This window comes from Nocardia sp. NPDC058640 (assembly GCF_042716995.1).
Taxonomy (GTDB): domain Bacteria; phylum Actinomycetota; class Actinomycetes; order Mycobacteriales; family Mycobacteriaceae; genus Nocardia.
In genome coordinates this window covers 26,024-83,694 of the sequence record NZ_JBHXRG010000006.1, presented here as the reverse complement: position 1 = coordinate 83,694, position 57,671 = coordinate 26,024, and the positions used below count along the sequence as shown (strand labels likewise).

Genomic DNA, 57,671 nt, shown 5'->3' with positions numbered 1-57,671 from the left:
AAGAGGCACTGATCCAGGTGATCACCGGTCTCGGGATCACCTGCGGTCGTGTGGAAGGCCGCTCCGGTGTGTGGCTGCCCGCCACGAAGCTGCTGGCCGAACGCAAGATCGCCGCGATCGGTGTGCGCGTGCAACGCGGCGTCGCCCTGCACGGCATCTCCCTGAACTGCAATTCCGCCCTCGACGGCTTCCAGGCGATCGTGCCCTGCGGCATCAAAGACGCAGGCGTGACCACTCTGACCCGCGAGCTCGGCCGCGAAGTCACCGTCGCCGAACTCAAGCCGCTGGTGGCCGCCGCGATTGTTGCCGCGCTCGACGGTGAAATTCCCGTCGCACCCCATGACATTGATCGCACCACCACCCCCGCCGCCGCGCAGGCCCCGAGCGTAGAGTCGGTCCGGTGAGTTCCGTAGACGCCTCTGCCCCCGCCGGACGCAAGCTGCTTCGCATCGAGGCGCGCAACTCCGAAACCCCGATCGAACGCAAACCCAGCTGGATTCGCACCCGCGCCACCATGGGCCCCGAATACACCGAGCTCAAGAGCCTGGTGAAATCCGAAGGCCTGCACACCGTGTGCGAAGAAGCGGGCTGCCCCAACATCTTCGAATGCTGGGAAGACCGCGAAGCCACGTTCCTGATCGGCGGTGAGCAGTGCACCCGCCGCTGCGATTTCTGCCAGATCGACACCGGCAAACCCGCCGCGCTGGACCGCGACGAGCCCCGCCGCGTCGCCGAGAGCGTCCAGTCGATGGGCCTGCGCTACTCCACCATCACCGGCGTCGCCCGCGACGACCTCGACGACGGCGGCGCCTGGCTCTACGCCGAAACCGTGCGCGCCATCAAGGCGATCAACCCCGCCACCGGCGTCGAACTGCTCATCCCCGACTTCAACGCCGACCCCGCCCAACTCGCCGAGGTCTTCTCCTCGCGCCCCGAGGTGCTGGCGCACAACCTGGAAACGGTCCCGCGCATCTTCAAGCGCATCCGCCCCGCCTTCCGCTACGAACGCTCCCTCGCAGTCATCACCGCCGCCCGCGAAGCAGGCCTGGTCACCAAGTCCAACCTCATCCTCGGCATGGGCGAAACCCCCGAAGAGGTCACCGAGGCCATGCGCGACCTGCACGAAGCAGGCTGCGACATCCTCACCATCACCCAATACCTGCGCCCGTCGCCCCGCCACCACCCCGTAGACCGCTGGGTCAAACCCCAAGAATTCGTCGACCACTCCAAGGTCGCCGAAGACCTCGGCTTCGCCGGCGTCATGGCAGGCCCCCTGGTCCGCTCCTCCTACCGAGCGGGCCGCCTCTACGCCCAAGCCATGACCCACCACGGCCGCGAAATCCCGGAAACCATGTCGCACTTGGCCAAGGAAGGCACAGCCTCCCAGGAAGCCAGCTCGGTCCTGGCCCGCTTCGGCAGCTGACTTAGAATAAGGGTCCCCTCACCCCCTCGGAAGGACCCATGTCGAAGTTCGAGAACGTCTCCGTGAACAAGAAGGCCAACGTCTACTTCGACGGCAAGTGCGTCAGCTACAGCCTCGAGTTGCCCGATGGCGCCTCGGTGTCGGTCGGCGTGATCCAGCCGTCGTCGCTGCGCTTCACCACCGGCGCACCGGAGATCATGGAACTGGTCGCGGGCCAGGCGAACGTGACCCTGGCAGGCGAGACCGAGGCCGTCACCTACCGTGCCGGTGAGTCGTTCAAGGTGCCCGGCGACAGCGCCTTCGACATCGAGGTCGTCGAGACGATGCACTACGTCTGCTACTACGGCTGACGAAACCGAGCCGGGGCGACCACATCGGTCGCCCCGCTCAGCACTACTTCACTTGGAACTCGTCCTTGTACAGCCGGTTCGGCCGCGGGGCGGTGGCCTCGCTCAATTCCACCTGAAAGTCGCTGTCGCGCTTGGTCCGTGGCCGGTAGCTACCACCGAAGGTGATCATCACCGACCCGCCGACACTGTTCACTCCGCGTGCCGAACTGGTCTCCCGACCCGCGTTGAACACAGTGGCCACATCGCGCCCGTCGTTGCCGACCGCGATCGTGCCGTCGTTGAAGAACTGGACGAAGGTGCCGTTGTCCGCGCCCACGGTCGCGGCGATCGTGTGACCCTTTTCCGGGTCGAGCTCGAACTCCGCATCACACTGCTGCCGCCGATCCACCGGCCCCGGCGACCCGAGCGTGCGCCCGATCCCGAGCAGCACGGTCTCGCCGAGGGCGTTGTGCCGCTCGCGACCTTCTTCGGTCCATAAATGGCTGGTCGACCAAACCTTCACGCGCCCGTCATCGAAAAGCGACACCCGGTCGTCGGTGCCGTTGCTGATCAGATATTTCGCACTGTTGGGGGCCATACCCCCATCTTCCTCGCTTTCGCGGACCACGGTTACCGGTTCGCGGCCAAACTTCGCGATCGCGCCGTCAGAAGCTCTTGTGCGGCACCCCGACCGTGAGCCCACCGTCCACCACGAACTCCGCCCCTGTCGAGTACGACGACTCATCCGACGCCAGATACGCCACCAGCGCCGACACCTCATCCGCGTCCGCCGCCCGCTTCAACGGAATCTGCAGAAAATCCGCAGAAATCCCCTCGGTCATCGGCGTGGAGATCAACCCAGGATGCACCGAGTTCACCCGAATCCCCTGCGCCGCGAGCTCGAGCGCGGCGGACTTCGTCAACCCCCGCACCGCGAACTTGGTCGCCGTATACCCGTGCAGCCCAGGACTTCCCCGCATCCCCTCCACCGACGAGATGTTCACGATCGACCCACCGCTGGTCATCGCGGGCACCGCCGCCTGCATCCCGAGAAACGTCCCGGTCAGATTGATATCGATGATCCGCCGCCACTCGTCCAACGCGAAGTCCACGAGCCGATTCCCATTGACGATCCCCGCGTTGTTCACCAACACGTGCAGCCCACCGAACTCCTCGACGGCAGTCGCAACCACGGCACCCCACTGCTCCGGCTCCCGAACATCAAGGTGCCGATACACAACACCGAGTTCCTTTGCGACAGCGGCACCTTCGTCATCGAGCACATCCCCGATCACCACCGAAGCACCCTCAGCAACAAACCGCCGAGCGTGTGCGGCCCCCATCCCCCGAGCCCCGCCACTGATCACCGCAACCTTGCCGGCCAACCGTCCCACCGCACAACCTCCTCATCGATGTCTGGACACCGTACGAGGACAACGGTTTTCGCGAGGCGATATGACGACCGCGGGCGAAGATCAGCAGGCGATGTTCGCCGCGCCTGACCCTTCGAACGAAATATGCACGTGGTCATAGTGATTCTGCGTCGGGCTGCCGCGATCCTCCATGAAGGACCAGCCGTTGCCGTCGTTGTACCGCTGCTGCCAGATCACATACGTGACCCCGAAGCGCGCCTTGTTGGCCAACACGAAGTCCGCGATCGTGGTGCCCAGCGCGTAGTTCGACGTCATCACGTCCAGCGCCTGCCCCGCACCGTGGTCACCGTCGTAGCGACCGTGCGCACCACCGATATCGCTGACCCCGAACATCTTCTGCAGCAGGTTGCCCACCTGCGCCACGTGCGGCAGAGTCCCGTTGAACTCCGTCCCGCACAGCACCTTCACCTTCAACGCCGACAGCGCCGCCATCTCGTCGTCAGCCCGCACGATCGGCGCCGCCTGCGGTGCGTCGTGGATGGGCGCGGCCGCGATCGGGTCGGGCTCGATCGCGGAGGTCGTATGCGGTTCGACCGAAGCCACCGCCTCGACGTCGGCACCGGGCCGCAACGTCATCAACAACATTCCAGGGATGGTGGCGGCCAGACTGCAGACAGCCAGCGGCATACGACTCTTGGGAGCCGACGGTTTGCGATGCGAAGCAGTCACGTTGTAGATCACCAGTCATTGTCGAGAACAGGTCACTGAAAGATTACGAAATGGTCGCGGAAAAGTCACGCCCAGACGCACACTACACAGTCGGACCAGCATCTATCACCGAACGCGATCCCGCAATCCTTGCGCCGCGTGTCGTTACAGTTGCCCCGACGGTGCGTCGCCGCCACCCGCGAACCCCGCTCGCCGCAAAGGTTGCTGACCTGCGATGCGTCACCGATCCGCGTTGCTAGGGTCGAATCGTGAGCGACGCATCGGCCCCCGCGAGCCCGTTCGGCAATGTCAGCCCCTTCCGCGACACCCACCGTTCGCGTCGCCGAGCACCCCGCACCGACGTGGTGACCTTCGAAGTCCGCGTCACCCTCGCCGACACGATGCCCCCGGTCTCGCGCACCCTCGCGGTGGCCTCGGACCTGTACCTGGACGAACTGCACGACATCATCCAAACCGCGTTCGGCTGGAACGACTCCCACCTGCACGGCTTCAGCAGCGACCCCCACTACTACGGCACCGATTTCGAGCAATACCTGTGCCCACAACAGGTAGACCTCGGCGACGCACCCGGCATCCCCGAAGAGCAGGTGCGCCTGGACGAGCTGTTACGCAAACCCACCGACACCCTGACCTACTGCTACGACTTCGGCGACAACTGGCTCCACACCATCACCCTGAACCAGATCACCGACCGCACCCCCCACGATCACCGAGCCGTCTGCCTAGCCGGCGGCCGCCCCGCCCCCGCCGAAGACAGCGGCGGCCCCCACGGTTTCGAAATGCTCGCGGCAGCCAACAACCCCGAGCACCCCGCCCACACCGCCGCCCGCAACCACATCGCCGAGCTCTACGGCCCCGAAACCAACCCCGCCGACTGGGCCCCCACTCCCCTCGACATCGACGCCGTGAACCACAACCTCACCACCTTCGGCACCGGCCCCACAACCCGCACCGGCGAAGCCAACACCCCGATCCCGACCCCACTGCTCCCCCTGATGGCAGCAGTCCCCCACCCACTACGCCGCTCCCTCCAACGAATGATCAACGCCGCCAACCTGACCGACCCCATCACCCCCGACCTGGCCGACGCCACCGAATTCGCGAAACCCTATGTCCGCCTACTGAACCGAATCGGCAACGGCGTAAAACTAACCGCCGCAGGCTATCTCCCACCCGCGGTAGTCCACGACATCTTCACCGACTTCGGCTTCGACAAATCCTGGATCGGCAAAGGCAACCGCGAAGACCTCACCCCCCAGGTAGCCGACCTCCGCCAATCACTGACCCGCCTCGGCCTACTACGCAAACACACCGGCAAACTCCTCCCCACCAAACTCGCCACCACCACCCACCACAACCCAATCCTGCTGTGGCACCACATATCCCAACGCTTCCCCGCCGTCATCGGCCCATCCCCACGCAAAGACCGCAGCTTCGAACACGAGGCCCTAGCCCTCCTGATGCTGGCCATTGCCACCGGCGCCGACCATCCCGTAGACACCATCGCCCCCACCTTGACCACCGCCGGCTGGCGAATCCACGGCGAACTGGTCACCCCCGGCACCGTCTACGGCCTGATCCACGAAAACATCGACCTACTGATCCACAGCGGCCACCTGATCACCCACCGCCGCTACGACCCTTCCCCCACCGTCAGCGGCCCACCCGCCCGCGACTTCGCGAGGGCGGTTCTGGCGTCGACCCTCTGACTCGGGAGGTCAACTCCCCCGTCGAGCAACCCTCGAATATCCGGCGCACTCAACTCGTTGCCGAACGCCGCCGAAACTGCGCCAATTTCTCAGCCTCGCCGTCCTTTTCGATGGGCTCGGCGTAGTTGTCGGCGAACATGGTCGGACTCGGAAACAGCCCCGGCGCTACGCGGAGACCAATTCCGTCCCATCCCAGGTAAATCGGGCGGTGGTCACCGCGTCACTCCCGTCACCAGTGACGATCTGGTGGATCGCGATCCCGCTGAGCTCGGAGTACATGCACCATTCGTGGTCCGAAGTGAGGATCAGGTCGAGGTCGAGGGCACCCAAGAGCGCGAAGATCTGTCCTCGGTTGACCGTGTCTACACCGACGAACACTTCGTCGAGCATGATCACCCGCGGGGCGGACGGCGTGGCTTGGTAATGCGCGGCGACGGCTGCGAATAGTGGCAGGTGCAAGGCGATCGCCTTCTCACCGCCAGACAGCGCGCCATGCAGTTTCTTAGTGAGTTCCTGGTAGCCCTCCCCTTTGCCGCGGTCGATCCGGACGATGAACTGGTGCCAGGCCGTGTAGTCGAAGACGCGCGCCAACTGCTGCTCCCAACTGGTCGCGCTGTCGTCAGCTTTGGCTTCGTCGATGCGGTCACGCAGGAATTGGTGCAAAGCCTCGCGTTCGCGGTCGTCGAGGTGAACCGGGTTCTTGAGCAGCAATGCGCGGGCCGCTGTGGTGCCGGCGGGCAGATCCTTGCCCACTCACCACTCGAGCTGCACAGCCACATCCGACGCTGTACGCACGCGCGCCAGTCGTTCGTTCATCGCCTCGACCAGTTCGTTCGCGTTGCGAATACGCGCGGCGAGGTGGCGGCGGGTGTCGCCGGTCAAAGTTTTGTCGAACAGGGTGCGCTCTTGCTCGGTGATGTCGTTGCGGCTCTGTTCGGCTTCGCGGTGCAGGATCCGCTTCAGCTCGGCGGCGCCGACCCGGATTCCGTCGATCACGGCGGCGAAGATTTGGACGTCCCCAGCGTTTTCCAGATCGAGGTCGGCACGCGCGCTGAGTACCGCTCGGCACTCGTGCACGGAGCTGGATAACCGATTGAACGCGCGACTGACACTCTCCCTGGTGTGCGACACAGTCGGCCACGCCGCAGTGAGCAAGCGAGCTGCTTCGAGTGCGGCCCGAACACCGTCGGATCCCTCCAGGGTTTCGCGGAATCGATCCAGGTCGGCGAACTCGGTGTCCGCGGGCAACGTGCCGCCCGCCAGTACCCGGAAGCGGCGTGCCGCAGCATCTCTGGCTTCGACAGCAACCAGGTGCGCTTGCCTGTCGTTGCCTGATTGCGCGAGCCACACCGCCCGCCCACTCCCGAGCCGGTGATGCAACGCCCGCCACAGCGGCAACAACCCGGGCGACAGCGCCGCGACAGAAACCGTCGACATGGTGTCGACCTCCCTTCACCAGCAGCCACCGTATCGAGATCATCGATCATGACCGACCGTTCCGGGATACCTACTTCGGTTCGATGACGAAATCCGCCACCCGTCCGGCCGGGTCGAACCGGTCGAGCACGTCCTCGGACATCCTGCCCGCCTGCCGGCGAGCGTCTTCAAATGCTTTGACCGCCTTACCCCACCGCTCGAACGCGGCCTGACGTGACGTCCCCACCGCTTTGCCGACCTGCTCCCAGGTGGCCCCTGCGATCCGCGCCGTGGTGACAGCACCACCGAGGTCGACGTTGGCCGCACGCCGGATCCGCAGCTTCGTCAGTTCCAACTGTAACTTTCGTCTCCTTTCTGACGAGCGCGAGCCGTCGCCACTGAATTTGAACCTATCGTCCAGTAGTTCCTTTCCCAGTCGATCGCAATGCTCGATGAGCAGCAGATTCAGTTCCGATGCCGCTCTAGCTATCTCGCCCTCTCCTGGAAATTCCACTGCCACGCCCTGTCGATCGCTACCTGAATTCACCTGTCAAGCCTAGCTTGACACAGTTAACTATCACTCGCTGCCCAATTTGCTGGTCCCATGCCAGTGCCATGCAGATGACCGCACCGGGCCGCCGTGCCTCGCATCGCAGCCTCCGCAGTATCGCTATTATCAGAAGTGATGTTAATCACAGCAATACTGGGAACTTTGATCTCGATTGCCGCTACCTTCACAATCTGCACACCCTCGACCTGCGCCTCGAGGCCATAGCTAGACACGTCGCAGCATTCCAGACTTTTTGGTCCGAAGTTATTGGTCCGTGATCTTGTCCGGCGGTGGCGCTACAGTCTCCAATTGCGACGTTGCGTCTGCCGAATGCCCTGCCCGCGAACAGGTTCGATGTGGACGCGGCACCGTGTTCCGCCCCATGCAGGGGGCGGAACACGGCTATCGGCGGTCCGCGGCGACGTGCCCATCTCCGGCTCACCACGCGGAGCTCTGCCGTTGTCGACGATATCGGTTCGGTGTGTGTTCGATCAATCGAACACCGGTGATATCCAGCGCGGCCGTGCTTCGACACGATCGATTGGAAGGTCACCGCAGTGCCGCTCGACGACGCAGGTCCCACCCTGCCACTCTCCAACGTGTGCTCCGATCCAATGCGCGCCGAACTGATTTCGCTGTCGCTGGACAGCGTGCAGAATCCTTCGGATCTGGTTTTCGCGCTCCGACTGCTGCACACCGCCACCTCGATGCCGCCGGGCGATATCGCCATTGCCTCGGGGGTCGCTCTCGCCGACATCGAGGCGCTGCTGCGTGGTCGGCTAGTACCGTTGTCGCACAACGACTTCCTCACCGTTGTCGGTGTACTCGGTGTCAACGACGCGAGGCCGTGGGAGCTCGCGTGGCACCGCGCCATGACCCAGCTCTCGCGACGACCGCGCGCACTCGACCGCCACGCGGAGAATCCGCCAAGTCCGGATCAGCAGTTCTACAGCGAGTACCTACAGCAAACGCTGGCGCACGCGAATCGCTCGTTCAACGTCGCGATGACGATCACGACAGTTGCCGCGCTACTGTCGATCGCCGCCATCATGGTGGCCCTGTTCAGCGACAACCCCGGCAGCTCGCTGGCCATGGCCGCTATCAGCCTGTTCTCCACTGGCGCGGGATCGGTGGTTACCCGGCACGCGAATCGAACCCGTGCGAGCCTTACTCATCAGGCAGAACGCGTTGATCAGGCGATCCGATTCGATCGCAGCTACGTCTACGCCACGAACCTCATCGCCCAGGTCGAGGATCCGGTCCTGCGCGACGAACTCCACTCGCTGGCGACCTTGTGCGCGCTCGGCCTGCCCCCATCGGAGTGAGGATATCGTCGTAGGGTTCCCCGTTCGGCGGGCCGGCGTGAGGATATCGCCGTTCCCGCTGAGCGGTCCGCCAAATGCGCGGTCCGCCAAAATCAGCGGCGTCCATCACGCGCAACGGCGAGCTCGATAGCCAGCGAGATCCCGCTCCTGCTGTCAAGATCAACTTCCAGTCGTTCTTTTCTCTCGGAGTTGTGTGTGAAGACAGCAAAATCGGACCGATTGCAGCGAGCGGTTCGGGCCGTTCTCCACAGTGGCCCGCAGACAACCCCCGCGCTGGTCGCGAGCCTGGCAGAACTAGCGATCAGGACCGATTCGAGCACATTGTTCCTGGAGTGCAAGGAGTTCGGCGTAGCCACCTATGACGAGGTGGCTGATGTCTGGTCAGCTCCGGGAACGGTTCGTCTGGAGAAGGCGGCGCGGCCGGAACGGCTCGAGGCCGACCGCCTGAGGCAACAGCGCAAGGTGCCATCGGTTGCGGCCGCCGACAGCGAGGAGCTACGTCGCCTTCGCGATTCTGTGATCGACCCCGCACCGGCTGAGGCCGTCACCGTGTTTCCGGTCGATCCCGATTGGCCCGCGACCGCACGAGCCGCCTACGCGGCGCTGCAGGACGAGCATTCGGAGGTCACCCGCAGGCGTAGCCAGGCCGATGTACCGCTGATCGCCGGTGAGCTGGTCGAGAAATCCGCACATCGGGTGATCGTTCGATACGAGATTCAAAGCGGGGACAGCATCCGTGAAGGGTCGAACGCCTCACTTCTACCCAGCGAGATAGGTAGTGGCACCGGAGACATCACCGTGGAAGTGCTGACCCAGTTCGGTTCTGAGATCACCTTGCAGCTTCCCGCCGACAGCACCTTTCCCACCACCGCACGCCTGCGCTGCGATCTGACGTGGCTGGTATCCAGACAGCGCGACACATTCGCTTCCTTGCTGGCCGAGAACCGCCCCGGTTTCTGCAGTACCGCGGCGCTGGCCACGGTCAGTTCCGTGGGACTGCGCGAAACGCTGCCGCTGCCACCCACGTCTCCGGTGTCGGGCCTCAACGATCAGCAGTGCCTGGCGGTCGCGCACGGTATGCAACCGCGCCTGACCTGGCTGTGGGGTCCGCCCGGCACAGGCAAGACCACCACGCTCGCAGCGCTGCTGGCCGAACTGCTCGATGCGGGTAAGACTGTGCTGCTGACCGCACCGACCAACGCGGCCGTCGACGTCGCGCTCAACGCACTCATCAGGCGCCGCCCCGCGTTCACCACCGGCGATATCGCGCGTGTAGGTGTCACAGAAGACCCCGTGCTGCTCGGACGGCCGACACCGGTGACCGTGGACGAGATCGCCGCGGCACAGGGCGCCGCGCCGGCACAGCGACTGGTGGAAGTGCGCGGTGAACTGGCCGATCTGAACAAGCGTGCCGAGGTGGCCACCAAGACCAAGTCCCCCGACCGGCTCGCGTTGACCCGCAAGATCGCCGACCTGACCGAATTCAAGAACGAGCTGGACAAACTCGTCGGCGAAGTCCGTGACCAGGTCATCCGCAAGGCTCGACTGGTTGCCTGCACCACCCACCAAACCATCTTGAAAGACCTGTACGCCAAGAACTTCGACACTGTCATCATCGATGAAGCGAGCATGGTCTCAGCGGCGCTGGCAATGCTTGTGGCCGGTGCGGGCACCGGTCACACAGTCATCACCGGCGATTTCCGTCAGCTCTCGCCCATCGTGCAGTGCACGACGGCGGGCGCCAAAGAATGGTTGGGCAAAAGCCCTTTCGAGAAGTCCGGCGTTGCCGATGCCGTTCGCACCGGTCGACTGCCCGGCAATCTCGTTGCGCTGCAACAACAGCACCGTATGCGACGTCAGATCGGCGATGCGATCGGCACGGCCTTCTACCCCGAGATCAACCTGCGCACTGCACCGAGCGTGCACGCCCGACCTGCCCGCACCGTCGCCTCCTCCCAACCACAACTCGTCATCGTCGACACGGCAGGTTTAGCCGCGCCTGTCGCCCGACGGGGAGGGGCCACCTCCCGATACAACCTGGCGCACGCCCAACTCGCCGCGAACATCCTGCATGTTCCGCTCACCACCGCACAGGTACCGGCGGCGGTCGGCCTGATCAGCCCGTTCGCTCCGCAGGCCCGACTGCTCCAAGCGTTGACCGCTACCGACGATCCGGTCGGGCTCGCGTCGACCGTGCACCGCTTCCAAGGCGGCGAGACCGACATCGTGCTCTATGACGTGGTCGACACCACCGCCATGAATCTGAAACCGCATAGCTGGTTCACCGAGACCTTCACCGGCAGCGAGGGCGCTCGCCTGCTCAATGTCGCGATGAGTCGCGCGCGTGAACAAGCAATCCTGTTGGCGGACATGGCCTACCTACGCACCAGTTGCCCCGCAGGCACACCGGTTCGCCGATTCTTCACGCACATGGCCGACTTCGCACTGGTGCAGGATTGGCGCGTTGCCGCCGAATTCGAGGGGCCTACGGCCGTCCAAGGCACCCTCGCACCGGTTCTCGCCGACATCGCGGCGGCTACCGAATCGATTGATATCTTCACCGCCGCCACCGACGGTGCCCTGACCGGAGACATCGTGAAACTCGTGCAGTCGCTGCCCGATTCGGTCACGGTGTCGATCTGGTACCGCGCCGATGATCCGACCAGCGGCCCTCGCGTGGAAACACCGCTGCGCCACCACCACACGATGCTTCATCCGCTGCGGCCCGTCCGCGAGTCCTGCATCATCGCCGATTCCACGGTGTGGTCAGCTACCGGCCCCATCCTGGGCAGCAACCCTGGCACCCTGCTGCGCACAGTTCACCCAGCGTTCGCTGACGCCTTACGTCGCCTCCAGCTGCGACGCTCGGTCCGCGACGCCCCTGGCACAGGCCAGCATGGGGTGCTGTGCGCCTGCGGACGCCTGCGGGTGCGGGAAGAGATCAATGGCGGGCCGCGCTCGGGAGTGCTCAGCGTTTGCATAACCTGCGGTGATTAGTTGCGATCCGGTCGGACCGTGCTCGCTAGCGATTCGCGGCCCGAATGTGGTCGATCATCGCAGCCAACCGCACCACCCGCTGATCCTGGTCACCGTGCCAGGTCGCGAGCTGTCCGTGCAGCCGCCGCAGCCGGGTGAGCGCGGAGCGCACGTGTCCGCTCGCGACCTGGGCGAGCGCGAGCTGCTGTTGGCATTGCATCACCTGGTCGTCATAGGGTCCGCGTTCGGCGGTCAGGTCGTCGATCAGGTCGCTGTACAGCGAACTCGCCTGGTGGTGGTCGCCCGATTCCGCGCACAGGTCGGCCAATCGCATCCGCGCATCGATCACGTCGGCATCGCGGGCCCCCAGTCGGGGAAAGGCCACCCCGAGCGCGGTCCTGAGTTCACCGATGGCGGGCACGTACCGCGATTCGTCGGCGAGATCGCGTGCGTGCCGCAACGCCCGGTAGAGGTCGCCGCGCGTGAAATCGGCTGCGGGTGGCGCACTTCCGCCCCCCGGAGGCGAGTCGCTGTGTTCGTTGATTCCCGACGATCCGCCGAGCGCGGTCGCGTACATCCGTGCGGGACTGCCCGGGTTCGGGCAGTCGAGCAGGTCGTCGAGCGCTCCGATGTAGCGCACCAGCACGGTGTGTACCGCGGTCGCGTCGGCGGGACGGTGCCGGTGGTCTTTGGCGAGCATCGTCGCGATCAGCACCGACAGTTCCTCGGGAACGTCGGCGCGTACCTGGTCCAGCGGCGGTGGAATCAGGCCGTTCTGGTTCATCATCGTGTCCACCAGCGAGGCACCCCCGATGGCACGTTCACCGCTGAGCAGTTCGAACAGCACCAATCCGAGCGCGTACAGATCGGTTTGCGGTACCACTTCCTGCACGTTCACCTGTTCGGGAGCCATGTATTCCGGTGTCCCGATCCCGTCTCCGGGCCTGGTCAGCCGCGGGCCTGCGGAGTCGAGGGCGATGGCGATGCCGAAGTCGAGTACCCGGACCGTGCCGTCCGAGCACAGCATCAGGTTCGACGGTTTGAGATCGCGGTGAAAGATGCTGTGCCCGTGGGCTTCTGCGAGCACGGCCGCGGCCTGGGCACCGATGCACGCGACCGCGCCCACCGACAACCGACCGTAGGTGGCCAGCACGCTGTCCAGCGTCACGCCGTCGATGTACTCCATGACCAGGTAGGGCTGTTCTTCGGCGTCGATGCCCGCGTCGTAGACGGTCGGCATCCCTGGATGACTCATCCGCGCCATCAGTTCGGCTTCGCGGGTGAATCGACTACCCCAGGCCGGGTCGTCGGCGAGGTGGGCGTGGATCAACTTCACGGCGACGCGACGCTTGAGCTGGCGGTCGAACCCGCGAAACACCTTGCCCATTCCGCCGCGGCCGATGAGCTCGATCAGTTCGTACCGCTGCGCGACGATCTTCGGCGGCACCGGTCAGCTCCGCCCCGGCACGGCAGCGCCGTCGCCGTGCGGTGTATCCAAGCGACCGGACACGAGCCCGGCCAATCCCTGCCGCACCACCTGTTCGACCGCGATGCGTTGGCGACGCCAGATCTGTTCGAACTCGATCAGTTCGGCGACGGCCGCTCCTCGCCGCCGCTGCTGTGCGATCGGAACGCGGGGAAACAGCACCGGATACAGGTCGAGCATCTTGCCGTCGGCGTCGTCGGACGCGGCGCGCAGCACGCCGGCCAGGAAGTCCGGATCGATCACCGCGGGCTTTCCGCGAAGCACGACGATTCCGGGCCCGAGCAAAACCGACTCGACACTGACCCGCACGACAGCCGGCCCACCCGACACCACCACCAGAACGTCACCGGGCTCGGACACCACCGCGCCCGGCGCCGCGGCATCGCCGGTCTTGCTCGGCCCGCGCCCGACGCGAACATCCTTGGCACACAACATCTGCGCGCCGCCGGTGTTATCGGCGACCGTCGGCGGCGATTCGCGCACCGTCAGTGCTCCGGCTCCGACCAGCTCCCCCAGCGATACCGTTTGCGCGCTCGCGGTGCCCTGACACAGTGTCGGAGGTTCCGCCGGCCGGTCGGCGAGTACCGCCGCACGGGCGGCCGCGTAGTCGTCGGCAATCCGACGATCATCGCCGCCGTGCTGCGTCGGCACCTGCGCCGAACCCTGTGCCATGATCGGCCACCTCCGCTGTCGTTGTGCCGCAACTACATCATGGAACCGTAACAAGGGCACGCTGGCTCCGACTGCCCCGAGCTCGAGGCTCCTGTGTCCAAATCGAACACCAGACCCATCCGTTGACATAGTTTTCACTTGCCTATACTGTTGGCGACAACATCAACGAACCACGGTCGCGCACCGTTCTAAACATGCAGAACGACGAATTGCTCCCAAACGGGTACTAAATTGGACCCTCTTACCGCCGACCCACCAGGAGTACCCCTGATGACCCATGCCGTCGAGCCCCGCCCGCTCAACGTCGCCCCCGGCTCGATCGTCGTGGTCCGTGACGAGGAGTGGCTGGTCACCTCGGCAGAACAGGGCTCCGACGGCTGGCTCGTGCGCGTGCGCGGCCTGTCCGAACTGGTCGCCGACACCACCGCCACCTTCTACGACAGCCTCGACAAAATCCAGGTCCTCGACCCCGCGAAAGCCCACGTCGTCCCCGACGGCTCGTCGGGCTACCGCAATTCCCGCCTGTGGCTCGAAGCGCTGCTGCGCAAAACCCCCTTCCCCTACGGCGACCAAACCCTCACCGTGTCCACCCGTATGCTCGCCGATTCGCTGGGCTACCAGCGCGCCGCCGTCGCCAAAGCCCTTGACCCCCAGCATATTCGCCCCCGCATCCTGCTCGCCGACGCGGTCGGTCTCGGCAAGACCCTCGAGATCGGCATGATCCTGTCCGAGCTGGTGCGCCGTGGCCGGGGTGAGCGCATCCTGATCGTCACCCCCAAGCACGTCCTCGAGCAGATGCAGCACGAACTGTGGTGCCGCTTCGCCCTGCCGTTCGTGCGCCTGGACTCGACCGGCATCCAGAAGGTCCGCCAGAAACTGCCGGCCACCCGCAACCCGTTCACCTATTACAAGCGCGCGATCATCTCCATCGACACCCTCAAAAGCCCCCGCTACAAGGCCCATCTGGAACGCCAGCACTGGGACGCGGTGGTCATCGACGAGTCGCACAACCTCACCAATGTCGGCACCCAGAACAACGAGCTCGCCCGCGTGCTCGCCCCCAACACCGAGGCCCTGATCCTCGCCTCGGCCACCCCGCACAACGGCCGCGAGGAATCGTTCGCCGAACTGCTGCGCCTGCTCGACCCCACCGCGGTGGCCGCCGACGGCTCGTTCACCAAAGAGGATGTGCAGAGCCTGCTGATCCGCCGCCACCGTCACCACGAGGAAGTAGCGGCCGAGGTCGGCAGCGACTGGGCCGAACGTGCCGAGCCGGTGCACATCCCCGTGACACCGTCGGCCGCCGAAGATGCTGTCGCCCAAGAACTCTCCCAGGTATGGCTGCACCCCCAGGTCGGCAGCTCACCGTATTCGGGTGAGACGAAGGGCCTGTTCCCCTGGACCCTGGCCAAGGCATTCCTTTCCTCGCCGGCGGCCCTGCGTGAGTCGATCAACCAGCGCAGCGAAAAGTTGCGCAAGGCAGGTCTCAACACCCCCGAAGAGCGCACCGAGTACGCCGCACTGACCACCCTCGGCGACCTCAACGACAAGGCGTTCACTGAGTCGGCCGGTAAGCAAGCGGCCCTGGCCGATCGCCTGCGCAAGATCGGCGTCGGCCCGAAGTCGTCGATGCGCGCGGTCGTGTTCGCCGAACGCGTGGCCACCCTGAAATGGCTCACCGATGTGCTGCCCGCCGCGCTGGGCTTGAAGCCGGAGAACATCGCTATGCTGCACGGCGGCCTGTCGGACGTGGAGCAGCAGGCGATCGTCGAGAGCTTCAAACTCGAGACCTCCCCCATCCGAGTCCTGGTCACCGGCGACGTGGCGTCGGAGGGTGTGAACCTGCACGCCCAGTGCCACCACTTGATCCACTACGACATCCCGTGGTCGCTGATCCGCATCGAACAGCGCAACGGCCGCGTCGACCGCTACGGCCAAAAGTTCCCGCCGGTGATCTCCTCGCTCATCCTGGAACCGTCGGACCCCGAGTTCTCCGGTGACCTGCGCGTGCTGTCGCGCCTGCTCGAGCGTGAGAACCAGGCCCACACCACCCTCGGCGATGTCGCGTCGCTGATGGGCAAACACAGTGTGAGCGACGAAGAGTCAGCGATCCGCGACGTCCTGGCTCGCAAGGCCGACCTCGACACCCAGGTCAAGACGGTCGAAGACGTCCTCGACGGCGACGATCTCGATTCCTTCTTCGCCCAACTCGACCAGGATTTCACCCCCGCGCTGCCCGAGCTACCCCGCCAGAGCCTGTACCCCGACGACATCAGCTACCTCGACGAAGCCCTGCGCGCCTCCTTCAAAGACGTCCCCCACGCCTCCCCCGACAAAGGCGGCGTCGGCTGGACGGTGCACGCCAATCACGGTATCGCCGAGCTCATTCCGCCCAAGGACCTGCAGCAACGCCTGGCCCAGCTCCCCCAGAACTATCGCGACAAAGGCCAGATCGACAAGCGCCTCAAGCTCGCCACCTCCACCCAGGTCGGCAACACCCAACTCATGGCCGCCCGCCAGGGCAAAGGCATCAACGACACCACCTGGCCCGAAGCCCACTACCTCGGCCCCCTGCACCCTGTCCTCGACTGGGCCAGCGACCGCGCACTGTCGGCTCTGGGCCGCAACCAGATCTTCGCCATCCGCGGCGAGGTCGACGCGGTCACCGTCGTGTTGATGGGCACCCTGATGAACCGCCGCGGCCAGCTCGTATCCCGCGTGTTCTCCACCGTCGAGTTCCCCGACCCCGAGCGCCCTCACTTCGCGCTGCCCAGCCCGCTGGAGAACCTCGACTTCCTGCTCACCCGAACAGGTTTGAAGCCCAACACCGCCAATCCCGGCCCGATCCCCGATCCGGACCGCTTCCAACAGCTGATCCCCATCGCGGTGGACAAAGCCACCCAGTCGATGAAACTCGTGCTCGACCACCAGGAACGCGCCGCCACCGAACGCCTGGACCAGTGGCGCCAACGCGCCAACCGTTGGCATTCCGGCGCCGACCAACTCGAGCTGTTCGGCACCCAGCGCAAGAAGGTCGACAAGTACGCCCAACGGATCGCCGAAGAACAACGCCTCGCCGAATCCCTCGCCCCCACCCAGCAATTGGTGCGCCCCCTGCTGGTGATCGTCCCCGGAAAGGACCAGTAATCATGGCCTCTTTCGATTCCATCGTCGTCGGCGAGGATTGGATCTCGGAGCATTACTTCACCACCGATTCGGTGAAGGAGTCGTTCCACGGCAAGGTCATGGAGCTGCGCAAGGCGTGGGACGCCGAGGCCAAGGAAGGCCGCAAGACTGTCCGCAGCTCGTTGCTGTCCGCCGCCGGTGAGCTCCACACCGCGTTGGGTGCCCTGGCCGAAAACCCCGAGGCCGCACCCAAAGCCCATGCGGCCGTGCGCACCACGTTCGGCTTCGACGGCGAACTGACCCCTTTCACCGCCGAACGCGCCGGCTCCGAACTGCTCATCCCCGACGCCGCCCTCGCCGGAACCCCGAATGTGCTGTTCCTGCAAGCGAACCCCGTCGAGTCGATCGAAGACTTCCTCGGCACCGGCACCCTGATCACGCCCGCCGTCGAGGACAACAAGCCGCTCGAATCAGCGTCCAAGGCAGTCTCCGCCGCCTTCCGCTCCGACACCCCACCGGCATTCGTCGTGGTCCAAGGGGGCCGTTGGCTCGTGCTCGCCGAAGCCGAACGCTGGGCCGAAGGCCGCTACCTCGCAATGGACCTGCTGGTCGTAGCCGAACGCCGCCACGACGCCCGCGGCGGCGAAATCGACCGCGCCGCAGCCATCTTCGGCCATCAGGCGTTGAAGCCCGACGCCGACGGCAACATCTGGTGGACCGGCGTGCTCGAAGACTCGGTGAAACACACCGTCGGCGTCTCCAAGGACCTCCGCGAAGGCATCCGCCTCTCCATCGAAATCATCGCCAACGAGGTCGTGCGCCGCCGCCGCGAGGCCGACCTCCCGATGGACAACATCGACGGCAACGAACTCGCCAAGCACTCCCTGCGCTTCCTGTACCGAATCCTGTTCCTGCTCTACGCCGAAGCCTCCCCCGAAATGCAGGTCCTGCCCACCGGCACAGCCGAATACGAAGAGGGCTACGGACTGGACCGCCTCCGCGAACTGACCCTCACCGAACTCGTCTCCCCCCACGCCCGCACCGGCACTCACCTCTACGAGTCCCTGGCAAAACTATTCTGGTTGGTGGAAAACGGCCATACCCCGACCGTGCGCGAGAACGTCACCGATGATCCCGCCCCCGGCCTCGAATTCAACCGTTTGCGCGCAGACCTGTTCTCTCCCAAGGCAACCGCGCTGATCGACGAGGTAGGCCTCGGCAACGAAGCCACCCAACAGGTCCTCGCCCACCTGCTGCTGACCAAGGAATCCAAGTCCCGCAAGGGCGCCGACCGCGGCTTCATCAGCTACGCCGAACTGGGCATCAACCAACTAGGCGCGGTCTACGAGGGCCTGATGTCCTACACCGGCTTCTTCGCCGAAGAAGATCTCTACGAAGTAGCCAAAGACGGCAACCCCGAGAAGGGTTCCTGGGTGGTCCCGGTACACCGAGCCGACCACCTCTCCGAATCCGACTTCGTCCGCACCGAAGACCCCACCACCGGCGAAAAGAAGCCCGTCCTCCACCCCAAGGGCACCTTCGTCTTCCGCCTCGCCGGCCGCGAACGCCAACAGTCCGCCTCGTACTACACCCCCGAAGTCCTGACAAAGTTCGTCGTCTCCCAAGCCCTCGAGGAACTCCTCGACCAAGACGACCACCGCACCACCCCCGAAGAAATCCTCTCCCTCACCATCTGCGAACCCGCCCTCGGCTCCGGTGCATTCGCGATCGAAGCAGTCCGCCAGCTCGCCGCCGAGTACTTGAAGCGCAAACAAGAAGACCTGGGCGAACTGATCGACGCCGACCAGTACACGATCGAACTCCAAAAGGTGAAGGCCCACATCGCCATTCACCAGGTCTACGGCGTCGACCTCAACGCAACAGCCGTCGAACTAGCCGAAATCTCCCTCTGGCTCGACACCATGGTCGCCGGCCTACAAGCCCCCTGGTTCGGCCTCCACCTCCGCCGAGGCAACTCCCTGATCGGCGCCCGCCGAGCGGTCTACACCCCCACCGACCTCACCAAAAAAGCCTGGCTCAAAACCGTCCCCAAGGACGTCCCCCTCGGCACCCAAATCGGCGCAGGCATCCACCACTTCCTCCTCCCCGCCGAAGGCTGGGGCGCAATAGTCGAGACCGCCGAAGCCAAAACATACGCCCCCGACCAGCGCGAAGAACTCCGCCTCTGGCGCAACGAAATCCGCAAGTCTCCCTCCAAAGACATCACCAAACGCCTCGCCTCCCTCGCCCAGCGCGTGGAAACCTTGTGGGAGTTCACCCTCCGCCGCCTGACCATCGCCGAGTCCGAAATCCGCCGTGACCTCCACCTGTGGCGTAGCGAACCCATCGACCATGTCCCCGCGGTCACCCGCGAACAGATCGAAGCGATGCTGAACGACGAGAACGGCCCCTACCAGCGGTTGCGTCGTGTAATGGACGCCTGGTGCGCACTCTGGTCGTGGCCAGTCACCGGCGACATCGCCGCACCAGACTGGGACCAGTGGGTCGGCGGCCTCGAAGCTATCCTCGGCACTACCGCCAAGGCGGGCAAGTACGAAAAGTACGGCCAAACCAGCTTCGCCTCCGACCTGGACTGGTCCGAACTTGACGTCGCCGAAGATAACGACCGAGTCTTCGCCCAGGCCAAGTCCGCCGAAATAGCTGCCAACGAGTTCCCCTGGCTGAACATCGCTTCCAGCATTGCCGACACGCAGGGGTTCCACCACTGGGAGCTCGATTTTGCTCCGCTGTTCGTGGGCGGCGGGTTCGACTTGCAGGTTGGTAACCCACCCTGGGTACGTCCCGACTGGGACGAGGCCGGGGTATTGGCCGAATTCGACCCGTGGTGGCAACTGTCCCACAAACCCGCCGAGAGCGAGAAGAAGGCAAAATCCACGTGGGCGCTATCAGTTCCGGATGTGCGTACGATGTTTCTCGACGAACGTGCAGCGCAGGCTGGACAGAACCAGCATGTCCGCTCAGCAATTGATCGGCCGGTCCTCGCTGGATTGCAGCCGGATCTGTACCGCTGCTTTATGGAACGCACCTGGCGCTCTGCATCGCCCCACGGAATCACCTCGCTGATTCACCCCGAGAGCCACTTCACCGAAGCCCGCGCTCAGAATCTCCGCCGCGCCACCTACCGACGTCTCAGGCGCCACTGGCAATTCCGCAACGCATTGAAGCTATTCAATGAGATTGATAACGGTATCCAATACGGCATCCACGTCTACGGGCCCGACTCACCCATAAGCTTCCTGCAAAGCTCGGCACTTTACCACCCCGACGTCGCCACACGGTCCCTCCAAGCACGACGCTCAGGTCACGACACCTCTACCATCGTTCCGGGGGTCAAAGATCCTGACGGGAGATGGGATGTCCGACCCCATGCCGAACGTATCCTCGACATCTCCGAATCCGACCTTGCGGGCTGGGCAACACTGATCGACGAACCTGGTACCCCTGCCGCGGAAGCTCGAATGCTGTACCCGGTGAACCGGGCGAGCGCGGCCGTCCTCGACAGGATCGCAGTCGCGCCCAGGATCGCTGCGGTGCCGTTCAACTGGACTGTGGGATGGAGTGAACCAGGCGGGCGCAAACTCGGCTATTTTGAATCCAGATCTGCGGTACCAACGACCCTCGCAGAGACTATCCTGCAAGGTCCTCACATCACGGTTGCCTGCCCGATCTACCAGCAGGGCAACCCGACTATGCGGAGCATGAAAGACTATTCGGCGGTCGACCTCACCACAATTACGGCCGATTTCATACCCCGAACCAATTATCAGCTCTCCCGACCATTGCCCGAATTTCAGACTGCATATCCTCATTGGGATGGCAAGTCCAGTTCTTCATCCTTTAGACTAGCGTGGCGTCGGATGGCCGATCCGGCAACAGTCCGAACCCTCCACTCAGCGATTATTCCACCCGGACCTACACATATCGAAGGATTGTTTTCTCTAACTTTCGACAGCCTTCGTGACATAGCGCTAGCGGCCGGATTCACAGCATCAATTCTTAGCGACTTTCTAGTAAAGCTGACCGGCGTTGCCAATCTGACCATCGGTCTCATCGGATCACTTCCCCTGGTGAAGGGAAGCACCCTTGAGCAGGAACTTCTACTTCGTGTCCTACGCCTAAATTGCCTTGTCGGCGCATACGGCCCGATGTGGAACGAACTACATGATTCAAGTTGGACTTCGAGTACATGGGTACCCGGCATGAGGCCTGGCTACACACGTACGGATTCACTCGGCGATCCAGAACCAGTTTGGTCGTTGGATGCCCCCTTGCGAATCGACGCCGACCGCCGCCAAGCCCTAATCGAAATCGACGCCATCGTAGCCGTAATGCTCAACATCACCGCCGAAGAACTCCTAACCATCTACCGCACCCAATTCCCCGTCCTCCAAAAATACGAACGCGAAGCCCTCTACGACACCACCGGCCGCCAACTCCCCACCAAACTAGCCACCGAATACCGCAAAAAGGGAACACTGTCTCCCGCCGACCTAACCGTCGACGGAATCACCTATGTAGCACCGTTCACTGGCGTCGACCGCGAACGCGACATGCGCCTCTCCCATGAACACTTTTCCCGCCTCGCCGAGGCGCAAGCCATATAGGCGACCGGGCTGCACCCCAGGAGAATCACCGTCAATGGGCCCCCGCCCACAAAAACAAGAAGGGATCTTCACCATGTCAGAAAGCCCAACCTCCCATGGCCTCGGCGTCGGCCACGGAAGCTTGATCGAATACCCTGATGGAAGCGTCGAGTACCGGGCGACGGGAAAGTTCCTGCCCGCGTTCAGGGTTCGCATGCGAGATGTCGTGGGGTTCTCGGTGCGCCAGGTGACGCGCGACGACAAGAAGCGGCTGAAGGCTTCATCGCTCCAACAGGTACTTTCCGTGCAAGGGTCTGGCACCACCCTCGCCGAAGTCGCCATCAATCACGGCACGGCTCAGAAGATCGAGGATTGGTTCCACTCCCACCGAGACTTCGGCGGGCCGCGATCACAGGCACCCGTATCCCAGAGCCCGCAGCCGATGGGAACAGCCTCGATAGCGGATGAACTGATGAAGCTCGCCCAGCTCCGCGATGCCGGGGTCCTCACCCCTGCTGAGTTCGAAACGCAGAAGGCACGACTTCTCGGCTGAGCCAACGAGCCACGAGCGCTCGCCACCACCCGACTCGGACAGGAGATGAACATGGGCTTCTATGTTCGACAGTCGCTCAACGCCGGGCCGTTCCGGTTCAATCTGTCCCGGTCAGGTCTCGGCATCAGCGCCGGAGTTCCTGGATTCAGAGTCGGCACCGGACCACGCGGAAACTATGTACACGCAGGCGCGCACGGGGTGTACTACCGCGCGTCGCTGGGCGGTGCGCGCCCACCGAATACGATCCAACGAACCGCCTCCCACCGACCGAGCCCAACTCCTATTCCCATGGCCGACCTCACCGGCGCGGACGCCACCCAGCTTCTGCCCACCGGGCCGGGCGACCTGATCGACCAGCTCAACTCTGCCGCTGGCAAAGGCCGAACAGCCCCGTGGATCGGCGGCCTCCTCGGCGTACTCGTCCTCGCAACTCTGCCGTTCGGCCTGTTGATCTTGATTCTCGCGGTTCCGCTGGTCTGGTGGCTGGCCCTGCACGACCAGGCCAAGCGCAGCGTCGTTGTTTTCTACGACGTCACCGATCAACCCGCGGCATGGTTCGGTGCGCTCAACGAGGCGTTGATGGAATACGCGGCGTCGCAAGGAAAGTGGCGAGTCAATGCGCAAGGAGGGCTGGCCACGGTTCATCAGCGCAAGATCAACGGCAACGCCACCGGCCTGCTCGACCGAACCCCGGTGACAGTGAGTTTCGACCACCCGAAACACCTGGTCACCAACGTCGCCGTCCCGACCATTGCCAGCGGAGCAGACGCTCTCCACTTCCTCCCCGACCGCCTGCTCGTCCGCACCGGCAAGCACTACAGCGATGTCAGCTACGGAATGCTCTGGGTCCAGTCGTCCACTCGCCGGTTCATCGAATCGGATGCCGTACCAGCGGATGGCATCCGAGTAGACACGACCTGGCGGTTCGCCAACGTGAAAGGTGGCCCCGACCGCCGATTCAAGAACAACAGAATGCTTCCAGTCATGCAGTACGGAAACGTACGACTGGCGAGCAACAGCGGGCTGAACTGGGAACTTCAATTCTCCAGAGCCAACTCGTTCGATCGCGCGACTTCCGCCCTGCAGCACCCCCCGAACCTGCCTCAGATCTCAGGTGACATGAGACCTTGACGTCCGTCGTGATTCCGCCCGGAGTCGGCTCAACGAGCGGGTGGCGGAACGGGCCGAAATGCCGTGCGAGCCTGTCGAACTCGGTACATCCACTCGTGCGGATACAATACCTCCGCGCTCCCGCCAAGTGGCGCGAGCCGGAACTCCTTGTCGTTGGTTACGCAGTACTTACGGTGGCAGTCGTCGCCGATGCCGCAGCTCAGCTGATAGACCCGCCCGTCCTCCCAGTCCAGCGGCGGATGGAAGTTGCTGAAGTTGGGGTGGTCGCCAAAGGTGGCACCCGACGTTCGCTCGAAGACGAGCTCATGAACCACGTCGTAGACGACGTCCATCGCCGCGTCGCGATTCCAGCCGTAGGCTGACTGCAGCTTGTCGATGACAAGGTTATCGACGTGGTTGCTGGTGAAGACCTTCAGCGGATCCTTGCCCGCGAACATGCCGTCCTTGGCATGCCACATCGACAGCAAACTGTCGACACGCCGGTCCACGAACGGTCGGCTGAGGCTGCAGGCTCGTCGCTTTTGCCAGAGTTCTGTTCCGACAGCATCAAATCGCTCCCAGGTCGCCGGCTCCCCCAAACACACGGCCATATCGATACAGACGTTGGCGTCGAAAACCGCACCGTGGACATCGTATTGAGGAAGCGGCACCCACCGACTTTACCGCTACGGCCGCCGAGGACGAACAGAGCCAGCAGCAGCTTCAACGTAGCGCGTCGTCGATCGCTCGGATCGGCTACGACCGACCAAGTCGTCTTGATCGGGATGATAGAGGGGCTGTGAACGCTGAGCTTGCCGGATCGCTTCGTATGCGGCTCGACGTCGGGCGGTTTCCAGATTCCCGCACATTCGGGGGGCGGGACGACGCACCTCGACGTACTCGTCGTCGGCATGCGAGGACCGAGTCGGCGTCCTGGGCAGAAGGCCAGCGGTAGTCATGACATCAACCTCGTCGTTCAGTGGGCCAATGACGTCTTGATCAAAGCCTCAGTCTCGAGAATGCCAGCGTAGCCGCGATCTGCCCACATATAGACACCACCCCGCCGCATATGTGATCTATGTCACATTCAGCTGTGGAGAGTGTGATGGATCTTCTCAGCGAGCTTGCTAGCTTGGCAGCTGGTGGCGGTCACCTGGTCGGTTGCGTTCTCCAGCGGGATCCAGGGATCAGTGTTGACCCAATACGAGTCCACGAAGGTTCCGACCGCGGGATAGCTCGGCAACGATGACTCAACGGTGAGTTCGAATGGTGCGTAGGCGACACTTCGGCCCACTGATCGGGTCAACCGGGGGTGAACCTCGGCCTCGGTGATCACGCCGATCTCAGCTTGGTAGGTCCAACCACCATCGGCAACGCCGTCGATCAGCAAGGCGAAGTCGGACACACCCAATTCGGCTGCGCGGGAGATCATCGCTTGGGAGCCACGCAGGTGGGCGCTGATCGCCAGGTCCTCGATCGACTGCTCGGACTCGTCGATATCCCAACCGACGACGTGCTGGAACGCGGTCCCCACCGCGATGGTCTCGACGCCGAGTAACGACGCGACGGTGACAGCCACGTGTTCCACGCTGGGGCGGGCCGCTGGCTGCGTTTCGTCCATGGTGAAGGCATAGATCGAAATCCCCTCGAGATCGATCTGAGCTTGACCCCATCCGCCGAGGTCAACCCGAAGTCCAGTCGATCCGAGTGGTCGGAACCCACTCAACAGTCCAGCGTCATCGATCGCTTTGAGGACTACGGAACGCTTGTCCAGCAACTCGTATCGAGTACGGTCCCATCGACAGGTCAGCGTGACAGTGGTTGCGGGATACTCCCTCATTGAAGGGAACGTACCCGATCGTGTCAGCGATTCAGCGACAGGCGTCGAGAAACACTGAGCCCAGTCGGCGGTCAGGACCGGATCGACGCTCAGCCAAAGGAGCAGCAACTGCTCGACAGCGGTCACACAGCTTCAATAGTTACGTCCATGACGCGATAAGTAGATCGACCATCGACTGGGCAAGTTCAATGCTCGCGCTCCCGACTGTCGTAGCGGCTGACAGGCTGTGCGGATCGCCCAGTGCATCGTTGATCACGGCGCCCGCTTCCCGCGCCAAGAGAACCCCCGCTGCCGTATCCCACGGCTTGTTAGCCAGGATCACACAGCCATCAGTCCGCCCCTGAGCCAACCATGCGAGATCAAGCGATGCCGCGCCGAGCATTCGAACGCGCTCAGCCTGACCTGCAAGCGCCGCAGTCACTTTGAGCCGTTCGACATTCTTGCCCGGCGCATCTGGACCGACCGCGTAGTCACCGATCGACACCATCGCGGATGAGATCTGCCGGACGCCGCTCGCAAAGATCTGCTCGTCGTTCGCATACGATCCGCCCCCACGACTCGCATGGAACGCCTGGCCGAGAAACGGTGCCACGATCGCCGCAACGACAGTCGTGTCACCCCGCAACAACGCCAATGACACCGCGCACAAAGGGATTCCGTGGACAAAGTTCGACGTGCCGTCGATGGGGTCCAACACCCACCGATACTCGCCACCGACGTCGTGGCCTGCGCTTTCCTCACCGAGAAACGAAAAGTCCGGCGTCGCAGCGGCGAGATACTCCCGGACCGTGCGTTCGATCTCGAGGTCCAGATCGGTGACGTAGTCACGGTCGCCCTTCAGCCGCACGGTGGCGGGTCGAGCGGAGGCCAACATGTCGGCACCCACCGCCGCAGCATCTCGCGCGAGGGCGAGGACATCCACACTATCGACGATCATCAACCGGCTCCGCTCCGCTGGCCCACAAGGTTTCGAACACTCCGCTGAAGGTGGGAAATTGCGGAGCAGCTCGCTTCTGGTCGCATACGTGGTGACCGATTCGGGCCCGCCACCGCGAGCCTTGCCAGTCGAGAATTGCTGCACCTCAGCAGAACCCCGACCAAGAATTCCTGGTCGGCCGGGGTCGGTCCGAGCACCCGCGCTGTTTCGTTGCCCGCCAACGCGGTCACTCAGATCGCGCCACGCATCAGCCCAACAGCCTCGTCCATCCCATAGGTTTCAAGCAGCCTTTGCAGCACTTCGTCCAGAGTCTGCGGCGGACTCTGCCGTCGTTTGAGCAACTCCCCTACGGCCTGTAGCGCCGTGTCAGGCGATACCGCCACGGCGTCCGCCGCGAACTCCGCGGGCCGCAGTATCTGGATGTGCCTTGGCACTCCGACGACTGGGAAGTCTTTGACGTTGTCGGTCACGATCGCCCCCGCCCCGCCAACTACGGCGGCGGCGACCACGTGTTCATCATCGGGGTCCGGCAGCCCGAACGTGCCCTCGTGGGGTTCCCACCCCTCCACGAGGGCATCGTCGAACGCGTTCCGCATTTGCCGCGTCAGTCGTTGAGCCCTGGACTCCGCGTCGCGCTGGTCTGTGCCGTACCGGGTGACCAGCTTGCGGGCCTCGTGGAACTCCAGCTCCTCGAGGATCCGGTCTGACCACAAAGGCCGATACAGCCCCTCAACAGCCAACGAGAGCAGGAAGTCTCGTTGGAGGCTTGGCCATAGAACGCAGGTGTCCAGGACGACGGCAAACATGCCGACTATTGTTTCAGCCCTTGGACTTTCGACGTGCGGCGACCATGCGCCGGACTTCACGCAACTGCTCGCGCACCTGTTCTGGATCGTCCTCGGCATCGATCTCGACTTCGGTGGCCGCCAACGCATCGTACTGGCGCACTCGGCGCGCCTCCCGGTAGTCGAGTACGTCGTCCAGGCGCAGCCTATGGCGAGTGCCGACCCGTTCGGCTGGCAACTCGTTCTTGTCGATGAGGCGGATCACTGTCGGCCGACTGACGCCGAGTAGGTCGGCTGCTTGCTGTGAGGTCAGCGTCATGCTGTGCGGCGCGACAGTCACAGCCTTGCCTGCCAACATTGCCAGGACAACTTGCTTCAAAGCCTGATGGACTTCCCAGGGAAGCTCGATCCGGTCATGTTCCGCAACGCCTACCAGCGCATAGCTGGGATTGGCCTTCGACGAGGAGTCCCTGAGCTCATGAGCAGCCAAAAAGCTCAGCACGGGCGCGAGGCTGTCGCCGTTGTCTACAGGGATGAAGGTCTTCTCTTCCAACGCTGACACGGTCACCACAACCCACCTCCTCAACTGCCATCTTTCGAACGTTTCGAACGATGTTTCGGAACGTTTCAATCGTAACTCTCTAACTACTCCCATGTCCAGGAGAGCCGGAGTCTGTCTCTGCGCGTCACAACCCTGACGGCGGCGCAAACGGGCAGCTCAGCCATCACGCGCTGCTGGTTCCAGGGCATTGTCGGTGCCGATCTGTAGCTTGCTCGTCAGCCAGCACCGACTTGGAGAGGACTGTCGTGAACACCGAATTGCATCGTTCGTCACGGGATCGCACGGTGTCGCCATGATCCGTGAACAATCGGGCGACCTTCTCGCCGCCGACGTCGAAGCACTCGTCAACGCCGTCAACACCGTCGGCGTGATGGGCAAAGGGATCGCGCTGCAGTTCAAACAGGCCTACCCGGCGATGTTTCGGGAGTACGCCCGAGCCGCACGGGCAGGCGAAGTTCAGATCGGTGCGATGCGCGTGTGGGCGACGGGCGCCACGAGCGGTCCACGGTTCATCATCAACTTCCCGACAAAACGGCACTGGCGCTCCCCCAGCAGCCTGGCCCACGTGGCTGCAGGCCTTCCAGCTTTGGCCCAAACCATCGAAGAGAACGAGATCCGATCCGTGGCCATCCCGGCACTCGGCTGCGGGTATGGCGGCCTCGACTGGGCAAGCGTAGAGCCGCTGATCCATCAGACGCTGGCGCCGTTGTCCACGTTGGTCGATATTCAGCTGTATCCACCACCGGCATGAGGATGCCCCGCCAGGACTATTGGGCCGCCGCCGCTCTCGATGATCTAAAGCTGTTGCGGTGCCCGATTAGGGGAGGATGCGTATCCACTTCTGGTACTCGCCCCGCGGCAACGAGAATGGCTCGAACGCGGCACGCTCGAACAGGAGCTGGCTGGGGTAATTCTGGATGTGGATATTCGCCGTCACCTGCACCGACTCGGCCCCGCATTCGCTCGCCCGTACCGAGACGGCCGCACACGTCTCACCGAGGGCTCGATCGGCAACTTTCCCACCTTGCCCGCGGGCAGATGTGCAAACGCCGATGGCAGCGATGTGGGCAACAAACATCGTCGGCAGGGATTCGTCGAATGTCAGATGCGCTGCCGCGACAATGACGCCGGTGTCTGCTCTCCTCCCAACAACGAGTAGGTTGCCTGCCTTGAGGTTCTGGGCGCTTTGCCGAATGATGCTCTGCGGCACCCACTCCCACGGTCTCAAATGCGCCAGACGCCGCCCTTGCAGAGTTCGCGGGTGTGGGGCTGTGCAGGTAAACGTTTGAAGCTCTGTCGCCTCTCGTCGGTTCGCGATCGTCCCCCAGCAGATCTCAGCCGCGGTCACCGGGCAGACTTGCCGTTCGCCGCGAGCCAGTCCTCCAACTCGGCACGGCTCAGCCCGTTCTCGAACGCCGCCTCGTAGCCCCGCGCGAGCATTGCACTCTCATCCGGTTCCGGGAAATCGATCTCGTCGACTGCGACGTCCAACGCCCAGGCAAGATGCTCGGGCGAGACACCCCCGGCCTCAACCCTGTGTTGTAGCGCCTCGATCAGAATCGGCGGAACTGCGCGCGCGGAAGATCCCTGCTGCCGAAGAACTACCGATCGCCGGACCTCGAACGTCGATTGCCCGCCTACCGCATCCGCTCGAACCACAGCTGGCGTGGCCCGCTCGAGTGCCCCCGATACTTCCGCCGAGGGCTGAATCCCCAGCGCCGCCAACCGCTTCTTCACAGCGACGGTTGAGACCCCGGTTTCCCAAAGGAATCGCGCGAGAGCTCCCTCGCCCATCGAGGACCAATCTTGCTGAACAACAAGGGCTTCCGGAAGCAGTAGTTGCGCGGCGAAGCCATCAGCTGGCTCCTCCTCAGCTTCACCAGGCATCGAGTCGCCACCGTGATGCCCGAGCGCCAGGTGAGCCAACTCGTGCGCCAACGACCAGTTGCTCCGAAACCAATTGGGTGTGGTGGCGAGCATGACGATCGCACGCGACCCGATGGTCAACGAGTAGTCCGTGGACAGCATCGGCAGCCTAATCACATCGACGCCGAGCCGGGATTCCACGACAGCACTGAACTGGCGCGCGAAGTCATCCCCCAACGCAGCCCGCATACCCGCAGGATCAGCAGGTAGCGGCTCACTGGGTGGCGGACCCGCCGGAAACGCAGCGTTGTATGCGTCAACCACGTGGCCGAGGAGCTTTTCGTCATGCACCCGTCCGGGGTTGGTTCGTACTCCCAACTCCGCGTTCCAAGCGTGGCGAGCAGCGATCCTGACCCGTTGCGGGTCCTGCTCGCCAGTGACAAGCCAATACATGTCAGTGCCGATCTCATCGGCGATCCGCGCCAACTCTCGCGACGAGAAACCACGCTGCCCGTTGAGCGCCCGCGACAGCGCATCGGTCTTCATCCCAACCCGCTCCGCGAGGCCCCGCTGGCTCAGCCCCTCCGGCATCCGAGATCGAATCCGCTCACCGACCGCCCTCAGCTCCTCGTCCATACTGGCCACACTACCTGCAATATTGGGAAAAGCCCAACGGATTCTCAACCAGATACTGATGGTCGATATTCAGGTCGACCTGGTCGTGGAAGTCGTCTCGAAGTCGACAACGATGACCGACCGGGTCGTCAAGCCGATCATGTACAGCGCAGCCGGCATCGCCTCCTACTGGCGATTCGAGATCAATCCCTTCGCGGGCCAGTTCCCCGGTGAAGAGCTCCCAGTCCTTTTCGCCTACCGGCTCGGTCCCGACGGCGGATACGGACAAACCCACCGGGTGGCCGCGGGCGATACCGCCGACATCCGCACGCCGTTCCCGGTCACCATCATCCCCGCGTCCCTCCTGCCCTGAACAAGGCACGCTGCCAACGCGGCACGGCTACCCTTTGAAACCGAACTCCGGGGCGCCGCTCGGGGGCTACTCAGCAGCCACCAGCAGTGGCGGTCGAAAGTCGAAGGAGAAGTACGGTATGCCGGAGCACTGTGCGGTGCCGCTAGAGAATTCCGACTCGAATGCGCACATCGAGTTCGCGCACACGTGTTCGGGTTATGAGGGGTTCGGCGGACCGGAGGGTCTCGGCGACGTCGTACGGGTAATCCGTAGCGAATGGGAAGCGGCAGGCACACTGCCTGATGACGTGCTAATGCTCCGGCGCTGCCTGTTCTACGAGGTCAGGGCGCACAGGCACAGTGGCGGATACACACCGTTCAACGAGGATGAGTTCGTCCTCGCTCTGATGTCCCACATTCGGCTCTTGTCCGGCGGATCAGTCCCGATTCTGGAGTTCCAGTGACACGGAGACCCTGACTTCCGCCAACTCGCTCGACGACGATCACGATCAGTGGCAATCATGTGCCCCGCCACCGCGCATCCGCCACCCGGCTGGTCGCCGATCTGAACATGAATCAACTCGGACTCATCGATTGACATAGTTTTCACGTTCGCCTACTCTCTAGTCACGCACCTGCTAAACATGCAGAAGTCCTAATGAATACCAGTTGGTACTACATTGGGACAACCTCAGCGTCGACCAACTAGGAGAGTGCCTGAGATGACGACTGCCATCGAGGCATTCACCCCCGGCGCGCACGAACTCGACACCGGGGCGCAGGGGGAAAATGATGAGTAGTTCGTTGCTGATGCGCGCGACGTCGGCGATCGCGGGACGACCCGATGTGGTCGCGGTGATCGGCGACGGCGCGGATCGACCCGACTTGCTGGTGATCGACAAGCGTGCCGGGCTCTACGCGATCGATATCGCGCCGTCGGAGACGATGGCCCAGGATCGCGAACCGTGGATGCGGTTGAACCGCAAGCGCGCTGAGCTGCGGGAGGTCTTACAGTCCCTGGGCGCGCCCCGTGTCAACGTGGCCTTGGCCTTCGTCGGCGCGGCCCCCGCAGCGGCACAATCGGGTTCAGGACCCAGTCGAATCATGCTCGGTGCCAACGACTTCGCCACCGCGGACTGGCTCGACCGACTGCCACAAGCCCCGCTGTCCGATGCCGACTTCGCGGCCATCGTCGATCGTCTCGCCCCTGCGGTGGTCTTCACTTCCCACGCCCGCACCGGTGCCACCGACCCGCAAGCAGCTGACCGAGCCGCCAAACGCCTGATCCTCGACGCCGCGCAGTCGGCGATCGCCCTCGCGCCGATCACCGGAGTAGCGGTAGTCGCCGGCCCTCCGGGCAGCGGGAAGTCGCTGCTGCTCGCCGCTCGTGCACGCGAACTGCGCCGGGCACATCCCGGCTGGCGGGTGAGCGTTGTCGCCTTCAACAAGGCACTTGTCCCGTATCTGGCGAGCCTCATCAACGATCCCTTGGTCACCGTGACGACCGTGGGAAAGTTCGCACACCAGAACGGGTTTCGGGTGGCGTTCTCAGATCCCGTCCAATCGGCGAAGGACCTGCGTGCCGCTCGCAAGCGCGGGATCGAGCGCACAGTCGACGCGCTGCTGATCGACGAACTCCAAGACTTCGACCCCTCGTGGCTCGGCTTCGCACTCGATACCGTGCGCCCTGGTCGCGGTGGGGCCTTGCTGGTCGGCGACAGCGCCCAAGGGCTCTATCGCGACGCCGACCTGGAAGAGTGCTTGCGCGGTCGCAATGTCGTCCGCATCGAGCTGACCAAGCCCTATCGGGGCACAAAGCAAATATTGCGCGCCGGGAGCGTGCTGACCGGGCAGCCCATCGTCGGCATCGATTCCGCGCCCGACGGCCAACCCGTCGACCTGATCTGGGCCGACTCCCCCAACGAGCAAGTGGAATGTCTCGCATGGGAAATCGCGGCGATGCTCGACAGCGGGCAGCGCCGACCCGAGCACATCGCGGTGCTGATGACCCAATGGCGTGGACTCACCCGATTGCGGGCCGCGTTGGACGCCAAGGATATCCCGTACGAGGTGTTCGAGAAGAAGTATCCCGACGCCTTCGACATCACCAAGCCGACAGTCAAGGTGATCACCGTGCATTCGGGCAAAGGCTACGAGTTTCCCGTCGTGTGCTTGCTCGGCATCGAGAAGTTGCCCGTTGCCACCGATGACGAGAGCCGCCAACAAGAACGGGTCGGGTTCGTCGGCGCGACGCGCGCCCAAGACCAACTTCTGATCACCCACACCGAGTCGACCACCCACATCGGCAGGCTCCGTACCCTCGGCCCTGACATCACGCAGTGGACCTGGCCCGACGACTACGCGAACCGCGACTGAGCAGGGGAGAACGACGATGGCACGACTGCATGTCCTCGGCGACTGGCATGGCCCAGGCGAAGAGAAATCCGCGCACTACCTCGCCGAGAACCTTCCCAACGACTGGGACGTGATCGCGGGTCGGCAAGTGCCCGCAGGCAACAGCAAGGTCGTCGACGCCGATCTGATCATCGTCGGCCAGCGGCGCATCTTCGTGTGCGAGGAGAAATCGTGGGGCCCGCGGGTCGACGCCGGCGAGGTGACCTGGTACGTCAACGGTCAACAGCGAGGCAACCCGGTCGACCAGGTCTCGCACACCTGTCGTGTGGTCGCGGGCCGCCTTATTGACCGTGTCGGCGGTTGGAAGGCGCACGTGAACTCCATGCGGCGCGGCACGCACCTGGTAGTCGCGCAGGTCGTGATGTCCAACCCCCGCCTGGATTTGAGTGGCACTGCCGATTTCGGTGCCGATACGATTCTGTCGCTCACTCAGACACCAGAAGTGTTGCTGCGCAGGGACGCCGAAGTCGGCAGCGGTCTCGGCGCGATGCGGGACAAGGTCATGAGCTATCTGCTCGGCCTCCGCGAGCGTGATCCGGCCCAAATGCCCACGCAGATCATGCAATACAAGGTGCTCGACCTGCTCCGGATCGAGGACGACGTCCCCGTCTACGCCGCGCTCAACCCCGCCGAACAGGTCATCTTCCTCACCTGCGTCCCGATCGCCAACTCCGAACGCCCCGCCGACGCACAACGTCTCGCGGTGCGCGAACACGACGCGCTCGCACTGCTGGCCACCGAGAATCGCACCTGGCAGGTACGCGATTGGTTCGACTGGGAGGGCTACCGGGTCACTCCAGTGCTGCCCGACCTCAGCGGCACCAGCCTGCACAAGGCGATCTATGACGACACCGTGGAAACCGACAGCCACGAACGTATTCCGGCCGCGATCGCCACCGCCACCGTGCGCGATGCCTTCGCGGCATTGGCCGCGGTCCACAGCCACGACATCGCCCACCGCGCGCTGCGACCGAAGTCGATCGAAGTGACAAGCACTGGCACTGTGCGCTTCCGCGACTTCGGCCGCGCGCGCATCGCCAGCTCACACACCGTCGCGGCCAGCCTCACCGACGACCACCCGTCAACACCCTTCCGGGCACCCAACGCGACAATGCCGTTCTTCGGCCCCAAAGACGACGTCTACAGTCTGGCATTGTCGCTGATCCAATGGATTCACGGCAACGCCAGCGAAACCCCCGATCACGACCAAGCCAGAACGCAGGCTGCCGCGTACCCCGAAATCGGGGCAACGCTGGCGCGATGCCTGGCACTGAGCCCCAAGGATCGTCCCGACGCAGCAGAGGTAGTCGCGCTGCTTACCGAGCCGACCCCACCCGCGCCCGAGGTCGTCGACGCCGTTGCTCCCTCCGTGGGTGGGCTCGTCGCCGGTCGGTACCGGCTCGTCGAGCAACTGGGCGAAGGCAGCCAAGCCAGCACCTGGCTGGCCGCCGATGAGCAGGTACCGGGCAAGCGAACGCTGAAATACCTTCGCCACGACCGCGTTTCGCCCGAGGAGGCGCTCGCCGAATTCGAGAACACCGATCGGTTGCGCAGTCACTACTGCGCGCGCGTCTACGACTTCTTGCGACAGCCGGATCCCGGCGTCATCGTCCAGGAATACGTACCGGGCCGCACCCTCAAGGAACTCGCCGAAAACAGCTCACTGGACGGTGCCGCGTACCGGCGAATCGCACGGGATGTGGTGAGCGGGCTCCACGAGGCTCATCAGCAGGGACTGTTTCACCGTGACGTCAGCCCGACCAACATCATCGTCGGCGCGGACGGCAACGCCCGGCTCATCGACTTCGGGCTCGCGACCAGCCCCGACAATGCCCGCTCAGCGGTCGGGTCGCCGCCGTTCACCGCTCCCGAGGTCTGGGCGCACGGCATCTGGAGTGCGGCAGCCGACCTCTACAGCGCGGCCGTGTCACTGCTGACGGTCATGCTCGGCCGCTACCCCTACCGCAGTGTCGACCTCAGCGGTCGCACGACCCTCATCGCCCCCACCGAGGCGCATCTCACCCGGTTCGGTCGCGACCTACTCGACGCCCTGTACGCCGCGGTCGCCGCGGACCCTGCCCAGCGTCCCCAGTCGGCCACTGAGTTTCTGGGCACCCTCACCGAGAACATCGAGCTCACACCGCAATCCAATCCGACGGTCGCGGCATTGCGTGGCCTCTACCGACACAGCGGTCTCGGCAATGCGGGCAATCGCGGCCTCGACGACGAATTCGCCCACTACACCTACGCTCCGACCTGGCTCGATACCAAACTGCTTCCCGCCATCCTGGACCGTCGGCTCGACGTGGTCGTACTCAGCGGCAATCCTGGCGACGGCAAAACCTCGTTTCTGGTGAAGGTAGGTGCCGCACTCGATGATCGCGGCGCGAAAACCATCCAGGGTGGGTACGCGGGCTGGCGCAAAACCCTCGACGGCCATGAATTCGTCGCGGTGTACGACGCGTCGGAGTCCAACGATGGGCAGTCGTCCGACGACATGCTGCACGCGGCGCTGGGCGACATCGAAACCAACTCCAACACAACGGTATTGATCGCGGCCAACGACGGCCGAGTTACCCAGTACTTCACCGATAACGAGGATCTGTATCCAGACACTGCCGAGCAGCTGCTTGCCCAGCGCGATCGCGAACCCGCGCCGGACGCTCGGGTCATCCTGGTCGATCTGAAACGTCGTGCCCTGGCCACGCCAAAGGGTGTGGGGCTCGCCGGCCACATTCTCGAACTCTTCACCGAACCTGACCGCTGGTCCGTCTGCGTAACCTGCACCGCACGCGAAAGCTGCCCCATGCGCAGCAACGCGATCGCGTTGCGCGCCCCCGCGACGGTCACGGCGGTGACCGAGCTCGTGCTCACCAGCCACCTGCGTCGACGCAGGCGGGCGACCGTCCGCGACGTCCGCTCGGCGTTCGCGTGGCTGATCACCGGTGATCTGTCCTGCGAGCAGGTACACACTGCGTTGGACCGGGAGCAAGACCCGTTGGTCGATGCGAACATGCTGCCGCACTTGACCTTTGGTGGTGGGAGCCCCGATTACCTGCTTCAGGAGTGGGGTGAGCTCGACCCCGGGGAACTGGCAACCCCTGGCGCGGTACGGTCGGCGCGCACTCGCGCTGACCTCGTCCCCGACCCGCATCAGGTGACCGCCGCCCAGACCAAGCGGCTCAAGCGTGCGCTGTTCCTCGGCATGTGGGGTACCGCGAGCGATCGCCTGGAAACCCGTGGATACCGATATATCGACGACTACCTGGCCGCGCTCACCGATACCGCGAATTCGCTGCCGCGCTTCATCTCCGGGCTGTCTCGAGTACTGGGTTACGTCGGCTACGCCGACGGCGATCTAGCGCTGCGCGACCAGGCCTACAGCTCAGACGCGGTGCGAGCCATCGTCGTGATCAAAGAGCTGTCCATCTCCGAGTTCTCCCTCGCCGTTGAAGGCAACGGCTCCGACTACCTGGAATCCTTCCGCGACCAACTCATCCTCCGACACTCCTCGGGGGTAGCCCTGCGCATCAATCTTGACACAGCCGAGCTGCTCCTGCGCGCGGCCGACGGGGAAATCCTGGGCGACCTGGCCTCCGAGGCCATCCGGCAGGAGATCGTCGGGTTCGGCAATCGCCTGCGCCGCGAACCCGCTGCGGCGGTCCGGGTGATCGACGGATCGGGCAGGTCGCTGCGCGCGGTGGCGACCGACGGCCGGATCGTACGAGAGGAAATCTGATGAGCATCGTCTTGCCTACGACCGTGAAAACCTATATCTACCGACCGCTGACGATGTTCACCTACTTGGACACCGATGTCGACCGGGTGCTACCGCACCTGTTCGAAGTGTGCGTCAAAGGCGGGCGACCCTCACGAATTCTGACGGACCCGAAGAACTACCCCGGATACCTCGAAGCGCTGGTCGACAACGAGAACATGGTCGACTTCGACTCGCCTGACGCGCGGGCACTGCTCGACGGCTGGCTCCGGTCCAGCGTTGTCGATATGGGCACGCAAATTAACCGCTCAGTGGAACAGATGCTCGCCGTCGCACCGATCACCCTGGCTGCGTACCGGTCGGGTGTTCCCTTCTCTCGCTCTCGCCATCGCTACATCGACGAGGTGACCTATCGGCTACTCCGTGCTCAGGTCGCGCAACGCGTTGACAACCAGGGAAATGCCGATGGCGAACTCCGAAGGATCATCGTAGAAACGATAGGCCACGGAATTCGTGTCGGGCCCGCGCCCAAATGGGAGCCGGAGTTGGTCGATGCGTCGGACCTCGACATCACCGCGCTGCTGGAATTCCGGTTTCTCGAAGGTTTCGAGATGGGCGAGGTGCGCTCCGAACTGAAACCCGCCGCGAAGGAACTCAACAGCCCATTGCCCCTGGTCACAGACCGAATCGGCAAGATGCTGTTGGATCATTTGCTCGTGTACGCGACGCGGCTGCCGACCGCCGCACTGATGTCGACCTTCGCCGGGCTGCTCGCCGTGAACATCTTCGCGCTGACTCTGCGCTTGAACGCGCACGGCCGCACCTTGCTGACCGGCGCGGGCCAGCCCGACAATGCCTCTGCCGCGTCGCTCGAGCTGTACTGCGACTTTACCGGCGGCATCGACGATGAGTCCGACAAACTTTCGCGGCTGTGCGTCGAGCGCGACCTCAACCAACTCCGGTTGTCATTTCGGGACCGCATGACGTTCTTGATCGTGGACAAGGCGACCGAACGTATGCCAGGTGAGACCGAACGACTGGCAACGATGACGGCCGAGGAACGACTGCGAAGGCTCGCTGAACTGCGAACCAACCAGCGGGTCGAGCTGGTCGCCATGTCGCAATTCGATGAGATCACCGCGACGAACAAGCGCGACGGCGACACGATCACCGAAGACGAAGCCGACTTCCTCGACCGTGTTCAGCAATCGAACCAGACCGAGCTCGAGAAGCTTTTGCAGGTGCTCGACTACGTCAACCAGGACAAGGCCACGAGCAATACCGTGGGCTGGTTTCATTCGGTCGGCGGATTACAGAAGCCGTACGGCATCCTCAGCGGGTTCAACCGCAGTAGGCAGTCATGGCGATACGCGCCATCTGACGAGCTGCTGACCACACTCCTGCTGACGATCTTCGTTCGCAGCAGCACCGAATATCGTTCGACGATGCCGCTGCGCGAATTGCTGACAGAACTGCGTGAACGTTTCGGGATCCTCATCGATGAACCCCCGAGATTCCTCGATGGCGCCGAAGCGCGCGCGGCCGCGACCAACAACCTCGCCGCATTCAAACGCCGCCTGCAACTGCTCGGCTGCTTCGACAGCCTTTCCGATGACTTTTCCGAACAAATCGTTCGCCATCCGCTGGGAGACCGCCATGCCTGATCCCGTCAGCCGAGCCCTGCCGCAATCGGTGCTCGACCAGATCGCGGCCGCGCTGACCGAACACGTCCATGATCACCGAGCAGGTCATTGTGTCCGGGTCGACAACTTGCGCGCTGAGGATGCCGAGAATCTGGCCATGACCTTGCGCGCCGGTCCCGCTGGGCACGTCGCGGATGTCCTGGTGCTGGTCGATAGCGCGAAGGAAACCGAGAAGGCATTCCATGTCCATGCCGAACGTGCGGTAGAACTGCGCAACCGCAAACAACGACAACTCGTGCTCCTGGTGCCGGTGGGTGTCGGGGCCGCGGCGAGTTCACTCGACAACAGCTTCGAACGAAGAGATGCCGTCGAGCTCTTGCGCGCGGCCAGCGAGTCACTCGCCTCGGCGATTTCCGATGTCGACGGTGTTCGTTCCGGAATTCGTCGGGTCGCCGAAACATTGGGCAAGAGGCGCCCCGTCGAGGCCTGGGCTCGATACGTCGCCGCAGTGAGCGCGAATCCGACCTGGGACACGGTCGGCAGCGACCTGCCCTCAGTAGGTCTGATCCCCGACCGAGGTGGCCCCGACCTGGTCGACCGGCTTGCCCGCAACGCCAAGTGCGTCGCCGAGATCAGTCGGCCCGCGCGTGCGGTCGCGTCGATCGTCGATCGACTCGACAAGGCACGGATCCAGGCCGGACCGATTCGCGACAAGCTCGCCGAATTCCTCGCCGACCCTCGCCGCGACCTCGCCAACCCCGCAGAGTGGACTGCCGACCTCATCGCCAGCGACCTCAGCCTGGAAAATTGGCCGCTGGTCGAACCGCAGACGGTGGCGGTCAGCATGTTTCAGGTCGAGCCGTTCCTGCGCGCCAACGGAGCGGTTGTCAAAGCGACCGGACTCAAACAAGATCTGCCGGGGGACCTGCCCTACACCGAGGCGGGCGAAGACAACCCCGCGTCGCTGCGTGTTTCGTGGACCACGACCCCCAAGAAAGCGGACGCGATCTACCGCTGGCGGCTCGAAGTTGTTACTCCCCAAGATGTTTCGGACGATGATGACAATCCGATCGCGAAAGTCACTGTCGCCGGTTCCCGTCGCAGCGCGAAGATCCCCATCGAGATCACCGAGTCCGACCTCGACAAGGGCTCCCTGTTCATCGTGCGGGTAACCGGTGTCGACACTTCTGGCCAGCCCGTTCAGTTGATGTCAGGCGAAGCCGCCTGCGACGAGAGTCAGCAGTTCATCATCCGCTGGGAAGCGGACCTGATCACCGGCGATTCCCGCCGCAACTCGACCTGGTCCTTGGCACTGGGCCGACTCGATGCCGTAGTCAGCGGTCAGAACGACCTCACCGAGGACGCGTACAGCCTCGATGACCAACACAGCGCGTTATCACTGCGGCTCGGCGGTAGACGCACACTGCACCTCGGCGTCAGCCCCGGCATCGTCGCGCTCCAACGCCAAGTCTTCGGCGGCGGGCAACCCGCGTCCGCCTATGCCGCGCGCGGCCGAATGGGCGTCGCGCTCACCGCGGACGAACTCGAACCGAACACACTCGACCTGCCCGCGGCCTTGTCCAAGCAACGCGGCGAGGTCAATGCGGCACTGTCTGCCGCACAGCCACGGGACTTGGTCGAGTCCCTGATCTGGGATAAGCACCTGCGCGAGCTGGTGAAAAGCTATTGCCAGGCCTACAAGCGCGCGCTCGACCAGTCCCCGAGTGACCCGGCACACCGGGCAGCCCTGTTGACCATGGATACGCTGTCGCTCGAAATCACCACATCGGCAGGCAAACCGATCCGTGCGGTGGTCGTGCTCCCCTTCCATCCCCTGCGTTTGGCCTGGCTTGCCGAATACGACACGGTACTGACCGAGTGGGCGCGCGAACTGGCCGACAGCGGAATGACTCGCGACCAGCGTCGCAGGCTGGTCGACACCGATCTGCTCCGTCGAGTCACCCCGGCGAACCTGCCCTTCGCAGTGCCGGGGCCCGAGACCGACGCGATCTACGTACACGCGCGGGAAGCGACCGTCGGCACCGGAATCTACTTGTCGCCCAGCGAACTGGAGCCGGGCATCGCGGTCCAGGCCGTGCTCGATGTCCTCGGCATCCACCGCGACGATGCCGCGACGGACGTGCCGTCGAGTCTGGTCACCGACCACCTCGACACCTACCTGGCAACCCATTCCAGTCCGGAGTCGTTGCGGCTGTTGGCGATCAACGCCGGCTCGGGTGAGCTGCTGGCTCGAACACTGAACCACGTGATGGTCTCCGACGAGACCACCGCTGACGGCGAGGAGACCACGACCCGAGTCAACCGCCGGGTTGAGCTGATCGCCTATGGCACTCGCATGTCCGACACCGACCCGGTCCCCGCGCTGACCGACTTGCAGCGCACCTTCAGTAAGCACCGTGTCGGTGCGACCCGATCGTATCTGCGGCCCCCGCTCGGGCTCAGTGTGCGGTCATTCGATCGCCTCGCCACCGATACGGCGCCGGCTCACGTCTGCGTGGTCAGCAACTTGGCGACCATGACCACCGCCAATGCGTCGGCAGCGCCCGCCGCGACGGCGTCGTTTCGAAACCTGTTGACACCGACCAGCAATCGTCGTGTCGAGGATGCGGACGGCAGTACCTACTGGGAATCGACACCGGCACTGCGTCTGCGTGAGTTCCGTGAGGCGCGCAACAAAGACGGCGCGGCCGACACTGTCGACGCGCACCGCGCTCACCAGACAGCGCTTGCCGCTTGGGCGAACCTGCCCGCTGAGCACGGTATCGCGCTGCGGATGCGCTTGAACGACGAGCAGTCAGTCGCATTGGCCGCCGCCCACGACCGAGCCGACTGGGTCCTGTCGATCGGCGGCAATGTCGGTCCCGAACAGATGCTGTCCGGCGACCCCGAAGCGAACCAGCCCTACATTCTCGATTACGCCCCCGATTTCCTCGAGGGAATCGGTCCTCGGATCACCGTCACGACCAAGCACCGTGACGAGATCGCCGGCCATCTATCCAGCTCGCTGCGCGCACTGGGATTTCCGAGCGCCGACGACCGCGTTCGCGCTGCCCTCGGTCACTTGCAGCTGGTTTCGGGGCGCGTGGCATTGCGCCTGACCGAGAGCACGGAATCGGCGTTGGATGCGGCGGCGCTGAGTGTCTACCTCGCCGACCTGTCCACCAGAGTTGGCCTGACCGACACCATCGTGGTTCCCGTAGACGCACATCGCGAGATGTTCGCCCTTGGTGCCGACGGCCCTCGTCTTGCCGACCTGCTGCTCGTGCGCGTCAATCGGCAGGGTATCCGGATACATTGCGTCTCCGTTGTCGCGCGCACGCGCAACGTGCCCATGGAGGAACTCGTTGATGACCTCGCTGATCGGCTCGGCGCTACCGTCGAGGTTTTCGCGCAGAGCCTGCTCGGTGTCGACCGACCACGGCTGGACGTCGACCTGCAACGGGCGAAACTGGCAGGCATCCTTCGCCATCACGCCACCCGCGCATTCGGGCTCGGTCTCCTGAACGAAGAACGCCTCGCTACCGCTGAACGCCAGTTCGCCCGCATCGAGGACGGCATCAATCCCGAGATCGTGCAGTCGGGCTGCGTCGTGAGCCTCGACGCGACCGACAGCTTCACGCGGGAGTATCGCGGTATCCAGGTTGAAGTCTTGACCGCGCCCAGCAGTGCGGGATCGGGCAGTCCGACCCGATCAGCCGTCAGCCGGGTCGTCCCGCCGAGTCCGGCCCAGGTCCGCGGTACGAGCGAGAGTCGCGACGACAGCGCTGCCTCGACAACCGACAATCAGCGCGCAACCCAGCCGCAGGCCCAGCCCGACGAACTGTCGCGGAGCGCCCCCGACGAGCTGTCGCGGAGCGCCCCCGACGAGCTGTCGCAGAGTGCCCCCGCCGAAGCCGATCCGCCCAGCGAACGACCGGAACCATCGACCACACGCGACAGTTCCACCGACAGCAGCTTCGCTGATGGGCGCGCGGTGCCCGAACAGATCGAGGTCGCACTCGGCACCGACACTGTAGGCGCGGAGGTCACCTGGCGGATCAGCACCGCCGGTAGTCCGCATATGTTCATCCTCGGGATTCCGGGCCAGGGAAAGTCGGTCACCACCAGAAGAATCCTCAATTCCTTTGCCGATCAAGGCCTTCCGGCGATTGTGTTGGATTTCCACGGCGATATGGCCGCCGCGCCGCCCGCCGGAGCGGCAGTAGTCGATGCGGCCGAGGGGCTGAACTTCTCGCCCTTCGAGATGCGCGCCGACGTGGACCATCACAAGTTCCCGCAGACGGCGTGGGAACTGGCCGAGGTGATCGGATATGTCAGCGGCCTTGGCGAGATCCAGCGCAACGTCGTCTACGACACGCTGATGCAGCTGTACGGCCGCCATGGTTTCGGGCAGCCGAGCGGCCCCACCAGCCTGCCGACGATGACGCAGTTCGCTCGACTGCTCGCCCAAAACGAAGGCGCGGGCAACGGCCGCAATGTCGCCGCTCGAACCCGACCCCTGAGCGACTTCGGCCTCTTCGCCACTGATCCGACGACAACCCCCTTCGCTGAATTGCTCACCGGCGGCGTGGTTTTGGATCTGCACACACTGATGGAGCAGGTGCAGTTGGCTGCCTCCGCGTTCGTCCTGCGCAAGATCTACCAGGAGATGTTCCGCTGGGGGAAGTCCGACAGACTCCGACTCGCCGTTGTCCTCGACGAAGCACATCGCCTCGCGAAGGATGTCACGTTGCCCAAGATCATGAAGGAAGGTCGCAAATACGGCGTCGCGGTCGTCGTCGCCTCACAGGGCATCGACGACTTCCACCGCGACGTCCTTGGCACCGCGGGCACGAAGCTCGCTTTCCGCTGCAACTTCCCCCAGAGCAAAACAGTCGCCGGTTTCCTCCGTGGGCAATCAGGGTTCGACATGGCCATCAGCCTCGAAAAGCTCGCCGTAGGGCAAGCATTCATTTCTACGCCCGACGTTCCCGAAGCCCGCAAAGTGTCCATGCACCCTGAATAGCTCTGTCCGCGTGAGTGACGTGTACGGACGAATTCACTCACTCGCTGTCAATCAAGCACACACGAGGAAGGGTGCCGAAAGCTGTGACTCCATCGAGGTTGTTGCGTGGACAGAACGTCCCGTTGCCAGGCGACGCGGACCGCATCGACGCCGTTATCGCCTGGGCGGAGTCCGCCGCCGAAGTAGACGCGTCGGCCCTGCTGCTGGGCTCCGACGGAAAAGTCGGCTCCGACGCCGATTTCGTCTTCTACAACCAGCCAGGTCCGCCGACGGTTCGGTGCGCTTCGAGGGCACCGGCGGAACTGGATCAGGAACGCAAGCGCGGATCGTCATCGACTTGTCCGCGGTTCCTGATCACGTCCATACGGTCGCCCTCGTCGGTAGCATCGCCACGGGGAACTTCGGTGCGCTCGGCGAGCTCACGTTCACCGTCCTCGATGGGTCGGGCCGTTCCCTGGCTGAATACGCCGCCACGGACGCGACCACAGAAACGGCGTTCGTCTTCGGTGAGGTCTACCGCCGTGCCGGTGCTTGGAAGGTCCGGGCGGTGGGTCAGGGGTGGGACTCCGGATTGGCCGGTCTGGCAACTGATTTCGGAGTCGAGGTGGACGATGCGGACGAACCTGCGCCGATCGGCCAGCCGGAAGCCATCGCGACCCGCGCTGAGCGGACACCCGAACACGAACCGGGTTCGCCCTATCGGCTGTGGGGTCGGCCGCGGAGTTGGAATGACCACGAGCTGGACGTGCCGAACGAATGTCTCCCTGCGATTCGAAGTCTTCTTCCTCATGACTTGCCCGAGCGCCGGACCGAACTGACTCCCGAGGTCGAGTTGATCCCCGAGCCGTTCGGCGCACGGGGGCCATGGGCGATTTCGGTCCGAGCCCAGGGACGCACGATCGGCTACCTCGATGCCGAAGTCTCGCCGGCCTGGGCGGCTCCCATCCGACGGATCATCGCCTCAGGTTTCATTCCGACGACTTCGTGCCGCATCTCCTACAGCGAGTACGAAGGATGGGACACGACCGAGGCCAGCGCGTCGGTGCAGGTCGGACTCGGCGAAGCGTTCGATGCGCTTCCCTTGAACGAACCGCCCACGGTTCCGTACACGATCGTCCCCCGCTCGGCGATCGTCCAGATGACCAAGGAGCACGAGCACTTCGACGTATTGCGGAAGTTCGTGCCCGCCAACGGTCACGGCGTACTAATCGTGACCCTGCACGAAAATGTGCCCGAGGGCGGGCGGGCGAAACCGCACGTGGAGGTCCGGGTCGACGATCAGCGGGTGGGTCAGCTGACCCCGCAGATGAGCCAGCGGTTCGCGCCGATGATCCAGCACCTCGGCGAACGCGGCCTCGTCACGGCCTGCTGGGCCGACATCACCGGTTCCCCGGTCGCCGCGAAGATCCGCATCGACAGCATCAAGGCCAACGAAGTCAGCCCACAGGTGCTGGACGGACCGCCCATCACCTCCCCGCAGCTTTGCCCCGAACTGGCCGATCCACTCGCGTACAACCTCACCGCAGCAAGGGCATTGCTCGAACCACGACCGCTCGTACAGCCCGTATCGAGGCCATTGCCGATCGAACCGCTGGATGGCTCGATCGTGCGGTTCACCAGGGGCAGCTACAACTTTGTCGCGGTACGTCGCGGCAGGACCTGGGAGACGACATCAACGGGCAGTGGCGGTCCGATTGAGCAAGTGATGGCGTGGACGGACCTCGGTTCCCGCGTCCGAAAGTTCGACATCGCAACAGGATTCGCTCCGGTCGATCGCCGCGGAAACGCCATGACCGTGCAATTCCTCGCCGTCATCCGCTTCACCGTGGGCAACCACTACCTGGCGGCAATCAACGTCTGCGACAGCGGACGCGCGCAGGGCAACTGGTACACGACAGTCACCGACTCCGCAGCACATCGACTGCCGTTCGGCGACTATACGAGTTGGTCGGAAATCGCGCAGCACGGGCAGCACATCCAAGTCGTCTCAGCGTGGACACCGCTCGGCTGACTACCCGGATACCTCTGCCTGCGAATCAGCGGTCAGTGGCCGCTCGTCCCACAGGCGCAATTCGCCATAGCCGAAAGCTACCGTAACCCAAGGTCAGTCAACGTACGAGGTGCCGCCATCCGCCCGCATGGCCGAGCAGGACCTGCTTGCGACCGGCCTCTGTGGCTTCGTAGAGCGCGTGATTGAGGAAGTGATGCTGATGATCACGGCCGGCCAGCGGAATCCCCCACGCAGCTTTACGATCCGGGAAGAACTCCCATACGCCCTCAGGATCGATATGCCAGGCGTAGCGGACGACGGTGTCACCCGTCGCTGTTGGTATTCCCATCAGCAGATGAGTTGGCAGAGTCTGGGGATCGCGCAGCCATTTGCCAACGTTGCCAGCACCGAGGCGCCAGTACCGCCGGGCTCGTTCGCGTGCGTCTACGTCCCCCCACGGATCGTCGGGATCCCACCCGCGCCGAACGGCCGGGGCCGCATCGGTGGCAGCGAGGACGTTGATACGCGTGCTGAAATCAGCGACCTGTGAGGGAACAGCGACATGAGGCGACAGACGGTGCTCGTCGGCGGTCAGGTGGGCGCGATTGCCCTTGACGAGCAGGACAGATACAGAGCCGACAGTCTCCATGTCCAGCGAACGCGAACCGATTTCGACGTTGTCCTTGCGCAGGCGAGCTTCCCACTCCGATATGCCGCCGAGATCGCTCTCCCCAACGCGGCGAATACCTTGTTTACGACCAGACGCAACGTTGGTCAGCGAGCCGCCAGCGGACCGCCTCAACAGCCCGTCGACCAGCGTCATCGCAAGCTGTTCCGCCTCGTACGCGTCATCCTCGTCGACGATCCCCTCTGCCAAATAGATGATCGGAACCCGCTCGCCACGATCGAGTATCTGATGGATCCGATGAGCCTTGGAATCGAGTCGTTCATGCAAGATCTCCTCGTCACGGAGGGCCTTCCGAACATCCTTCTCGTGCTGGTGCGATCGGGCGTCCTTGCCCTTCCCCACGTAGAAGATGCTCTGTAGTTCGTCCTTGGTCTCCCGGTAGACCTTCGGATCGATCAGTCCGTAGATGAAATACGGCCCATTTGGCTGCAACCGAGTACTCAACCTACCCCCTCGTCCGTTCGCCGCTGCACGAAACGCATTGCGGCACTCCCACTTACAGAGTGCCGATACTGTCATATCGGCACACCTGTCGCCATGTGACATGCGATCCGTTGGTAGCCAATCACTTCGATGACTCAACGGTTCACCGGCAGACGGAGGTTCGGCTGCGCGCCCGATCCGGAAGTTCATCAGTCACTCCTTTTCGCCTCGGTTGCGCCTCACCAACCAATCGGTGAAAACATTGTCAACTATTGCACGGACACCGTGGCTATGTTAGTTTCCATCGACCGATCTCCCACCTCGACATCGCGATGCTTCCGGCCTGAATTGTCCGGTCGACTAGCATTCGACGGGCGTGGCGAGCACCGCGACAACCCGGCCCTGACGAGCCGACTGACCCTGGAGGAGCACACGTGGGGGCCCTGCTTCCGACTCTGCAAGCCGAGCGGCTGCGTGAAGGGTTGACCGACTATCTGACAACCACTTTCGCGCTGACCGACCCCGATACACAGGGCGCGCTGACCGACTTCATCGGTCATCCGCGAGACGGCCTGTTCAAGGGGCCCTACGTGCGGTTGCGGTTGCCGTTCGCGTCGGCGCGGGGCAACTGGGGTATGAATCTGGACTGGTGGCCGAAGTATTTCGAGCCGTACGGGCACCAGGCGGCGGCGTTCGAGCGGCTGTCGACGAAGTTCCACCGGCGGCCGCTGCCCACCTTGGTGACCACCGGTACTGGCTCCGGTAAGACCGAGTCGTTCCTCATCCCGATCCTTGATCATGTGTTGCGGGCCAAGAAGGCTGGCGTTTCCGGGATGAAGGCGCTGATCATCTATCCGATGAACGCGCTGGCCAACGACCAGGAGCAGCGGCTGGCGAAGATGATCACCGAGCATCCCGAGCTGCGCGGCATCACCGCGGGCCTGTACACCGGCGAGCAATCCTCCGGGGGGCGCACGATGGTGTCGGAGGCCGGGCTGATCACCGATCGGCAGCTCATGCACGACTCCCCGCCCGATATTCTGCTCACCAACTACAAGATGCTGGACCACATGCTGCTGCGTCCCGATCGCGCGGCGATGTGGCGGCAGTCGGCAGTGTCGTTGCAGTACGTGGTGCTCGACGAATTCCACACCTATGACGGCGCGCAAGGCACCGATGTGGCGATGTTGCTGCGGCGGCTGGGGCTCACGATCAAATCGCACTGGACGGCGAGTTCGCCTGTCTCCGAAGAAGATCGAGCGCGGCCGCTGGGCAAGATCACACCGGTCGCGACGTCGGCGACGCTGGGGTCGAAGGGCTCGCCGACAACGATGCTCGAGTTCGCGAAAACCGTTTTCGGCGAGACGTTTACGCCAGAGACGCTGATCGGCGAAACCCGGCTCGACCCCGCGGATTGGCTCGGTGACCGACGCATCACGTTGGATCGGACCTTCTCACCCGTAGAACCGGTGATCAGCGAGGCCGTTCTCAAGCTGAATCATGCTGTCGCACAGGGGGCTACGAACAAGCGCCTGGCCGCTGCCGTGTTGGCCACGCTGTACCGACACACCTCCGATATCGACGACACTCACGAGCGGATCGCGGCCAGCCTGCACAAGCTCGACGAGTCCGAGATGCTCGACCTGGTCAAACGGCACGCGACGTTCGCACGGATCCTGAACAACTCGATCGACGTGATCTCGATCGAGGGCCTCGCCGCAAGCGTGCTGCCCGCCCAGACCGGCGAACGCGACCTCACGCGCAGCCTCGCGCAGCGCGAGCGGTATCTGGGCTACCTGTTTGCCGCGCTGTCCCACCTGCGCGCGGTGGTCGGGCGCTCTGCACTGAATGTCGATGTGCACCTGTGGCTTCGGGAACTGTCCCGGATCGACCGGGCGGCCGCGGTGACCCCGCTGTTCCGCTGGCCCGACGACGGGAAGCTCGACGACACGACCACCGATTACTACCCCTCCCTCTACTGCCGGCACTGCGGGCGCTCCGGCTGGGGCGTGCGCCTGGCCCCGACGGGCAGCGCTCTCGACGCCAGCGACGAAGACATTCGCGGCTATCACGCCACCGGTGGTCCCCGGTTCCGGGCGCTGATTTCCGCTCCATCCGAAGCCGACATCGAAGCCAGTGTCGAAGGGCTGCGTTGGCTGCGCGTGGATGATCGCGAGATCGTCGACAGCAGACCGGATTCCGACAGCGACGAGGTACTCAACGAGCGGGTCCTGCCGGTCCTGTTCCTCAGTGGCCCCGACGCCGACGACAACTCGCGCAAGGACCTGTGCCCCGCGTGCGGCACCGACGACGGCATCCGCTTCCTCGGCAGCGCGATCGCCACCCAACTGTCGGTGGCACTGTCGAACATGTTCGGCGACGCACAGCTCGACGACGGCGAGAAAAAGGCGCTGGTCTTCACCGACAGCGTGCAGGACGCCGCGCACCGGGCGGGGTTCGTGCAGGCGCGCTCGCACACACTCAGCCTGCGATCGACGCTGCGAAATGCCCTGGGCGACAAGGTTAGTGGCGAGCAGATGCTCACGCTGTCGGAACTGTGTGGTGCGGTGCTGGATCGCGCCGGCGAGGATTCCAAGCGCCGTTACCATCTGCTCGCGCCCGACATCGTCGAGCACGACGAGTTCGGCGCGTTCTGGCAGCCCGACCAACCCGCCGCACTGCGGCGCAAAGCGGTGAAGAACGTGGCACGTCGAGTCCAGTTCGACATCGACCTGGAATTCGGTTTGCAAGCACGACTCGGCCGCACGCTCGAGCTCACCGGCAGCGTGGTGTCCGAGGTCGATCTCGGCTCCCCGCACCGGGTGGCACAGCTCGGGGCCACCGCACTCGAGCGCACCGAACACCAGCTCACCTTCGCCGAACCCGACGCCGCGGCCGTGACCCACTGGGTCCGCGGAGTCGTCGAGCGGATGCGCACCCGCGGCGCGATCGCCCACGAATGGTTGACGAAATACGTGCAGCGCGACGCGAATCGGCGCTGGGTGTGGGGTGGGCGGCCCAAAGGCCAAGGGATGCCCGCGTTTCCGAAGGGTCGGCCCGCGCCTGCCTTCCCGGCGGTCGGCGGTCGGACCATTCCCGAAGGTTTCGACCCGATCACCGCGTCGACCTCCTGGTATGCCCGGTGGGCCGCGCAGTGCCTGAATGTGTCACCGCATGAAGGCGGGTTCCTCGCTCGCGCACTATTCGAAGTGCTCGCCGAGGAACGCGCGGTCACCACGGAGAACACCGAGAAGGCGCTCACCGCTTATCAATTGACGCACGACTCGGTGTTGGTCGGCATTCCCGACCCTGCCGGTCTCGAGGCGATGCGCTACCTGCTCATCTGCGATGTCTGCCAAACGCCGACACCAGGAAGTGCCTCCGTCGTCGATCAGCTCGACGGTGCGCCGTGCCTGCTCAGCAGGTGTCCGGGCAGGCTGGCTCGCGCACCCAAACAGGAGAACTTCTACCGCAGGCTCTACGACAACTCCGAGATGAAGCGAGTTGTCGCCAGAGAACACACGTCGCTTCTGCCCACCGCGACCCGGCTCGAGTACGAGAACAAGTTCAAGGCCTCGAGCGGCGATCCGACGGCGCCGAACGTGCTGGTCGCGACGCCGACGTTGGAGATGGGTATCGACATCGGCGACCTGTCGACAGTGATGCTGGGTTCGATGCCGCGCACGGTGTCGTCGTATCTGCAGCGCGTCGGCCGTGCGGGCCGCCTCACCGGGAACTCGCTCGCGCTGGCATTCGTGCGTGGCCGGGGCGAACATCTGCCCAAGCTGGGCGATCCGACGTCGGTGATCCAGGGCGAAGTACGCCCACCCGCGACCTTCCTCACCGCCGAGGAGATCCTGCAGCGTCAGTACGTCGCGCACATCATCGATCGGCTCTCCCGCAAGGCGGGTGCCGAGGACCCCGGCAGTGCCACCAACGTGCTGTCGAGCTTCGACGACCGCACCTGGATGGGCACCCTCATCGCGACCGCCGACGACGATGCCGACCTGCTGGTCGATGAATTCCTCGACCAGTTCGGTGACCTGCTCGGTGAAACCACCGCGGCTAACCTGCGCAGCTGGGCCACCCCGCCCGGACTCGGCGAACCCAGCGGGCTCGGTGCGCTGCTGCGGGAATCGGTGCACCGGTGGAACCGGGACGTCAACGAACTGCGTCACCGGCGCACCGCGGTCGACGCCGCCATTCCCGAATTCGAACAGCGCGCCAACTCCCCCGCCGCCACCGACGACGACAAACGCGATCTGCGCACGGCTCGTGGAACGCTGCGATTGCTGTCGAAAACCATCAACGACCTCACCACCGAGCACTGGGTGGGCGTGCTCGAACGCTACGGCGTACTGCCCAACTACACCTTGCTCGACGACGCCGTCTCGCTGGATGTGGGCATCACCTGGATCGACCCCGATACCAACGAATATGCCGAGGACACCGCCAGTTACCAGCGCGGGTCTCGGGTGGCGCTCACCGAGCTCGCACCCGGCGCGACCTTCTACGCGCAGGGCCTGGCCGTGGAAATCGACGCCGTCGACCTCGGCGCGGGCGAATCCGCGATCCACACCTGGCGAATGTGCCCGTCGTGTGGTTGGGCGGGTATCACCCACGCCGCGGACCACTCTCCGCCGCCGAACCAGTGCCCCCGTTGCCACACCAGCGCCATTGCCGATGTGAGCCAACAGCTTCAGGTCGTGGAGATGGCCAAGGTCTCCGCCGAGGTTCGTCGCGATGAGGCCGCGATCAGCGATATCCGCGATGAACGCCGCAAAGAGTCGTTCACCGTGCTCGCCGCCGCCGATATCGATCCGGACAACATCACCAAACGCTGGTTCGTCGCCGAACAGGATTTCGGTGCGGAGTACTTGCGGCGCATGGATATTCGCTGGCTGAACATGGGCAAGCGCAACTCGCAGGGGGGCAAACGCACCATCGCGGGCAACACCACCACCGGCGGCCTGTTCCGGGTGTGCTCGGGGTGCGGGCAGCTCGACAAGGTCGCGGGCAAGAACGAGCCGCACGAACACCGCAGCTGGTGCCGGTATCGAAAGGCCGACGACGAGAAGCATGTTCGCGAGATCGCCCTGGCCCGGACGCTGCGCACGCAGGCTGTGCTGCTGCACTTGCCGAGCTGGCTCGAGTACGACTCGTTCGCGCACCCCAGTCTCAGTGCCGCGATCCTGCTCGGTCTGCGCCAGGTGATCGGCGGTTCACCCGAACACCTCGACGTTGCCGCGATCACCGACGCGCTGCACAACCCGAATCAGCGCGCGCTGCTCATTCACGACACCGTGCCCGGTGGCACCGGTTATCTCGCCGACTTCGCCAACCCGCGGCAGGTGTGGGAGGTGCTGGCCGCGGCACGCAAGGTCGTCAAGGACTGCGATTGCACCGACCGTCTGGCCTGCCACAAGTGCCTGCTGCCGTTCGCGCCGCCGCGTGAGCTCGACAAGGTCTCGCGAATCACCGCGGCCAAGGTGCTCGACGACCTGCTCGCGTGCCGGGAAGCCGAGCCGAATGCGGAAAGCTGGCTGGCCTCGGTCACTGAGGAAACGCCCGCGAAAAGCTCCAGTGCGGAGTCACCGTTGGAGAAGGAGTTCTACCGTGTCTTCACCGAACGGCTGACGACGATGGGCGCAACCATCATCGAAAAGCCCGGCACTCACGGCCCGACCGCCACAATCAGCTTGCCGGGCACCACGATTCGAACCTGGCAGCTCGAACCACAGGTCTTGATGGGCAACAGCCAGCCCGACTTCCAACTCAGGACCGCCGACCCGAACATTCCGATCATCGCGCTGTTCGCCGACGGCCGCCGATTCCACGCGACACCGGCGTGCAACCGCGTCACCGACGACGCTCGCAAACGCGAGATCCTGCGGTCCGGCGGTGTGGTGGTGTGGTCGTTCGGGCATGAAGACCTCGAGCGTTTCCGCGCCGCCCAACCGGTGCAGCCCGCGTGGTTCACCGACAAGCTGGCCGCGTTCACCCGCAAACACGGCAACCTCCAGCCGAAGCTGTTCAAGCTGCTGCACGCCGACCCCATCACCCAGCTGATCGAGTACATGCTCGACCCGGATCGACAAGCATGGGAAGCGGTCGGACGATGGCTTCCGCTCATGTTCATGCTCAACGAGCGGCACAAGGGCGACAGCGATGCCATCGCCAGCTGGGCCCTGGATCTCATCAACGGCACCGAATCATCACTCGCCGACGGTGAATACGCCTGCTGGTCCTACACCGATGGTCCGTTGACGTTGACCGCCGCCCTGCGCAAGGACACGAAAGCGCTCGACGCAATATTGGCATTCGATGACCGCGACGAGACACTCGAACTCGACAACGGTCGCGCATGGAAAGAGTGGTTGCGCCTATCCAACTGGTTCGGCCTCGCCGACCACGTGATCACCACACGAACCCTGCTCGCCGTGAACTCCACGGTCCCCGACCGTGGTCCAGACGCCACGGGCGCCGACCTCACCCCCGAGTGGCAAGTCCTCTATGACGACACCGTGTCCGATGCCGAACGCGAACTCATTCTCGGGCTCGCCGCGGCAGGCGCCCCAGTTCCGGTACTCGGAGTGGAAACTGATCGCGGCGACGTCATCGACATCGGCTGGCCGGACGCACGAATCGGGGTTCTCCTCGAAGACCCCAAAGCCACCAAAACCATGACCGAACAGGGCTGGACGATCTGCCCGGCCGATCCGACCGAGCTTGTCGAAGCGCTGAAGACGAACGGGGTGCTCTGATGGCGCACATCATCATGACCAGCATGAACAAGTCCGGCAGTGAGCTGGGCGGGCCGGTGAAACGTCGAGTCATCGATTTCCTCGACAATCTCCAAAACGACGAAACAGCGGCGGTGCCGCTGATCGAGCAGGTGCCCGACGCCGGCGATGCGCGAGTCCGGCTCGGGCGAATCGGGCTGGGCCACAGTGCGATTCTGTTCTCGGTCGCGCCCACAGGTGGCGAAGCGTCCTACGTCTTCATGGGCGCGTGGCCCGACGCCGAGGCCGCCGAACTCGCACCGCGGGCCGGGCTCAAGGTTAATCCGGTCAACGGGGTGCTCGACCTGGTGATCAATGAAGACAGCGAACCCACCGACGTCACGCCCGCGGCAGCGGTGGCCGCACGACGCGGATACCTCGCCGAACTCGGCTTCACACCGACGCAGCTCACCGAGGAACTCGGTCTCGACCCCAAGCTCACCGAACGAGTTCTCGCCGCCGAAGACGACCACGTCATCAATACGATCGCCGCCAATACCGAAGGTTGGCAGGCGGACGCGATTCTCGAACTGGCCTGCGGGGTGGCCATCGACGAGATCCGGGAGAAGTTGCGGCTGGTCGACAATCCCGTCGACACTTCGCTCGCCGAGGATGACCAGATCCTGCAGGCGCTGGAGCATCCCGCGTCGAAGATCCAGTTCACCTATGTCGGCGACAGTGCCGACGAGCTGCGCCGGGTCATCGAAGGTGGCAGTTTCGCGGCATGGCGCACGTTCCTGCATCCCGAACAGCGCGCCTACGCCGAAAAGCATTACAACGGCGCATTCCGGCTTTCCGGTGGTGCGGGCACCGGCAAGACAGTGGTGGCGCTGCACCGAGCACGCAACCTGTGGTGTCGCAATCCCGATGCCCGCATCGTCCTCACCACGTTCAACCGAACGCTCGCGCGCCAGTTGCGCATGGACTTGGAGGCGTTGGAGCCCGGCATCACGTTCGCGGACGCACCCGGCGCGGTCGGTGTGTACATCGACGGCGTGGACAAACTCGCCAGTGACGTCCTGTCACGGGGCACCGACCTCGCGCCGATCGCCGAGGCGGTACTGGGCAGCGCCACTGATGTCTCGTCGCGCCGCACCGATGTGCTCAAGCTCTGGCGCGAAGTCGTGAAGTCCGTGGACAGCACTCTGGATTCCCGACTGGCCACCCCGGCGTTCCTGGACAACGAGTACACCGCGGTCGTGCTCGCCAACCAGATCACCACCGTCGCCGACTACGCGAAAATCGCGCGCGCGGGGCGAGGTGTCCGGCTCAACCGTGCGCAGCGCATCGCGGTCTGGAAACTGATCGAGGCGTTCCGCCGTCGCAGCCGGATGGATGGCACGATCAGCTTCCCCGAGGTCCTGGCGTTGGCCGCGGAACTTCTGCGACGGCGCACCGATTCCGGCGCCGGGTTCCTCGCCGACCATGTGATCATCGACGAAGCCCAGGACCTGCACGCCACCCACTGGGCGCTGTTGCGCGCCCTGGTTGCCGAAGGGCCGGACGATCTGTTCATCGCCGAGGACTCACATCAGCGCATCTTCGGGCAGCCCGTTGTTCTGGGTCGGCTCGGTGTGAAGATCGTCGGCCGTTCGCGTCGGCTGACCTTGAACTACCGCACCACCGCCGAGAACTTGAAATTCGCCATCGACATCCTGTCGGGCGCGGACTACCACGATCTCGAGGAATCGGAAGAGTCCACTCACGGATACCGCTCGGCCAGAACCGGACCCGATCCGAAACTGCTGGCCTGCGATTCGCTGTCCGATGAACTCGAGCAAGTCACCGCACGGGTACGTGAGTGGCTCCAGCAGGGCACCGAACCGGCCAGCATCGCGATCCTGACCCGCGGCAAGAACGATCGCAGTCAGTTCGTGCGGGCACTGGGCGAGCGTGGCATCGAAGCTCGCGTCCTCGAGGACAATCCGGCCGGGCCGGGGCACGTGCAGGTGTTGACCATGCACCGGTCCAAGGGCATGGAGTTCGCGAAAGTGATCCTCGCCGGCGTGGACGACGCGCACGTCCCGGCCAAGTCGGTGCTGAACGAGGCACCCGAGGAGGAGCGAGCCGAGGCGGAACTGCGGGAGCGGTCCCTACTGTACGTCGCGGCCAGCCGCGCACGGGATCAGCTGGTGGTGACCTGGAGTGGACGACGATCGGCGCTGCTGGATTCGGTACCGCAGTAGCGAGCTCGGTACCGCTCAATACCCTTGCCTGGCAATAATATCGGTGCGCTGACACAACGCAGGGTCAGCCGCCGACCGGACTGAACAGAGGTTTTACTGTGGCGATGGTCGTGCTGGCGGCAAACACCAGATCGATGCCGAAGCTCGATGGGTCGATCAAAGACAAGATCTTCGACTTCTTCGCGAAAGTGCGCGCCGACGACACCGCCCCCGGGCTGCACATCGAACCGCTCAAGGGCGCGGTCGATACCCGCGTTCGGACCGGCCGCGTAGACCTGAACTATCGGGCGATCATGTTCCGGGTCGACGACAAGTACGGTGACGCCACCTACATCTACTTCGGCACGTGGAAACACGATGAAGCCAACAAATTGGCCGTGAAGTCGACGCTGCGGGTCAACCCGGTCAACGGCGTGCTGGAAGGCATCGTCGGCCAGCTCGACGGCAAGGCCGACCGCAAAAAGCGGTCGGTGGTGCCCGATCCCGGTGGCGTGCTCGCCAAGCTCGCCGCGCAGCCGATGCTGGGCTACCTCATCCGTGCGGGTTACGTGCTCGAACAACTCACCGACCGTCTCGGTCTCGACGCCGATCTCGCCGCGGAGGTGCTCGCCGCACCCGATCAAGACGGCGTGTTCGCGGTCGCGCAGACCACCTACGTCGCCTGGCAGCAGAACGCGATCCTGGACCTGGCGGTCGGCCGATCCATCGACGACATTCGCGAAGCGCTCGGTTTCACCGAGCAACCGCTGGATGCCGAGCTCGACGAGGACGAGCAGATCCTGGCAGCCCTGGCACACCCGGCCACCAGGATGCAGTTCACCCTCGTCGACGACAACGACGAACTGCGCCGCGTCATCGAAGAGGGCGACTTCAAGGCCTGGCGAACGTTTCTGCATCCGAATCAGCGCAAGTTCGTGGAGAAGCAGCAGCGCGGGGCATTCCGGCTGTCCGGCGGAGCGGGCACCGGCAAAACCGTTGTCGCCCTGCACCGCGCACGACACCTGGCTCAGTGCAATCCCGACGCGCGCATCGTCTTGACGACCTACAACAAGACCCTGGCCAAAACGCTGCTCGATGATCTGCGCGCGCTCGACCCGACGCTGCTCATCGCCGATAACCCCGGCGACCGCGGCATCTACGTGGCGGGTATCGATCGGCTGGCCGCCGCGCACCTGCGACGCAACAAGGATCAGGACGAGGCGTTCGCCGCGGTGTTCGGTCCGGGTGCCGGGGTTCGGAATCGCAAGAACCTCAAACCCGAACGCGACTGGACCGAGGCGATCGCGGCCACGAAGACGACCCTGGATCCGCGCCTGGCCAACCCGTCGTTTCTCAACGCCGAGTACCACAGTGTGGTGCTCGGCAACCAGGTGACGACCCTGCAGGAATACCTCAAGGTTCCGCGGGCCGGGCGAGGCGTGCGGCTGAGTCGGCCGCAACGAGCCGCGGTCTGGCAGCTGGTCGAACAGTTCCGCAAGTCGGGCCGCACCGCGGGACACCTCACTTTCCCCGAAGTCTTGGCCGTCGCGGCCGCCGACCTGCGATGGCGCGCCGAGACCACGGGCAACAGCGTGGCCGATCACGTGATCGTCGACGAGGCGCAGGATCTGCACGCCACCCACTGGGCAATGCTGCGCGCGCTGGTCGCCGAAGGCCCCAATGACCTGTTCATCGCCGAGGATTCCCATCAGCGCATCTACGGTCAGCCGGTGGTGCTCAGTCGGCTCGGTATCAATATCCGTGGCGGGCGCTCGAGCAAACTCACCCTGAACTACCGCACCACCGCCCAGAACCTGCATTTCGCGATCGGCATCCTCGAGGGAACGCAATACCGGGACCTGGAGGAAGGCGAGGAGTCCACCGCCGGCTACACCAGTGCCCGACTCGGCCCTGCGCCGCGGTTGGTCCAATGCCCTTCCGCCATCGACGAATTGCAGGCAATCGCCGATCAACTCACGACGTGGATCAACACCGATGGCATCAACCCCGGCGATATCGCGGTGCTCACCCTCGGCGTGCAGGAACGGAATCAGGTGGTGCGGGCGCTGGGCGAACGTGGTGTCCCCGCTGAAGTCCTCGACGAGGAGTTGCCCACCGGAGACCGGGTTCAGGTGCTGACGATGCACCGTTCCAAGGGCATGGAATTCCGGTGCGTGATTCTGGCCGGTGTCGATCGCGACCACGTGCCGTCGCAGCAGCGACTACGTGGTGTGCCCGAGGAAGAGCTGGGTGAGGCACAGCAGCGGGAGCGGTCGTTGCTCTACGTCGCGGCCAGTCGTGCGCGAGATCAGCTGGTAGTCACCTGGAGTGGCCAGCTCACCGACCTGGTGAACAAGTAGGCGAAGTGGGGGGGCGCCCCCTCGTGGGTGTGCCCCAGCCCCAATAAAGGCAAAATAAACGATTTTAAACACGCGGCGGGGGGGGTTTTCTGCACCCCCCCCAAACGATAAACCCCCGCGGCCC

36 protein-coding genes and 2 pseudogenes (1 of these 38 cut by a window edge) are annotated in these 57,671 nt (G+C 64.3%); 21 read left to right on the top strand and 17 right to left on the bottom strand.

Annotated features, from left to right (window positions below):
* The 3 genes in view from lipB to ACFWU5_RS10850 are tightly spaced (at most 38 nt apart) and all read left to right on the top strand, a layout consistent with a single transcriptional unit that may run on beyond the window.
* A protein-coding gene (gene lipB / locus ACFWU5_RS10860) for a lipoyl(octanoyl) transferase LipB (RefSeq protein WP_379266975.1) crosses the window boundary here: on the top strand, positions 1–404 show its 3' portion. 346 nt of this gene lie to the left of the window's left edge; 404 of the gene's 750 nt are visible here — the last part of the coding sequence; its start codon lies beyond the left edge, outside the window; the stop codon is at positions 402–404.
* Positions 401–1,423 carry a lipoyl synthase gene (lipA, locus tag ACFWU5_RS10855; protein WP_379266974.1) on the top strand — a complete coding sequence of 341 codons (1,023 nt, stop codon included), beginning with the start codon at positions 401–403 and terminating at the stop codon, positions 1,421–1,423. Before lipB ends, lipA begins: the two co-directional genes overlap by 4 nt.
* A 38-nt stretch (positions 1,424–1,461) precedes the next feature.
* Positions 1,462–1,773, top strand: a complete 312-nt coding sequence (locus ACFWU5_RS10850) for a pyrimidine/purine nucleoside phosphorylase (protein WP_379244057.1) — start codon at positions 1,462–1,464, stop codon at positions 1,771–1,773.
* Positions 1,774–1,816: 43 nt separating this feature from the next.
* Here the strand turns inward: ACFWU5_RS10850 and ACFWU5_RS10845 are convergent, their stop codons facing one another.
* From ACFWU5_RS10845 to ACFWU5_RS10835, 3 genes are all read right to left on the bottom strand, one after another.
* Complete coding sequence (locus ACFWU5_RS10845) at positions 1,817–2,350, bottom strand: hypothetical protein (RefSeq protein ID WP_379244055.1); 534 nt, start codon at positions 2,348–2,350, stop codon at positions 1,817–1,819.
* A 67-nt stretch (positions 2,351–2,417) separates the two neighbouring features.
* A complete protein-coding gene (locus ACFWU5_RS10840; RefSeq protein ID WP_379266973.1) occupies positions 2,418–3,146 on the bottom strand; it encodes an SDR family oxidoreductase in 729 nt (242 codons plus the stop codon).
* 81 nt (positions 3,147–3,227) lie between these two features.
* Positions 3,228–3,854, bottom strand: a complete 627-nt coding sequence (locus tag ACFWU5_RS10835) for a hypothetical protein (RefSeq protein WP_379266972.1) — start codon at positions 3,852–3,854, stop codon at positions 3,228–3,230.
* A gap of 248 nt (positions 3,855–4,102) precedes the next feature.
* On the opposite strand from ACFWU5_RS10835, the gene ACFWU5_RS10830 reads away from it, so the two are divergent.
* Positions 4,103–5,563 carry a plasmid pRiA4b ORF-3 family protein gene (locus ACFWU5_RS10830; RefSeq protein WP_379266971.1) on the top strand — a complete coding sequence of 487 codons (1,461 nt, stop codon included), beginning with the start codon at positions 4,103–4,105 and terminating at the stop codon, positions 5,561–5,563.
* Between the two features lie 165 nt (positions 5,564–5,728).
* Here ACFWU5_RS10830 and ACFWU5_RS10825 read toward each other — a convergent pair whose 3' ends face one another.
* From ACFWU5_RS10825 to ACFWU5_RS10815, 3 genes are all read right to left on the bottom strand, one after another.
* Positions 5,729–6,316 carry an SbcC/MukB-like Walker B domain-containing protein gene (locus ACFWU5_RS10825; RefSeq protein WP_379266970.1) on the bottom strand — a complete coding sequence of 196 codons (588 nt, stop codon included), beginning with the start codon at positions 6,314–6,316 and terminating at the stop codon, positions 5,729–5,731.
* Positions 6,317–7,000, bottom strand: a complete 684-nt coding sequence (locus ACFWU5_RS10820; protein ID WP_379266969.1) for a hypothetical protein — start codon at positions 6,998–7,000, stop codon at positions 6,317–6,319.
* A gap of 70 nt (positions 7,001–7,070) precedes the next feature.
* Complete coding sequence (locus ACFWU5_RS10815; RefSeq protein ID WP_379266968.1) at positions 7,071–7,526, bottom strand: hypothetical protein; 456 nt, start codon at positions 7,524–7,526, stop codon at positions 7,071–7,073.
* Between the two features lie 560 nt (positions 7,527–8,086).
* On the opposite strand from ACFWU5_RS10815, the gene ACFWU5_RS10810 reads away from it, so the two are divergent.
* Positions 8,087–8,854 (top strand): hypothetical protein, encoded by a 768-nt coding sequence (locus ACFWU5_RS10810; RefSeq protein ID WP_379266967.1) that lies wholly within the window; start codon positions 8,087–8,089, stop codon positions 8,852–8,854.
* A 195-nt stretch (positions 8,855–9,049) separates the two neighbouring features.
* A complete protein-coding gene (locus ACFWU5_RS10805) occupies positions 9,050–11,851 on the top strand; it encodes a DEAD/DEAH box helicase (RefSeq protein WP_379266966.1) in 2,802 nt (933 codons plus the stop codon).
* A gap of 25 nt (positions 11,852–11,876) precedes the next feature.
* On the opposite strand, the gene ACFWU5_RS10800 is transcribed toward ACFWU5_RS10805, so the two are convergent.
* Both ACFWU5_RS10800 and ACFWU5_RS10795 read right to left on the bottom strand, forming a co-directional pair.
* Positions 11,877–13,277 (bottom strand): serine/threonine-protein kinase, encoded by a 1,401-nt coding sequence (locus tag ACFWU5_RS10800; RefSeq protein ID WP_379266964.1) that lies wholly within the window; start codon positions 13,275–13,277, stop codon positions 11,877–11,879.
* A 3-nt stretch (positions 13,278–13,280) separates the two neighbouring features.
* Positions 13,281–13,988, bottom strand: coding sequence for a hypothetical protein (locus ACFWU5_RS10795; protein WP_379266963.1), 708 nt, complete (start codon positions 13,986–13,988; stop codon positions 13,281–13,283).
* Between the two features lie 270 nt (positions 13,989–14,258).
* Between ACFWU5_RS10795 and ACFWU5_RS10790 the strand changes: the two genes are divergently transcribed.
* A complete protein-coding gene (locus tag ACFWU5_RS10790; protein ID WP_379266962.1) occupies positions 14,259–17,135 on the top strand; it encodes a helicase-related protein in 2,877 nt (958 codons plus the stop codon).
* 52 nt (positions 17,136–17,187) lie between these two features.
* Here ACFWU5_RS10790 and ACFWU5_RS10785 read toward each other — a convergent pair whose 3' ends face one another.
* Entirely contained in the window at positions 17,188–17,454 is a 267-nt protein-coding gene (locus tag ACFWU5_RS10785) for a hypothetical protein (RefSeq protein ID WP_379266961.1), read from the bottom strand.
* 31 nt (positions 17,455–17,485) lie between these two features.
* On the opposite strand from ACFWU5_RS10785, the gene ACFWU5_RS10780 reads away from it, so the two are divergent.
* The 4 genes and pseudogenes from ACFWU5_RS10780 (at position 17,486) to ACFWU5_RS10765 (ending at position 23,402) form a co-directional block, all read left to right on the top strand.
* Positions 17,486–21,739: an Eco57I restriction-modification methylase domain-containing protein gene (locus ACFWU5_RS10780; RefSeq protein WP_379266960.1), complete on the top strand. Its 4,254-nt coding sequence runs from the start codon at positions 17,486–17,488 to the stop codon at positions 21,737–21,739.
* Positions 21,740–21,812: 73 nt separating this feature from the next.
* Positions 21,813–22,271, top strand: coding sequence for an SHOCT domain-containing protein (locus ACFWU5_RS10775; protein ID WP_379266959.1), 459 nt, complete (start codon positions 21,813–21,815; stop codon positions 22,269–22,271).
* Between the two features lie 45 nt (positions 22,272–22,316).
* Positions 22,317–22,469: pseudogene (locus tag ACFWU5_RS10770) on the top strand (DUF4236 domain-containing protein); the annotation flags it as partial.
* 90 nt (positions 22,470–22,559) lie between these two features.
* Positions 22,560–23,402, top strand: coding sequence for a hypothetical protein (locus ACFWU5_RS10765; protein WP_379267085.1), 843 nt, complete (start codon positions 22,560–22,562; stop codon positions 23,400–23,402).
* A gap of 29 nt (positions 23,403–23,431) precedes the next feature.
* Here ACFWU5_RS10765 and ACFWU5_RS10760 read toward each other — a convergent pair whose 3' ends face one another.
* The 5 genes from ACFWU5_RS10760 to ACFWU5_RS10740 form a co-directional block, all read right to left on the bottom strand.
* Entirely contained in the window at positions 23,432–24,052 is a 621-nt protein-coding gene (locus ACFWU5_RS10760; RefSeq protein ID WP_379266958.1) for a hypothetical protein, read from the bottom strand.
* Between the two features lie 416 nt (positions 24,053–24,468).
* Positions 24,469–25,002: a hypothetical protein gene (locus tag ACFWU5_RS10755; protein ID WP_379266957.1), complete on the bottom strand. Its 534-nt coding sequence runs from the start codon at positions 25,000–25,002 to the stop codon at positions 24,469–24,471.
* Between the two features lie 358 nt (positions 25,003–25,360).
* The gene (locus ACFWU5_RS10750) at positions 25,361–26,158 is read right to left on the bottom strand and encodes an inositol monophosphatase family protein (protein WP_379266956.1); all 798 of its coding nucleotides are present in this window, start codon (positions 26,156–26,158) and stop codon (positions 25,361–25,363) included.
* A gap of 230 nt (positions 26,159–26,388) precedes the next feature.
* Positions 26,389–26,964, bottom strand: a complete 576-nt coding sequence (locus ACFWU5_RS10745; RefSeq protein ID WP_379266955.1) for a PIN domain-containing protein — start codon at positions 26,962–26,964, stop codon at positions 26,389–26,391.
* A 13-nt stretch (positions 26,965–26,977) separates the two neighbouring features.
* Positions 26,978–27,511 (bottom strand): helix-turn-helix domain-containing protein, encoded by a 534-nt coding sequence (locus tag ACFWU5_RS10740; protein ID WP_379266954.1) that lies wholly within the window; start codon positions 27,509–27,511, stop codon positions 26,978–26,980.
* Positions 27,512–27,713: 202 nt separating this feature from the next.
* On the opposite strand from ACFWU5_RS10740, the gene ACFWU5_RS10735 reads away from it, so the two are divergent.
* Positions 27,714–28,256 carry a macro domain-containing protein gene (locus tag ACFWU5_RS10735; RefSeq protein ID WP_379266953.1) on the top strand — a complete coding sequence of 181 codons (543 nt, stop codon included), beginning with the start codon at positions 27,714–27,716 and terminating at the stop codon, positions 28,254–28,256.
* A gap of 66 nt (positions 28,257–28,322) precedes the next feature.
* Here the strand turns inward: ACFWU5_RS10735 and ACFWU5_RS10730 are convergent, their stop codons facing one another.
* Together ACFWU5_RS10730 and ACFWU5_RS10725 are read right to left on the bottom strand one after the other, a co-directional pair.
* Positions 28,323–28,715 (bottom strand): hypothetical protein, encoded by a 393-nt coding sequence (locus tag ACFWU5_RS10730; protein WP_379266952.1) that lies wholly within the window; start codon positions 28,713–28,715, stop codon positions 28,323–28,325.
* 134 nt (positions 28,716–28,849) lie between these two features.
* Positions 28,850–29,962, bottom strand: a complete 1,113-nt coding sequence (locus ACFWU5_RS10725) for a helix-turn-helix domain-containing protein (protein WP_379267070.1) — start codon at positions 29,960–29,962, stop codon at positions 28,850–28,852.
* 103 nt (positions 29,963–30,065) lie between these two features.
* Here ACFWU5_RS10725 and ACFWU5_RS10720 point away from each other — a divergent pair, with 103 nt between their 5' ends.
* The 6 genes and pseudogenes from ACFWU5_RS10720 to ACFWU5_RS10695 all read left to right on the top strand — a co-directional run bounded on the left by ACFWU5_RS10720 (position 30,066) and on the right by ACFWU5_RS10695 (position 45,150).
* Positions 30,066–30,359 carry a Uma2 family endonuclease gene (locus tag ACFWU5_RS10720; RefSeq protein ID WP_379266951.1) on the top strand — a complete coding sequence of 98 codons (294 nt, stop codon included), beginning with the start codon at positions 30,066–30,068 and terminating at the stop codon, positions 30,357–30,359.
* 770 nt (positions 30,360–31,129) lie between these two features.
* Positions 31,130–32,713, top strand: a complete 1,584-nt coding sequence (locus tag ACFWU5_RS10715; protein ID WP_379266950.1) for a 3'-5' exonuclease — start codon at positions 31,130–31,132, stop codon at positions 32,711–32,713.
* A 16-nt stretch (positions 32,714–32,729) separates the two neighbouring features.
* On the top strand, positions 32,730–36,491 hold the full coding sequence (locus ACFWU5_RS10710) for a protein kinase (RefSeq protein WP_379266949.1): 3,762 nt from the start codon (positions 32,730–32,732) through the stop codon (positions 36,489–36,491).
* Positions 36,492–36,556: 65 nt separating this feature from the next.
* On the top strand, positions 36,557–38,134 hold the full coding sequence (locus tag ACFWU5_RS10705; RefSeq protein WP_379266947.1) for a hypothetical protein: 1,578 nt from the start codon (positions 36,557–36,559) through the stop codon (positions 38,132–38,134).
* Entirely contained in the window at positions 38,127–43,139 is a 5,013-nt protein-coding gene (locus tag ACFWU5_RS10700) for a helicase HerA domain-containing protein (protein WP_379266946.1), read from the top strand. The genes ACFWU5_RS10705 and ACFWU5_RS10700 overlap by 8 nt, the downstream gene beginning before the upstream one ends.
* Positions 43,140–43,153: 14 nt before the next feature.
* A pseudogene (locus ACFWU5_RS10695) lies at positions 43,154–45,150 on the top strand (TerD family protein).
* Between the two features lie 97 nt (positions 45,151–45,247).
* On the opposite strand, the gene ACFWU5_RS10690 reads toward ACFWU5_RS10695, so the two are convergent.
* Positions 45,248–46,261, bottom strand: a complete 1,014-nt coding sequence (locus ACFWU5_RS10690) for a GIY-YIG nuclease family protein (protein WP_379266945.1) — start codon at positions 46,259–46,261, stop codon at positions 45,248–45,250.
* Between the two features lie 413 nt (positions 46,262–46,674).
* Between ACFWU5_RS10690 and ACFWU5_RS10685 the strand changes: the two genes are divergently transcribed.
* The 3 genes from ACFWU5_RS10685 (at position 46,675) to ACFWU5_RS10675 (ending at position 57,547) form a co-directional block, all read left to right on the top strand.
* Positions 46,675–53,004, top strand: a complete 6,330-nt coding sequence (locus ACFWU5_RS10685) for a DEAD/DEAH box helicase (protein ID WP_379266944.1) — start codon at positions 46,675–46,677, stop codon at positions 53,002–53,004.
* A complete protein-coding gene (locus ACFWU5_RS10680; RefSeq protein WP_379266943.1) occupies positions 53,004–55,208 on the top strand; it encodes a 3'-5' exonuclease in 2,205 nt (734 codons plus the stop codon). The genes ACFWU5_RS10685 and ACFWU5_RS10680 overlap by 1 nt, the downstream gene beginning before the upstream one ends.
* 98 nt (positions 55,209–55,306) lie before the next feature.
* Positions 55,307–57,547, top strand: coding sequence for a 3'-5' exonuclease (locus ACFWU5_RS10675; protein ID WP_379266942.1), 2,241 nt, complete (start codon positions 55,307–55,309; stop codon positions 57,545–57,547).
* Positions 57,548–57,671 lie beyond the last annotated feature (124 nt).

Bases quoted from the DNA above. Each gene is read 5' to 3' on its own strand.
- ACFWU5_RS10745 (WP_379266955.1), bottom strand. From the start codon at position 26,964: ATGTTTGCCGTCGTCCTGGACACCTGCGTTCTATGGCCAAGCCTCCAA.
- ACFWU5_RS10720 (WP_379266951.1), top strand. From the start codon at position 30,066: ATGGTCGATATTCAGGTCGACCTGGTCGTGGAAGTCGTCTCGAAGTCG.
- ACFWU5_RS10820 (WP_379266969.1), bottom strand. From the start codon at position 7,000: ATGTCGACGGTTTCTGTCGCGGCGCTGTCGCCCGGGTTGTTGCCGCTG.
- ACFWU5_RS10680 (WP_379266943.1), top strand. From the start codon at position 53,004: ATGGCGCACATCATCATGACCAGCATGAACAAGTCCGGCAGTGAGCTG.
- ACFWU5_RS10775 (WP_379266959.1), top strand. From the start codon at position 21,813: ATGTCAGAAAGCCCAACCTCCCATGGCCTCGGCGTCGGCCACGGAAGC.
- ACFWU5_RS10850 (WP_379244057.1), top strand. From the start codon at position 1,462: ATGTCGAAGTTCGAGAACGTCTCCGTGAACAAGAAGGCCAACGTCTAC.
- ACFWU5_RS10795 (WP_379266963.1), bottom strand. From the start codon at position 13,988: ATGGCACAGGGTTCGGCGCAGGTGCCGACGCAGCACGGCGGCGATGAT.
- ACFWU5_RS10750 (WP_379266956.1), bottom strand. From the start codon at position 26,158: ATGATCGTCGATAGTGTGGATGTCCTCGCCCTCGCGCGAGATGCTGCG.
- ACFWU5_RS10785 (WP_379266961.1), bottom strand. From the start codon at position 17,454: ATGAGCAGTTCGGAGCCGGCGCGTTCGGCGGTGAAAGGGGTCAGTTCG.
- ACFWU5_RS10710 (WP_379266949.1), top strand. From the start codon at position 32,730: ATGGCACGACTGCATGTCCTCGGCGACTGGCATGGCCCAGGCGAAGAG.
- ACFWU5_RS10725 (WP_379267070.1), bottom strand. From the start codon at position 29,962: ATGCCGGAGGGGCTGAGCCAGCGGGGCCTCGCGGAGCGGGTTGGGATG.
- ACFWU5_RS10755 (WP_379266957.1), bottom strand. From the start codon at position 25,002: ATGGACGAAACGCAGCCAGCGGCCCGCCCCAGCGTGGAACACGTGGCT.
- ACFWU5_RS10715 (WP_379266950.1), top strand. From the start codon at position 31,130: ATGAGTAGTTCGTTGCTGATGCGCGCGACGTCGGCGATCGCGGGACGA.
- ACFWU5_RS10845 (WP_379244055.1), bottom strand. From the start codon at position 2,350: ATGGCCCCCAACAGTGCGAAATATCTGATCAGCAACGGCACCGACGAC.
- ACFWU5_RS10765 (WP_379267085.1), top strand. From the start codon at position 22,560: ATGGCCGACCTCACCGGCGCGGACGCCACCCAGCTTCTGCCCACCGGG.
- ACFWU5_RS10700 (WP_379266946.1), top strand. From the start codon at position 38,127: ATGCCTGATCCCGTCAGCCGAGCCCTGCCGCAATCGGTGCTCGACCAG.
- ACFWU5_RS10790 (WP_379266962.1), top strand. From the start codon at position 14,259: ATGACCCATGCCGTCGAGCCCCGCCCGCTCAACGTCGCCCCCGGCTCG.